The organism is Aurantimonas endophytica (genome assembly GCF_014196845.1).
In the GTDB taxonomy this organism is placed as follows: Bacteria; Pseudomonadota; Alphaproteobacteria; order Rhizobiales; family Rhizobiaceae; genus Aurantimonas; species Aurantimonas endophytica.
The window spans coordinates 1-57,671 of record NZ_JACIEM010000002.1; the positions used below are offsets into that span (position 1 = coordinate 1).

44 protein-coding genes and 1 pseudogene (1 of these 45 running past the window's edge) are annotated in these 57,671 nt (G+C 68.9%); 21 read left to right on the plus strand and 24 right to left on the minus strand.

Annotation, left to right across the window (positions count from 1 at the left end):
• Positions 1 to 189: 189 nt before the first annotated feature.
• The 4 genes from GGR03_RS07755 (at position 190) to GGR03_RS07770 (ending at position 3,367) form a co-directional block, all read left to right on the plus strand.
• Positions 190 to 969: a 3-hydroxybutyrate dehydrogenase gene (locus GGR03_RS07755; RefSeq protein ID WP_183207086.1), complete on the plus strand. Its 780-nt coding sequence runs from the start codon at positions 190 to 192 to the stop codon at positions 967 to 969.
• Positions 970 to 1,010: 41 nt separating this feature from the next.
• Complete coding sequence (locus tag GGR03_RS07760) at positions 1,011 to 1,172, plus strand: DUF3096 domain-containing protein (protein ID WP_183207087.1); 162 nt, start codon at positions 1,011 to 1,013, stop codon at positions 1,170 to 1,172.
• On the plus strand, positions 1,165 to 2,457 hold the full coding sequence (locus GGR03_RS07765) for an NAD(P)/FAD-dependent oxidoreductase (RefSeq protein ID WP_183207088.1): 1,293 nt from the start codon (positions 1,165 to 1,167) through the stop codon (positions 2,455 to 2,457). Before GGR03_RS07760 ends, GGR03_RS07765 begins: the two co-directional genes overlap by 8 nt.
• 61 nt (positions 2,458 to 2,518) lie before the next feature.
• Complete coding sequence (locus GGR03_RS07770; RefSeq protein ID WP_183207089.1) at positions 2,519 to 3,367, plus strand: SDR family NAD(P)-dependent oxidoreductase; 849 nt, start codon at positions 2,519 to 2,521, stop codon at positions 3,365 to 3,367.
• Here the strand turns inward: GGR03_RS07770 and GGR03_RS07775 are convergent.
• Complete coding sequence (locus GGR03_RS07775; protein WP_183207914.1) at positions 3,339 to 4,856, minus strand: cobyric acid synthase; 1,518 nt, start codon at positions 4,854 to 4,856, stop codon at positions 3,339 to 3,341. The genes GGR03_RS07770 and GGR03_RS07775 overlap by 29 nt on opposite strands.
• Before the next feature lie 5 nt (positions 4,857 to 4,861).
• Positions 4,862 to 5,605 carry a TSUP family transporter gene (locus GGR03_RS07780; RefSeq protein WP_183207090.1) on the minus strand — a complete coding sequence of 248 codons (744 nt, stop codon included), beginning with the start codon at positions 5,603 to 5,605 and terminating at the stop codon, positions 4,862 to 4,864.
• A gap of 433 nt (positions 5,606 to 6,038) precedes the next feature.
• On the opposite strand from GGR03_RS07780, the gene GGR03_RS07785 reads away from it, so the two are divergent.
• From GGR03_RS07785 to cobM, 6 genes are all read left to right on the plus strand, one after another.
• The gene (locus tag GGR03_RS07785; protein WP_183207091.1) at positions 6,039 to 7,205 is read left to right on the plus strand and encodes a sirohydrochlorin chelatase; all 1,167 of its coding nucleotides are present in this window, start codon (positions 6,039 to 6,041) and stop codon (positions 7,203 to 7,205) included.
• A gap of 918 nt (positions 7,206 to 8,123) precedes the next feature.
• Positions 8,124 to 8,804, plus strand: a complete 681-nt coding sequence (locus tag GGR03_RS24220; protein ID WP_246367816.1) for a precorrin-8X methylmutase — start codon at positions 8,124 to 8,126, stop codon at positions 8,802 to 8,804.
• 14 nt (positions 8,805 to 8,818) lie between these two features.
• On the plus strand, positions 8,819 to 10,087 hold the full coding sequence (gene cbiE, locus GGR03_RS07795; RefSeq protein WP_183207917.1) for a precorrin-6y C5,15-methyltransferase (decarboxylating) subunit CbiE: 1,269 nt from the start codon (positions 8,819 to 8,821) through the stop codon (positions 10,085 to 10,087).
• Complete coding sequence (gene cobI / locus GGR03_RS07800; protein WP_183207093.1) at positions 10,084 to 10,827, plus strand: precorrin-2 C(20)-methyltransferase; 744 nt, start codon at positions 10,084 to 10,086, stop codon at positions 10,825 to 10,827. Before cbiE ends, cobI begins: the two co-directional genes overlap by 4 nt.
• On the plus strand, positions 10,824 to 12,653 hold the full coding sequence (cobJ, locus tag GGR03_RS07805; RefSeq protein WP_183207094.1) for a precorrin-3B C(17)-methyltransferase: 1,830 nt from the start codon (positions 10,824 to 10,826) through the stop codon (positions 12,651 to 12,653). Before cobI ends, cobJ begins: the two co-directional genes overlap by 4 nt.
• Positions 12,650 to 13,426: a precorrin-4 C(11)-methyltransferase gene (gene cobM, locus GGR03_RS07810; protein ID WP_183207095.1), complete on the plus strand. Its 777-nt coding sequence runs from the start codon at positions 12,650 to 12,652 to the stop codon at positions 13,424 to 13,426. The genes cobJ and cobM overlap by 4 nt, the downstream gene beginning before the upstream one ends.
• Positions 13,427 to 13,432: 6 nt before the next feature.
• On the opposite strand, the gene GGR03_RS07815 is transcribed toward cobM, so the two are convergent.
• Together GGR03_RS07815 and GGR03_RS07820 are read right to left on the minus strand one after the other, a co-directional pair.
• The gene (locus GGR03_RS07815) at positions 13,433 to 14,179 is read right to left on the minus strand and encodes a cobalt-precorrin-6A reductase (RefSeq protein ID WP_183207096.1); all 747 of its coding nucleotides are present in this window, start codon (positions 14,177 to 14,179) and stop codon (positions 13,433 to 13,435) included.
• Positions 14,163 to 15,287: a cobalt-precorrin-5B (C(1))-methyltransferase gene (locus GGR03_RS07820; RefSeq protein ID WP_183207097.1), complete on the minus strand. Its 1,125-nt coding sequence runs from the start codon at positions 15,285 to 15,287 to the stop codon at positions 14,163 to 14,165. The genes GGR03_RS07815 and GGR03_RS07820 overlap by 17 nt, the downstream gene beginning before the upstream one ends.
• A gap of 50 nt (positions 15,288 to 15,337) precedes the next feature.
• Here GGR03_RS07820 and GGR03_RS07825 point away from each other — a divergent pair, with 50 nt between their 5' ends.
• The 3 genes from GGR03_RS07825 to cbiB are packed head-to-tail and all read left to right on the plus strand — an operon-like array spanning position 15,338 to position 18,629.
• Positions 15,338 to 16,630: a cobyrinic acid a,c-diamide synthase CobB gene (locus tag GGR03_RS07825; protein ID WP_183207098.1), complete on the plus strand. Its 1,293-nt coding sequence runs from the start codon at positions 15,338 to 15,340 to the stop codon at positions 16,628 to 16,630.
• Entirely contained in the window at positions 16,630 to 17,655 is a 1,026-nt protein-coding gene (cobD, locus tag GGR03_RS07830) for a threonine-phosphate decarboxylase CobD (protein ID WP_183207099.1), read from the plus strand. The genes GGR03_RS07825 and cobD overlap by 1 nt, the downstream gene beginning before the upstream one ends.
• Positions 17,655 to 18,629: an adenosylcobinamide-phosphate synthase CbiB gene (gene cbiB, locus GGR03_RS07835; RefSeq protein WP_425486707.1), complete on the plus strand. Its 975-nt coding sequence runs from the start codon at positions 17,655 to 17,657 to the stop codon at positions 18,627 to 18,629. The genes cobD and cbiB overlap by 1 nt, the downstream gene beginning before the upstream one ends.
• Positions 18,630 to 18,632: 3 nt before the next feature.
• Here cbiB and GGR03_RS07840 read toward each other — a convergent pair whose 3' ends face one another.
• Positions 18,633 to 19,406: an adenosylcobinamide-GDP ribazoletransferase gene (locus tag GGR03_RS07840; protein ID WP_183207101.1), complete on the minus strand. Its 774-nt coding sequence runs from the start codon at positions 19,404 to 19,406 to the stop codon at positions 18,633 to 18,635.
• Between the two features lie 99 nt (positions 19,407 to 19,505).
• Between GGR03_RS07840 and cobT the strand changes: the two genes are divergently transcribed.
• Positions 19,506 to 20,537, plus strand: a complete 1,032-nt coding sequence (gene cobT / locus GGR03_RS07845) for a nicotinate-nucleotide--dimethylbenzimidazole phosphoribosyltransferase (RefSeq protein ID WP_183207102.1) — start codon at positions 19,506 to 19,508, stop codon at positions 20,535 to 20,537.
• Positions 20,538 to 20,620: 83 nt separating this feature from the next.
• Entirely contained in the window at positions 20,621 to 21,121 is a 501-nt protein-coding gene (locus GGR03_RS24725; protein WP_183207103.1) for a PRC-barrel domain-containing protein, read from the plus strand.
• Positions 21,122 to 21,153: 32 nt separating this feature from the next.
• Here the strand turns inward: GGR03_RS24725 and GGR03_RS07855 are convergent, their stop codons facing one another.
• Positions 21,154 to 22,041 (minus strand): LysR family transcriptional regulator, encoded by an 888-nt coding sequence (locus GGR03_RS07855; protein ID WP_183207104.1) that lies wholly within the window; start codon positions 22,039 to 22,041, stop codon positions 21,154 to 21,156.
• Positions 22,042 to 22,159: 118 nt separating this feature from the next.
• Here GGR03_RS07855 and GGR03_RS07860 point away from each other — a divergent pair, with 118 nt between their 5' ends.
• Positions 22,160 to 23,659 carry a CoA-acylating methylmalonate-semialdehyde dehydrogenase gene (locus tag GGR03_RS07860; RefSeq protein WP_183207105.1) on the plus strand — a complete coding sequence of 500 codons (1,500 nt, stop codon included), beginning with the start codon at positions 22,160 to 22,162 and terminating at the stop codon, positions 23,657 to 23,659.
• Between the two features lie 55 nt (positions 23,660 to 23,714).
• On the opposite strand, the gene GGR03_RS07865 is transcribed toward GGR03_RS07860, so the two are convergent.
• The 6 genes and pseudogenes from GGR03_RS07865 to GGR03_RS07890 form a co-directional block, all read right to left on the minus strand.
• Complete coding sequence (locus tag GGR03_RS07865) at positions 23,715 to 24,971, minus strand: OpgC family protein (protein ID WP_183207106.1); 1,257 nt, start codon at positions 24,969 to 24,971, stop codon at positions 23,715 to 23,717.
• 16 nt (positions 24,972 to 24,987) lie between these two features.
• Positions 24,988 to 26,793: pseudogene (gene mdoH / locus GGR03_RS07870) on the minus strand (glucans biosynthesis glucosyltransferase MdoH); the annotation flags it as partial.
• A 69-nt stretch (positions 26,794 to 26,862) separates the two neighbouring features.
• The gene (locus tag GGR03_RS07875; RefSeq protein ID WP_183207108.1) at positions 26,863 to 27,171 is read right to left on the minus strand and encodes a hypothetical protein; all 309 of its coding nucleotides are present in this window, start codon (positions 27,169 to 27,171) and stop codon (positions 26,863 to 26,865) included.
• Positions 27,168 to 28,778: a glucan biosynthesis protein gene (locus tag GGR03_RS07880; RefSeq protein ID WP_183207109.1), complete on the minus strand. Its 1,611-nt coding sequence runs from the start codon at positions 28,776 to 28,778 to the stop codon at positions 27,168 to 27,170. Before GGR03_RS07880 ends, GGR03_RS07875 begins: the two co-directional genes overlap by 4 nt.
• Positions 28,779 to 28,917: 139 nt before the next feature.
• The gene (locus GGR03_RS07885; RefSeq protein ID WP_183207110.1) at positions 28,918 to 29,898 is read right to left on the minus strand and encodes an aldose epimerase family protein; all 981 of its coding nucleotides are present in this window, start codon (positions 29,896 to 29,898) and stop codon (positions 28,918 to 28,920) included.
• An 84-nt stretch (positions 29,899 to 29,982) separates the two neighbouring features.
• A complete protein-coding gene (locus GGR03_RS07890) occupies positions 29,983 to 30,471 on the minus strand; it encodes a MarR family winged helix-turn-helix transcriptional regulator (protein WP_183207111.1) in 489 nt (162 codons plus the stop codon).
• Positions 30,472 to 30,611: 140 nt separating this feature from the next.
• Between GGR03_RS07890 and GGR03_RS07895 the strand changes: the two genes are divergently transcribed.
• Positions 30,612 to 31,031: a dihydrofolate reductase family protein gene (locus tag GGR03_RS07895; protein ID WP_183207112.1), complete on the plus strand. Its 420-nt coding sequence runs from the start codon at positions 30,612 to 30,614 to the stop codon at positions 31,029 to 31,031.
• A gap of 6 nt (positions 31,032 to 31,037) precedes the next feature.
• Here the strand turns inward: GGR03_RS07895 and GGR03_RS07900 are convergent, their stop codons facing one another.
• The 3 genes from GGR03_RS07900 to pabB are packed head-to-tail and all read right to left on the minus strand — an operon-like array spanning position 31,038 to position 33,857.
• Complete coding sequence (locus GGR03_RS07900; protein ID WP_183207113.1) at positions 31,038 to 31,901, minus strand: aminotransferase class IV; 864 nt, start codon at positions 31,899 to 31,901, stop codon at positions 31,038 to 31,040.
• Complete coding sequence (locus GGR03_RS07905; protein ID WP_183207114.1) at positions 31,882 to 32,478, minus strand: glutamine amidotransferase-related protein; 597 nt, start codon at positions 32,476 to 32,478, stop codon at positions 31,882 to 31,884. The genes GGR03_RS07900 and GGR03_RS07905 overlap by 20 nt, the downstream gene beginning before the upstream one ends.
• The gene (gene pabB, locus GGR03_RS07910; protein WP_183207115.1) at positions 32,475 to 33,857 is read right to left on the minus strand and encodes an aminodeoxychorismate synthase component I; all 1,383 of its coding nucleotides are present in this window, start codon (positions 33,855 to 33,857) and stop codon (positions 32,475 to 32,477) included. Before pabB ends, GGR03_RS07905 begins: the two co-directional genes overlap by 4 nt.
• Positions 33,858 to 34,007: 150 nt before the next feature.
• Here pabB and GGR03_RS07915 point away from each other — a divergent pair, with 150 nt between their 5' ends.
• The 3 genes from GGR03_RS07915 (at position 34,008) to GGR03_RS07925 (ending at position 35,608) form a co-directional block, all read left to right on the plus strand.
• Complete coding sequence (locus tag GGR03_RS07915) at positions 34,008 to 34,304, plus strand: hypothetical protein (RefSeq protein ID WP_183207116.1); 297 nt, start codon at positions 34,008 to 34,010, stop codon at positions 34,302 to 34,304.
• Positions 34,305 to 34,419: 115 nt separating this feature from the next.
• On the plus strand, positions 34,420 to 34,848 hold the full coding sequence (locus GGR03_RS07920; protein ID WP_183207117.1) for a hypothetical protein: 429 nt from the start codon (positions 34,420 to 34,422) through the stop codon (positions 34,846 to 34,848).
• A 139-nt stretch (positions 34,849 to 34,987) separates the two neighbouring features.
• Complete coding sequence (locus GGR03_RS07925; protein ID WP_183207118.1) at positions 34,988 to 35,608, plus strand: invasion associated locus B family protein; 621 nt, start codon at positions 34,988 to 34,990, stop codon at positions 35,606 to 35,608.
• 29 nt (positions 35,609 to 35,637) lie between these two features.
• On the opposite strand, the gene GGR03_RS07930 is transcribed toward GGR03_RS07925, so the two are convergent.
• A complete protein-coding gene (locus tag GGR03_RS07930) occupies positions 35,638 to 36,387 on the minus strand; it encodes a SapC family protein (RefSeq protein WP_183207119.1) in 750 nt (249 codons plus the stop codon).
• Between the two features lie 175 nt (positions 36,388 to 36,562).
• Between GGR03_RS07930 and GGR03_RS07935 the strand changes: the two genes are divergently transcribed.
• Entirely contained in the window at positions 36,563 to 36,859 is a 297-nt protein-coding gene (locus GGR03_RS07935; protein ID WP_183207120.1) for a DUF6916 family protein, read from the plus strand.
• On the opposite strand, the gene GGR03_RS07940 is transcribed toward GGR03_RS07935, so the two are convergent.
• The 8 genes from GGR03_RS07940 to GGR03_RS07975 all read right to left on the minus strand — a co-directional run.
• Positions 36,852 to 37,451 carry a GNAT family N-acetyltransferase gene (locus GGR03_RS07940; RefSeq protein WP_252920162.1) on the minus strand — a complete coding sequence of 200 codons (600 nt, stop codon included), beginning with the start codon at positions 37,449 to 37,451 and terminating at the stop codon, positions 36,852 to 36,854. The genes GGR03_RS07935 and GGR03_RS07940 overlap by 8 nt on opposite strands.
• Positions 37,452 to 37,464: 13 nt before the next feature.
• Entirely contained in the window at positions 37,465 to 37,977 is a 513-nt protein-coding gene (locus GGR03_RS07945; RefSeq protein WP_183207121.1) for a phage tail protein, read from the minus strand.
• A gap of 8 nt (positions 37,978 to 37,985) precedes the next feature.
• Positions 37,986 to 38,486: a phage tail protein gene (locus GGR03_RS07950; RefSeq protein WP_183207122.1), complete on the minus strand. Its 501-nt coding sequence runs from the start codon at positions 38,484 to 38,486 to the stop codon at positions 37,986 to 37,988.
• A gap of 9 nt (positions 38,487 to 38,495) precedes the next feature.
• Positions 38,496 to 38,999 (minus strand): phage tail protein, encoded by a 504-nt coding sequence (locus GGR03_RS07955; protein ID WP_183207123.1) that lies wholly within the window; start codon positions 38,997 to 38,999, stop codon positions 38,496 to 38,498.
• A gap of 292 nt (positions 39,000 to 39,291) precedes the next feature.
• Complete coding sequence (locus GGR03_RS07960) at positions 39,292 to 55,092, minus strand: hypothetical protein (RefSeq protein WP_183207124.1); 15,801 nt, start codon at positions 55,090 to 55,092, stop codon at positions 39,292 to 39,294.
• Between the two features lie 419 nt (positions 55,093 to 55,511).
• Entirely contained in the window at positions 55,512 to 56,360 is an 849-nt protein-coding gene (locus GGR03_RS07965) for a GNAT family N-acetyltransferase (protein ID WP_210292060.1), read from the minus strand.
• A complete protein-coding gene (locus tag GGR03_RS07970) occupies positions 56,357 to 57,094 on the minus strand; it encodes an aspartate/glutamate racemase family protein (RefSeq protein WP_183207125.1) in 738 nt (245 codons plus the stop codon). The genes GGR03_RS07965 and GGR03_RS07970 overlap by 4 nt, the downstream gene beginning before the upstream one ends.
• A 6-nt stretch (positions 57,095 to 57,100) precedes the next feature.
• A protein-coding gene (locus tag GGR03_RS07975; RefSeq protein WP_183207126.1) for an ABC transporter permease crosses the window boundary here: on the minus strand, positions 57,101 to 57,671 show its 3' portion. 317 nt of this gene lie beyond the right edge of the window; 571 of the gene's 888 nt are visible here — the last part of the coding sequence; its start codon lies off the right edge, out of view; its stop codon occupies positions 57,101 to 57,103.

Here is a 57,671-nt window from a genome sequence, read left to right on the forward strand (position 1 = left end):
CGACGCAGATGAAGACCACCGGCCGCGGCGGGGCAGCGCCTGCCGCCCATGCCGACAGCGAAAGCTGGGAGGAGTTCTGACCGGCGCTGCGCCGGAAAGGTCTGCACCCACGAACTGAGCGCGCGCCGGGTCTTGCGGGACCTGGCGCGCCTCCCATTTCAGACCGCGGACAGACCGCGGAGATTGTTCATGCAGCTTGATGGCAATGTCGCCGTCGTCACCGGCGCCGGCTCCGGCATCGGCCGGGCCATCGCCGAAGCCTTTGCGCGCGAAGGCGCCCGGGTCGCGGTCTGCGATATCCATGTTCGCAATGCCGAGACCGTCGCCGGGGCCATCGAGGCGGCCGGGGGCAAGGCGATCGCCATCGCGATGGACGTCACCGACGAAGCCGCCGTCGACGCCGGGGTCGACCGCGCGGCGCAGCATTTCGGCCGGATCGACACGATGGTCGCCAATGCCGGCATCCAGATCGTCCACCCGATCGAGGAATTCTCCTATGCCGAGTTCCGCAAGCTGGTGACGATCCATCTCGACGGCTCGTTCCTCCTGACCCGGGCCTGCGTCCGGCACATGTACAAGCAACGTTCGGGCTCGCTGATCTACATGGGCTCGGTCCACAGCCACGAAGCCTCGGCGCTGAAATCGGCCTATGTCGCGGCCAAGCACGGCATTCTCGGCCTCGCCCGGGTGATGGCGAAGGAGGGCGGGAAGCACGGCGTGCGCTCCAACATCATCTGCCCGGGCTTCGTCAAGACGCCGCTGGTCGAGCGGCAGATCCCGGAACAGGCGGCCACTCTCGGCATTTCGGAAGACGAGGTCGTCAATCGCGTGATGCTCGGCAACACGGTCGACCAGGAATTCACCACCATGGAGGATGTGGCCGCCGTGGCCGTCTTCCTCGCCGGATTTCCATCGAATGCGCTCACCGGTCAGTCGATCGTTCCGAGCCATGGCTGGCACATGGTCTGACGGCCCGGCCGTCCTATCTCACCCCACCGGAGGACTGACCCATGGAAATCATCACCCTGCAGCCGATCGTCGCGCTGATCGCGGGCATCCTGATCCTCGTGATCCCGCGGCTCCTCAACTACATCGTCGCCTTCTACCTGATCTTCATCGGACTGGTCGGCCTGTTCCCCGGCATCTTCGACGGCCTCGGCTCCATTGGCTGACGTCGCGGGCAAGCAACGCGTCACCGTCCTCGGCGGCGGCGCAGGCGGGCTGGAACTGGCCGTCGGCCTGTCGCGCCGGCACGATCTCGACGTCACCCTCGTCGACCGGGTCAGCACGCATCTGTGGAAGCCGCGGCTGCATGAATTCGCCGCCGGCACGGTGAATTCCAGCCTCGCCGAGATGAGCTTCTATACGCTCGCCGGCATGCACGGCTTCCGCTTCGAGCAGGGCGACGTCGAGACGATCGACCGGGCGGCGAAGACCATCCGTCTCGCGGAAATGCGCGACGCCAACGACCATTTCGTCACCACCGGCCGGTCGCTGGCCTATGACGCCTGCGTCGTCGCGCTCGGCGGGTTGACCGCGACCTTCGACACCGAGGGCGTCGCCGAGCATGCGATCCGGCTCGACGAGAAGAGCGACGCGGAGGAGTTTCGCGATCTGTTCATCGCGATGATGATCCATGCCCGCGTGAGCCGCGAGCCGGCGCATGTGGTCATCGTCGGCTCCGGCGCGACGGGGACGGAGCTCGCGGCGCATCTGCGCCTGTCGGAGCAGGCCTTCGCGCATGAGCGGGGCAGCGACGAGATGCGGCCGCTGTTGAAGCTGACGATCCTCGAGGCCGCGCCGCAGCTGATGCCCGGCGCCGACGACGGCCTGCGCAAGAGCGTCAGCGACCGCCTGGATCAACTGGACATCGTGGTGCGCACCAACGCCGCGGTCGACCGGGTCGGCGCGAGCGAGATCCGCATCAAGACGGGCGAGGTCTTTCCCGCCGACGTCACCGTCTGGGCCGCGGGCCTCACCGGCCACCCGCGCCTCAAGCAGCTCGCGGATTTCGAGATCGACAAGAAGGGAAGGATCGTCGTCGACGATCGCCTGCGCTCCTCCATCGACCCGGCGATCTTCGTCATCGGCGATGCCGCGAGCTTCACCCCGGAAGGGGCCGAGGCGCCGCTGCCGCCGACGGCGCAATGCGCCAGCCAGCAGGCCGACTATCTCGTCTCCGCGCTGCCGGAGCTTCTGGCGGGCGGCACGCCGAAGCCCTTCGTCTACAACGACCGGGGTCGCCTACTGTCGCTCGGCGGCGCCGGCTCGGTCGGCCTCGTCGGCTTCCTGCGCAAGAACGATTTCCTGGTCGAGGGGCGATTCGCGACCGCCGCCTATCACGGCCTGCAGCGCCGCCATCAATGGTCGGTGCTCGGACCGCTCCGGGGTTCGGTCGCGATCCTTGCCGACATGATCTCGCCGACCGCCGGACCGGCCCTGAAGCTTCACGGCTGAGCCGCCTGCCGCGATCGCCCCGCCCCGCGGGCGATCGCTTCCCTGCCTGAAAGGACATCACATGACGCATTCCGTCATCGCCGAAGGAAACGTCGCCGTCGTCACCGGCGGCGGGTCGGGCATCGGCCTCGCCGCGGCAATGCGCTTCGCCGAGGCGGGCATGGTCGTCGCGATCGTCGATCGCCTGCCGGAACGGCTGGAGGCAGCCAAGAGCACCATCGCCGAGGCAGCGCCCGCCGCTACCGTTCTCACCTTCGACACCGATGTCGGGGACAAAGCCGCCTTAGAGGCGCTGGCGAACGACCTCTTCGGCCGCTACGGCGCCGTGCACCTGCTGCTCGACAATGCCGGCATCCAGCCCGGCAGCGACATCTTCGACACGCGCGGGACCTGGGACGCGGTGCTGCGGACCAATCTCGTCGGCGCGATCCAGGTGGCGCAGATCTTCGGCGAGCGCATGGTGGCAAGCGGCGCGCCGGGCCTCATCGTCGTCACCGGCTCCAAGCAGGGCATCACCATGCCGCCGGGCGATCCCGCCTACAACGTCTCCAAGGCCGGGCTGAAGGCCTTCACCGAGGCGCTGCAGCACGATCTGCGGGGCCGCGACGGCTGCCGCGTCGAGGCGCGGCTGCTGATCCCCGGCTTCGTTTACACCGCGCTGACCAAGGGCGAGCGGACCGAGAAGCCGGCCGGCGCCTGGACGCCGGAACAGACCGTCGACTTCATGCTGGAGCGACTCGGCACGGACGAATTCTACATCCTCTGCCCGGACGGCGAGGTGACCCGCGAGATCGACGCCAAGCGCATCGCCTGGACCGCCGGCGACATCACCGAGAACCGCCCGCCGCTGTCGCGCTGGCACAAGGACTGGGCGGAGCGGTTCAAGGCGTGGGCGGCGAAGACGGACTGATGCCGGACACGCCTTCTCGCGCCACGGCGAGTAGGCGATCGACGTCCACCACCCGCTCCAGCTCCGCCGCGATGTCGTCCAGCGCGGCTTCCACGCCCGCGCGATAACCCGCCGTCGACCCGCTAAGCCCGAACCGCGCGAGGAAGTCGCGGCGCCAGGAATCGGCGCCGAACAGGCCGTGGAGGTAGGTGCCGGAGACCCGGCCGTCGGCGGAGATCGCGCCGTCGGGCTGGCCGTCGAGGACGCAGACCGGCCGGGCGCAGTCCGGCCCGAAGGTGCGGCCGAGATGGATTTCGTAGCCTTCGAGCGGGGCGCCGTCCGGCGTCGTCGCCTTCGCCTCGCGGACGGTCTTCTGCGGCTCCATGACGGTCTCGACGTCGAGCAGGCCGAGCCCCTGCGCCTCGCGCACCGGACCCTCGATGCCGTCCGGATCGCGCACCGTGCGTCCGAGCATCTGGTAGCCGCCGCAGAGGCCGACGATGTGGCCGCCGCGGGCGTGATGGACGCGAAGATCGCGGTCCCAGTGGTTGGCGCGGAAGGCGGCGAGGTCGCCGATGGTCGATTTCGAGCCGGGGATCAGAACCAGCGCGGCATCGGTGGGCAGCCGCTCGCCGGGGCGCACGAAGGCGACCTCGACGTCCGGCTCCGCCTTCAGCGGGTCGAGATCGTCGAAATTGGCGATGCGGCCGAGCAGCGGCACGGCGATCTTCAGCGCCTTCTGAGCGCCCGGTGCCGACAGCCGCTCCAGCGCGACGGAATCCTCCGCCGGAAGCCGTGACGCAGCGGCCAGATGCGGCACGACGCCGAAGCTCTGCCAGCCGGTGAAACGGGTGATCGCGGACAGTCCGTCGTCGAACAGCGAGACGTCGCCGCGGAACTTGTTGATCAGGAAGCCAACGATCATCGCCCGGTCTTCTTCCGGCAGGATGGCATGCGTGCCGACCAGCGAGGCGATGACGCCGCCGCGGTCGATGTCGCCGACGAGGATCACCGGCACCCCGGCGGCCGTCGCGAATCCCATATTGGCGATGTCGCCGGCCCGAAGGTTGATCTCGGCCGGGGATCCCGCGCCCTCGACGATGACGAGGTCGGCCTCCGCCGATAGCCGGGCATAGCTCTCCAGCACTGTTTCGAGCAGACCCGCCTTCAGCCGCTGGTAGTCGCGGCCCTTGGCCTCGCCGACGACCTTGCCGCGGACGACGACCTGGCTGCCGGTCTCCGACTGCGGCTTGAGCAGCACCGGGTTCATGTCGACGGTCGGCTTCGTGCCGCAGGCCAGCGCCTGCAGCCATTGCGCCCTCCCGATCTCGCCGAATTCGTTGGCGCCCGGGATGGCCGCCACGGCGGCGTTGTTCGACATGTTCTGCGGCTTGAACGGTCGCACCGCGAGCCCCCGCCGCGCGAACAGTCGGCAGAGCCCGGCGACGAGCACCGTCTTGCCGACATCCGAGCCGGTACCCTGCAGCATGATGGCGGGGGTTCGCTTCATGCCGGTCATGAGAGCAGCAGTTTCGTCGCCAGCGCCAGGCACACCACCACCAGCAGCGGTCGAATCAGCCTGGCGCCGAAGCGCATGGCGAAACCGGAGCCGATCCGGGCGCCGACGAACTGCGCGACGCCCATGGCGAGCCCGAGCTTCCACAGAAGCGCGCCGGAAAAGGCGAAGATGACGAAGCCGCCGAGATTCGAGGCGAAGTTCAGGAGTTTGGTGTGCGCCGTCGCCTTGAGGACGCCGTAGCCGGCGAGCGTCACGAAGGCGAGCATGAAGAACGAGCCGGCGCCCGGGCCGAACAGCCCGTCATAGGCGGCGATGAGCGGCACCAGGAAGCCGGCGAACAGCGCCGGCGAGATCCGCCGCTCGGCATCCTGGTCCGACAGGCCCGGCTTGAAGGCGAAGTAGACCGCGACGGCGATCAGCAGGAACGGGAGGAGGGTCTCGAGGACGTCGGTCGGCAGCACCATCGCCGCCAGGGCGCCCACCACCGCGCCGGCAAAGGCGATGAGCGCGGTGGGCATCAGCTTGCGCAGGTCGACATGGCCCTTGGCGGCATAGCTGATCGAGGCCGAACCCGAGCCGAACAGCGCCTGCAGCTTGTTGGTGCCGAGCGCCGTCAGCGGGTCGATGCCGGAGAGCAGCAGCGTCGGGATCGTCACCAGCCCGCCGCCGCCGGCGATCGAATCGACGAAGCCGGCAACGAAGGCGGCAAGCACGAGGAGGGCGAAGATCTCGGGCGGCATGGCTGTCTTTCGGACGCGATCGGGCGGCGTGGTCGGTGCGGGGCGACCGACGAGGGGGCAAGGTGCATTCCGTTTCCTCATGCCGAGCCTGAACCGGAGTCGCCGGTCGGGCCGCCGATTGGCCCGTTGGACGTTCCTGTCCGTCTCCACCGGGTGCGGGGCGAAGGCCGGGAACAGGTCCCGGTTGAGGCTCGGGATGAAGAAGCGGAGAGGGGTTCCCCCTCGCCTTGGTATCGCGCGTCCCTCGCAAAGCCAACTTGATTTGACGCCCGGCCCGCGGTGCTGTTTAGGTCGAACCGCCTGACGGTGCCCTTATTCGGGCTGAGAGAAATTCCGGTGAGGCCGACCCAAGCAGGGGGCCAGGACGGAGCTGTCGGATCGGTCCGCGTGGGATTGTCTCGCGCGTCTCCTCCGGCGTTGCGAGGAGTGCGTGATGAAAGCCTTGATGCTCTGCGGCCATGGCAGCCGCGACCAGGCCGCGATGGTCGAATTCGGCGGTCTTGCCGACAAGCTCCGCACCCGCCTGCCGGACTGGTCCGTCGAGCACGGCTATCTCGAATTCGCCAAGCCGGTGATTCGCGACGGGCTCGACAAGCTCAAGGCGAGCGGCGCCTCGACCGTGCTGGCGCTGCCCGGCATGCTGTTTGCCGCCGGCCACGCCAAGAACGACATTCCCTCGGTGCTCAACACCTATGCCGCCGCGAACGGGCTGCGGATCGAATATGGCCGCGAGCTCGGCGTCGACCTGAAGATGATCCGCGCCGCCGGCGAGCGCATCAAGGAATGCCTGCGCGCCGATGGCTGGCAGGAGGGCGACAAGCTGCACGACACGATGCTGGTCGTGGTCGGGCGCGGCGCGTCGGATCCCGACGCCAATTCCAACGTCGCCAAGGTGATGCGGATGCTGTGGGAGGGCCTCGGCTTCGGCTGGGGCGAGACGGTCTATTCCGGCGTCACCTTCCCGCTGGTCGAGCCGGGGCTCGAGCATGCGAGCCGCCTCGGCTACAAGCGGATCGTCGTCTTTCCGTATTTCCTCTTCACCGGCGTGCTGGTGCGGCGGATCTACGACCAGACCGACATCGTCGCCGCCGCCCATCCGGAGATCCACTTCCTGAAGGCGCCCTATCTCGGCGCCCACGAGCTGGTGGTGGAGACCTTCGTCGATCGTCTCGGGGAAATCCTCGAGGGCACCAACAACATGAACTGCCAGATGTGCAAGTACCGCGAGCAGGTGCTGGGCTTCGAGGCGGAGGTGGGGCTCGCCCAGGAAAGCCACCACCATCACGTCGAGGGCGTCGGCTCCTCGGCCGACTGCACGCTGTGCGACACGGTCTGCACCGGCGCCTGCCGCAATGTCGCGCCGGCCGCGCCGCGCCACGAAACCGCCCATGCGCACGGGCATGACCATCACCACGGTCATGATCATGACCACAAGCATGACCACGCGCCGGGCCACGTCCATTCGCATGCCGAAGGCGAGGCGGGCGGGCACACTCATCCCCACTCGCACGGCGGACACGACCATTCCCACGATCACCACCACCACCCTTATCCCCACGCCGACCATCCGCTCGGGCCCCGCTCGATGCGCCGTCCGTGACGGGTTGCCCCGGCTGCTGGAAGTGAGCCCGGCATGAGCGCCCTTTTCGACCGCTACGCCATCGTCGACTGGTCGGCATCCAACGCGCCGGCCAGGGGCAAGGATTCGATCTGGATCGCCTTTGCCGAACGCGAGGGCACCGAGACGCGGCTGGTCGAGACGCTCAACCCGCCGACGCGGGCCGCCGCGATGGCGCGGCTGGAGGCCTATTTCCGCCAGGCACTGGCGGACGAAAAGCGGGTCTTCGCCGGTTTCGACTTTCCCTTCGGCTATCCGGCCGGCGGCGCGGCGGCGATCGCCGGCAGCCCCGACTGGCGCGCCCTCTGGGGCTTCTTCGCCGATGCGCTGCAGGACCTGGAGAGCAACACCAACAACCGCTTCGAGGTGGCCGGACGGCTGAACCGCGAGCAGCTCGCCGGCATGCCGATGTATTGGGGCCGGCCGATGCACCAGGTGGTGCCGGGCCTCTCCGCGACCAAACCCGATCCCTATCCCGCCGGCCTGCCGGAAAAGCGCGTGGCAGAAGCGCGGGCCGGCAAGGCCCAGCCGGTCTGGAAGCTGAACTTCACCGGCAGCGTCGGCAGCCAGGCGATCACCGGCATCGCCCGGCTCGAACAGCTGCGGCGCAACCCGGAATTCGCCGATCATTTGGCCGTCTGGCCGTTCGAGACGCGCTTTGCCTCGGCGCTGACGGCGCCGATCGTGCTGGCGGAAATCTATCCCGGCCTGATCAGGATCGAGCAGGGCGATAAATCCGCGATCGACGAGGCGCAGGTCGAGACGCTGGCGACGATCTTCAGCCGCTTCGACGCCGACGGGCGCTTCGGCGAACTGCTCGCCGCGCCGACCGACCTGCCGGCCGACCAGGCCGCGGCCGTGGTGGCGGAGGAGGGCTGGATCGTCGGCCTCGGGCACCGGCTGGCCGAGGCGCTCGGCGAGGACGATCCGGAGGCCTATGTCGCGCCGGGCGCGCGGCTCAACTATCTGCGCGATCCCGACGCGATCTATGCCGAGAGCTTCCGGCTGATCCGCGCCGAGACGGACCTCACGCAACTGCCGGACGACGCGCAGGACCTGGCGATCCGGCTGGTCCATGCCTGCGGCATGCCGGAGATCGTCGCCGACCTCCTGCTCTCGCAGGATGCGATCGCCGCGGGCAAGGCGGCGCTGGCGGCCGGCGCGCCGATCCTCTGCGACAGCGAGATGGTCGCGCATGGCGTCATTCCCGGCCGGCTGCCGCAGCAGAACAAGATTGTCTGCCGGCTCTCCGATCCGCGCACAAGGCGCATCGCCGAGCGTGACGGCACGACGCGGTCGGCCGCCCAGGTGGACCTCTGGAGCGAGCTGATGGAGGGCGCGGTCGTCGCCATCGGCAACGCCCCGACGGCCCTGTTCCGCCTGCTCGAGCGGCTCGACGAGGGCGCGCCGCGGCCGGCGCTGATCATCGGCATGCCCGTCGGCTTCGTCGGCGCGGCCGAATCCAAGGCCGAGCTGGTGCGCGATTCGCGCGGTATCCCCTATGTCACGATCGCCGGCCGCCGCGGCGGCAGCGCCATGGCGGCGGCCGCCGTCAACGCGCTCGCCAAGGGGCTCGACTGACCATGGCCGACCCGATGCGGCCCTGGCTGACGGACCATGACGACGACGACAAGCCGGCGGAGGCGCTGCCGGACAGCCCGTGGCTGACGGTGATCGGCATCGGCGACCGCGGGCTGGACAGCCTGTCGGAAGAGGCGCGGCAGCTGCTGGCCGATGCGACGACCGTCTTCGGCGGCGAGCGGCACCTTGCCATGCTCGGCGACACCGACGCGGAGACGATTCCCTGGGCGTCGCCCTTCGCGGACTCGATCGAGCGCCTCGCCGCCTGCGCCGGGACCCCGACCGTCGTGCTCGCGACCGGCGACCCGATGTGGTTCGGCGTCGGCGCGACGCTGACCCGGCATTTTCCGCCCGAGGTGATGCGCGTGCTGCCTGCGCCGGCGGCCTTCCAGCTGGCCGCGGCAAGGCTCGGCTGGCCGCTGCAGGACTGCGCCTGCCTCACCGTCCATGGGCGCCCGGTTGAGGCCGTCGCGCGGGCTCTGGCCCCCGGCGCCCAGCTGCTGATCTATTCGGCCGACGGCCGGTCGCCGCAGGCGCTGGCGCGGCTGCTGACCGGCCGGGGCTACGGTCCGAGCCGGATGATCGTGCTGGAGCATCTCGGCGGCGAACGCGAGCGGATGCGCGAGACGACGGCTATCGGCTTCGATCTCGACGATATCGCCGATCTCAACACCGTGGCGGTGGCCTGCGTCGCCGGCCGCGCGGCCGAGCCGCGCCCCCTGGTTGCCGGGCTTCCCGACGACGCCTTCGTCCACGACGGCAAGATGACCAAGCGCGTCTTGCGGGCGCTGGCCATCGCGGCGCTGGCGCCGATGCAGGGCGAACTCCTCTGGGATGTCGGCGCCGGGTCGGGCTCGATCTCGGTCGAGTGGCTGCGAAGCGCCGTCCGGGCCCGCGCCATCGCCATCGAGCCGGTCGAGGCGCGCCGGGCGATGATCGCCGAGAACGCCGCGACGCTTGGCGTGCCGGAACTGTTGGTCGTCGGCGATACGGCGCCGGCCGCCTTCGAGGGGCTCGACCAGCCGGATGCCGTATTCATCGGCGGGGGCCTGACGGACGGCGTCTTCGACGCGGCATGGGAGGCGCTGCGGCCGGGCGGCCGCATGGTCGCGCATGCCGTGACGCTGGAGTCCGAGGCGCTGCTGATCGCGCTGCATGAGAGGCTGGGTGGCGAACTGATGCGCGTTTCGGTGGAGCGGGCCGAGAAGGTCGGCCCCTATCGCGGCTTCAAGCCGTCGATGACCGTCATCCACTGGCACGTGACCAAGGGCGGCGGCCGATGAGCGGCACGCTCTACGGGCTCGGCGTCGGGCCGGGCGATCCCGAACTGCTGACGCTGAAGGCGCTGCGCATCCTGCAGGCGGCGCCGGTCGTCGCCTATCCGGCGCCCGATCACGGCACCAGCTTCGCCCGCTCGATCGTCGCCGCGCATCTGGCACCGCACCAGGAAGAGATCCCGATCGTCGTGCCGATGCGCGTCGAGCGGTTTCCGGCCGCCGCGGTCTACGACGAGGCAGCGTCCGCGATCGCCGACAGGCTCGCCGCGGGCCATGACGTCGCCGTGCTCTGCGAGGGCGACCCGTTCTTCTACGGCTCCTTTATGTATCTGTTCGAGCGGCTGGCGGATCGTTTCCCCACGGAGATCGTCCCGGGCGTGACTTCCGTCTCCGCCGCCTCGGCCCGGTTGCGGCGCCCGCTCGCGGCGCGCAACGACGTCCTCACCGTGCTGCCCGCGCCGCTCGACGATGAGGCGCTGGCGGCGCGCATCGGCGCCTGCGAGGCCTTCGCGATCATCAAGCTCGGCCGGCATTTCGACCGGGTCCGTGCCCTGCTGGAGCGGCTCGGTCTCGTCGACCACTGCGCGCTCTGCGAGCGCGTCACGCTCGACGCCGAGCGCATCGTGCCGCTGGCCGGGATCGAGGGCGATGTGCCGTATTTCTCGATGATCCTCGGCTATCGCGGCGCGGAAGCGGCGATCCTGCGCGGGCTCGGGGCCCAGCCAGCAGCGGAATCCGCATCATGAGCAAGCCGGCCATCGTCATCCTCTCCGATTCCGCGCGTCCCGTCGCCGAGCGGATCGCCGCCGTCACCGGCGGCACCATCCATGGCGCGAGCGCCCGCTGCGCCGACGTCGCCGTCAATTTCGACAGCGTCGCCACGCATCTGCAGGCACTCTACGCTGAAGGCCGGCCGATCGTCGCGCTGATGGCGACGGGCGCGCTGGTGCGCATGCTGGCGCCGCTTCTCGCCGACAAGCTTCGCGAACCGCCGGTCGTCGCCGTCGCCGAGGACGGCTCGGCCGTGGTGCCGCTGCTCGGCGGCCACCACGGCGCCAACGATCTTGCCCGGGCGATCGCCGCGGCACTGGGCACGGCGGCGGCGATCACCACGGCCGGCGATTTGCGCTTCGGCGTCGCGCTGGACGCGCCACCGCCGGGATGGCGGCTGGAAAACCCCGATTTCGCCAAGTCGGCCATGGCCGAGCTGGTGGCCGGCGGCACCGCGCGCCTCGCCGGATCGGCGCCCTGGCTGGAGGCCGCGCGGCTGAAACTCGCCGCCGACGGCGATGTTCTGCTGACGGTCACCGACGCTGCCCGCGCGCCCAATCCCGGCGAACTGCTCTATAGGACGCAGAACCTCGTGCTCGGTATCGGCAGCGAGCGCGGCGCGCCGGTGGACGAGGCGATCGCGCTGGCCGAGGCGACGCTGGCGGAAGCCGGTGTCAGCAAGCTGGCGATCGCCTGCGTCGTCTCCATTGACCTCAAGGCCGACGAGCCGGCGGTGCATGCGGTCGCTGCCCATTTCGGCGTCCCGGCGCGGTTCTTCGCCGCGTCCGCGCTGGAGGCGGAGGCCCCGCGCCTCGAAACGCCGTCCGAGATCGTCTTTGCCGAGACCGGCTGTCACGGCGTCGCCGAGGGCGCGGCCCTCGCCGCCGTCGGCGCCGAGGGCCGGCTGCGCCTCGCCAAGCGCAAGAGCCGCCGCGTCACGGCAGCTTTGGGTGAGGCGCCGCATCCGGTGGACGCCGCGAGGATCGGCCGGGCGCGCGGCACGCTGTTCGTCGTCGGGATCGGACCGGGCGGCGCCGAATGGCGCTCGCCGGAAGTGAGCCGCATGGTGGCTGAGGCCACCGACCTCGTCGGCTACTCGCTGTATCTCGACCTTTTGGGCCCGCTGGCCGACGGCAAGACACGGCACGATTTCGCCCTCGGCGAGGAGGAGACCCGCGTGCGCCACGCCATGCTCCTCGCCGGCGAAGGCAGGAGGGTCGCCCTCATCTGCTCGGGCGACGCCGGCATCTACGCCATGGCGACTTTGGTCTTCGAGCTTATCGAGAAGGGCGGCCTCGACGACGGCGCACGGCGTGCCGAGATCGTCGTCTCGCCCGGCATCTCGGCGCTGCAGGCCGCTGCCGCCCGCGCTGGGGCGCCGCTCGGGCATGATTTCTGCACCATCTCGCTGTCCGACCTTTTAACGCCCTGGGCCGACATCCAGACCCGCGTGCGCGCCGCGGCGGCGGCGGATTTCGTCATCGCCTTCTACAATCCCGTGTCGCGCAAACGCCGGACGCAGCTGGCCTTCGCCCGCGACGCGCTGCTGCAGCACCGCCCGGCCGAAACGCCGGTGATCCTCGCCACGAATCTCGGCCGTCCGGGCGAGCGCGTGCGGATCGTCACGCTCGCCGAACTCGACGTCGACGACGTCGACATGCTGACCGTGGTGATCGTCGGCTCATCCGAAAGCCGCTGCTTCACGACGGGTGACGGCAAGGCCTGGGCCTATACGCCGCGCGGTTATGCCGGGAAGGCCGGGACGGGGATGGCGGGTGGAAGCAAGGGAGAAACCGCATGACCGTCCATTTCATCGGTGCCGGCCCTGGTGCGCCGGACCTGATCACCGTGCGGGGCTTGCGGCTGATCGAGGCCTGCCCTGTCTGCCTCTATGCCGGGTCGCTGGTGCCGGAAGAGGTGGTGAAGGCGGCGCCCGAAGGAGCCCGCGTGCTCGACACGGCGCCGATGAATCTCGACGAGATCATCGCCGAAATGCAGGCGGCGCATGCGGCCGGCCAGGACGTCGCGCGGGTGCATTCGGGCGACCCCTCGCTTTACGGCGCCGTCGCCGAGCAGATGCGCCGTCTCAGGGCGCTGGACATCCCCTTTGACGTCACGCCGGGCGTGCCCGCCTTCGCGGCAGCTGCCGCCGCGCTGCAGAAGGAACTGACCGTCCCGGAGATCTGCCAGACGGTGATCCTCACCCGCACCGCGATGAAATCCTCGCGCATGCCGGAGGGCGAGGAACTCTCGACGCTCGGGAGAAGCGGCGCGACGCTCGCCATCCATCTGTCGGTGCGCAACATCCCGCATATCCAGCGCGAGCTCCTGCCGCTGCCGGCCTACGGGCCGGACTGCCCGGCGATCGTCGCCTATCGGGTCGGCTGGCCGGACGAGGCCTTCATCCATGGCACGCTCGCCGACATCCATGCGAAGGCCCGCGCGGCCAAGCTGACGCGCACGGCGCTGATCTTCGTCGGCCGCGCATTGGGGGCGGAGGATTTCGTCGATTCCCACCTCTACGATGCGACGCAGGTCCATCTGCTGCGGCCGAAACGCAAGGCGGCGGTCTGAGGCGGCTCAGGGCGCGATGGCGGCGATCATCTCCTCCACCGTGCGGACAACCGGCGGGGCGGGCTCCGGCGGGCGGTCGATCATGATCACGGGCAGGCCGAGTTCCCGCGCCGCCGCAATCTTGGCAAAGGAAGCGCTGCCGCCGGAGTTGCGGCAGACGAGATGGGTGACGGCGAGCCGAGCCAGCAGCGCAGCCTCGTCCGCGACGTCCGCCGAAGGCCGCGCCAGCACGATCTCCGCCGGGAACGCCAGCGGCGGCTCCGGTTCCTCGATCATCCGCACGACCGGCCGCAGATCCGGCCGCGCCGCGAACGGCGACAGATGCTGGCGCCCCAGCGCCAGGAACGGCCGCGCATTAGCCGGCAAAGCATCGCGGGCGCCGGCGAGGCAGGCAACGGATGTCCAGCGGTCGCCGGCTTCGGCGACCCAGGGCGGGCGCACCAGCGCGATGCGGCGCGTGCCGGCGACCTCGGCCGCGCGGGCGGCATTGCGGCTGATCCCGGCGGCGAACGGGTGGGTGGCGTCGAGGAGGCAGGTCACGCTCTCCTGGGTCAGATACGCGGCGAGGCCGTCGCTGCCGCCGAAGCCGCCGACCCGGATCGCGCAATCCGCCGGCAGGACCGGCGTCGTGGTACGCCCGGCCAGCGACAGGACGATCCGCGCGTCCGGCCGCGCCGCGCGTAGTGCCGCGACCAGACGGTTGGCCTCGGCGGTGCCGCCCAGCACCAGGAACGTCTCAGCCGACCCGGGCAAGCACGCCTCCGTCGCGGTCGACGATCAGCACCTCGACACCGACCGGCGCGCCGCGCAGGATCTCGAGCGCCGACTGTCGTGCCGCTTCCGCCACCTGCGCGGCGAGGTCGATGCCCTCCACGTGCGCCATGTCCAGCACGGCTTTGGCGGTGTTGGCAGCAAGGATCTTGGGGCGCAGCGCCTCTGCGCGCTCCGGCGCGGCTGTGGCGACCATGTCAGCGAGGAAGGTCAGATCGACCTGGCTGCGGCCGGAATGCAGGTCCATCGCCCCCTGCGCCAGCTTGGTCAGCTTGGCGAAGCCGCCGGCGATGGTCAGCCGCTCGATCGGATGGGCGCGCAGATATTTGAGCAGCCCGCCGGCGAAGTCGCCCATGTCGAGCCAGGCGATCTCCGGCAGGTCCGGATAGAGCGCGTGGGCCGCCGCTTCACTGGTCGAGCCGGTGGCGCCGACGACGTGGACGAGCCCCGCGGCGCTGGCGACGTCGACGCCGCGATGGATCGAGTGGATCCAGGCGGCGCAGGAAAACGGATGGACGATGCCGGTCGTGCCGAGGATCGACAGGCCGCCGACGATGCCGAGGCGGGGGTTCCAGGTCTTTGCCGCCAGCGCCGCGCCGCCGGTGACGCCGATCTCCACCGAGACGTCGGCGGCCCTTCCATGCGCCGCGCAGAGCGTCGCGACGACGTCGCCGATCATCCGGCGGGGCACCGGGTTGATCGCCGGCTCGCCGGGCGGCAGCGGCAGGCCGGCGAGCGTCACCGTGCCGACGCCGTCGCCGGCGCGAAAGACGATGCCCGTGCCGGGGGCGCCGAAGCGCACCGTCGCGACGATCTCGGCCAGATGTGTCACGTCCGGATCGTCGCCGGCATCCTTGATGATCGTCGCCATGGCGCTGTCCGGCCCCAGCATATGGCGGTTCAGCGCGAAGGCGGGCGTCTCGCCCTTCGGCAGGGTGATGGTCACCGGATCGGGGAACTCGGCGGTGAACAGGGCCGTCAGCGCGGCCTTGGTCGCGGCGGTCGCGCAGGCGCCCGTCGTCCAGCCGCGGCGAAGCGGCCGGTCCGCTGCCGCCTGATCGCTCTTGTCCTCGCCGCGCCTGACGTTCATGGCAGGCTTATAGGCCGCGCCCGGACGGCCGCAAAGCAGGGAGGCCGATCGTGACGGGGCTGATGATTGCCGCGCCGCAATCGGGCGCCGGCAAGACCACCGTGACGCTGGCGCTGCTGCGGGCGCTCGCCCGGCAGGGCGTGGTCGTGCGCTCCGCCAAGGCCGGGCCGGACTATATCGATCCGGCCTTCCATGCGGCGGCCAGCGGCAGCGCTTGCGTCAATCTCGATCCCTGGGCGATGCGGCCGGAACTGGTCGCCGGTCTCGCCGCGGAGACAGGAAACGCGTCGGCCTTCGTTGTGGAAGCGACGATGGGCCTTTTCGACGGTGCGGCCGACGGTTCGGGCTCGGCCGCCGAACTCGCCGTCTCGCTCGGCCTGAACATCGCCCTCGTCGTCGACTGCGCCAAGCAGTCCCATTCCGTCGCCGCCTTGGTGCGCGGCTTCGCGACGCATCGGCCGGACGTCGCGCTCGCCGGGCTGATCCTGAACCGCGTCGGCTCGGCCCGGCACGCGGCGCTGCTGCGCGAGGCGCTGGCGCCGCTGGCGATCCCGGTTTTCGGTGTGCTGCCGCGCGCCGCCGAACTGGCGCTGCCGGAGCGGCATCTGGGGCTGGTGCAGGCGGGGGAGCATGAAGCGCTGGCGGCATTCCTGGAGCGGGCGGCCGACTGGGTTGCGGCAGGATGCGACCTCAATGCATTGGCAGCGCTGGCGGCGCCGTCTGCAAGTCGCGGCGGATCGGTCGCCGACTCGCTCGCGCCGCTCGGCCAGCACATCGCCATCGCCCGCGACGCGGCATTCGCCTTCGCCTATCCGCATCTCCTCGACGGTTGGCGCCGCGCTGGCGCAATGCTCGACTTCTTCTCGCCACTCGCCGACGAGGCGCCGGCCGCGGATGCCGACGCGATCTATCTGCCGGGCGGCTATCCGGAGCTCCATGCCGGGAAGCTCGCCGCGGCCGGCGCGTTCCGGCAGGGCATGCGCGCCGCCGCTGCGCGCGGCACCCGGATCTATGGCGAGTGCGGCGGCTACATGGTGCTCGGCGCGGGCCTGACCGATGGCGAGGGGGCGTGCCATGCGATGCTTGACCTGCTGCCGCTGGAGACGAGCTTCGCGACCCGTCGCCTGCATCTCGGCTACCGGCGACTACAGGCAACGGACGATTTCGTCTGGCCCGGCCGGTTGCGCGGCCACGAGTTCCACTACGCGACGATCGTCTCGGAGGGGCCGGGCGAGGCGCTGTTCACGGCCGAAGACGCGCGCGGCGACGACCTCGGCGCGTTCGGGCGGTGGAAGGGGAGCGTCTGCGGCTCATTCCTCCACGTCATCGACCGGGAGGCGTGATGGAAACGCTCGACCCGGCACTGCGCCATGGCGGCGCGCTCGACGCCGCGATCGCCAACTTCGGCGGGCGGCGTGAGGACTGGCTCGATTTATCGACCGGCATCAACCCGGCGCCGCCGCCGATGCCGGCTTTGTCGCCGACGCTCTGGCAGCGACTGCCGGAAGCCGAGCTGGAGACGCGCGCCATCGCCGCCGCGCGCTTCGGTTATGGCGCCCCGCCCGAAGCCGGCATCGTCGCGGCACCGGGGACGCAGGCGTTGATCGCGGCGCTGCCGTCGCTGCTGCCCCGGAACCACGTCGCCATCCTGGAGCCGACCTATTCCGGGCACCGGCTGGCCTTCGAGACCGCCGGGTATGAGGTCATCGCCGTCGCGGCGCTCGCCGCCGTGCCGGCCGACGCCACGATCGTGGTCGTGGTCAATCCGAACAATCCGGACGGCCGGGTCCATGAACCGGCGGACCTGCTGGCGCTGGCGGAGCGGCTGGCGGCGCGTGGCGGGCTGCTCGTCGTCGACGAGGCCTTCGCCGATGCCGACGGCGGGCGGTCTGTGGCTTTCGCGACTGGGCGGCCGGGGCTGCTGGTCTACCGCTCCTTCGGCAAGTTCTTCGGCCTCGCGGGCCTCAGGCTGGGCTTTGCCCTCACCACGCCGGGGCTCGCCGATGCACTGCGCGGCCGGCTCGGCGCCTGGGCCGTCTCTGGACCGGCGCTGGCGGTCGGCGCCGCCTGGCTGGGCGACGCCAAGCTCTGCGCCAATGTCCGGGCGCGGATTGCCGGCCAGCATGCGCTTCTTGCCGAGACGCTGGCGGGAGCCGGTCTGACGCCCGTCGGCGGCACGCACCTCTTCCTGACGATCCATCACCCCGATGCCGCCGCGTTGTTCGCGGCGCTCTGCCGCCGGCACATCCTGACGCGGCCCTTCGCCTATCGCGGCGACTGGCTGCGCATCGGCAATGTCGCCGACGCCGTCGAGGCACGGCGGCTCGGCGTGGCGCTGTCCGAAGCGCTCGGCGAGATCGCGGCGTGATCGACCGGCTGGCCGCCGCCGTTATCGGCCTCGCCCTCGACCGGCTGGTCGGCGATCCGGACTGGCTGTGGCGGCGCCTGCCGCACCCGGTCGTGCTGATCGGCAATCTCATCGGGACGCTGGACCGCCGGCTCAACCGGGAAGCGCTGGGCGAAGCCGCGCGGCGACGGCGTGGTATCCTGGCGATTACCCTGCTGGTAACTGGCGCGCTCGTTTCCGGCTTCGTGCTGACTGCCTTGTTCGCTGCGGCCGGCCCCCTGGGCCTGGTGCTCGAAGCCGTCGTTCTGGCGATCTTCCTGGCGCAGAAGAGCCTGATCGACCACGTCCGCGCAGTGGCGGACGCCCTGGACGGCGAAGGGCTCGCCGCCGGGCGCCGGGCGGTGGCGATGATCGTCGGGCGCGATCCCGAACAGCTCGATGCGGCCGGGGTCAGCCGCGCGGCGATCGAGAGCCTGGCCGAGAACGCCTCGGACGGCATCGTCGCGCCGCTCCTTTGGTACCTCGTCCTCGGCCTTCCGGGGCTCATCGCCTACAAGGTGTTGAACACCGCCGATTCGATGATCGGCCACATGAGCGAGCGCCACCGCGCCTTCGGCTGGGCGGCGGCGAAACTGGACGATGTCGTGAACTGGCCGGCGGCGCGGCTCACCGCACTGCTGTTTGCGCTGGCGGCAGGGCTCCGGCGCAAGGCAAAGATCGGCGCCGTCTGGGCCGTGACGCGCCGCGATGCGCCGTCGCACCGCTCGCCGAATGCCGGTTGGCCGGAGACGGCGATGGCGGTAGGTCTCGGCGTGGCGCTCGGGGGACCGCGTCGCTACGGTGAGCTGATGGTCGAGGCGCCGATGCTCAACCCGGCAGGGCGGCGTGAGGCGGGCAGCGCCGACATCCGTGCCGGGCTGGCGTTGTTCTCGACCGTCGCCAACCTGCTTCTGGCGGCGACGCTGCTCGGCCTGCTGGTCCTGTCCTTCGGCTGAGCCTCAGGCGCCGAGGGCAAGGCCCAGAAGTGCGGCGATCTCCGTCATCTGCTGCGCCGCGCCAAGGCAGTCGCCGCTCTGCCCGCCGAGCCGACGCCAGATGACGCCGCGAAACCACAGCAGCACGATTCCGCCGAGGGCGACACCGGCGAAAGCCGGCAGAATGCCGAAGGCGAGGGCGCCGAGGATGAGGAAGATGCCGTCGCCGACAGCCAAGGCGCGGAGCCCGACCGCCGCGGTCGGCCGGCCCATCCGGTCGGCGAGCCCGCCGATATCGGCTGAGGGCAGCACAGACCAGAGCCAGGCCATGGCGCCGCGGCTGACCGCTGCGGCGGCGAGAAGCGCCAGCGCGGCGCCGCCGCGGTCCGCCTCGACCAGCTGCGCCAGCAGGCCGATCCTCAGCGCCGCCGACAGGATCAGCGCCAGCGCGCCATAGGTGCCGACGCGGCTGTCCTTCATGATCGCGATCGCCCGCTCGCGCTCGTGATGGCCGAAGAGCCCGTCGGCGACGTCGCCGAGACCGTCCTCGTGGAGCGCGCCGGTGGTCAGCGCGAGCGTGCCGACCGCGAGCGTGGCGGCAACGAAGGGCGAAAGGCCGGCGGCGTCGGCGGCGATCAGTACCAATGCGGCGGGAATCGCCGCCAGCAGGCCGGCGAGCGGGAAGGCATGCGCGTCCGCGCCGAGCGAGCGACCGTCCGGGAACGAGGCGAAACGCGACGGAAACCGCGTCAGGAAAACCAGGGAGCGAAGCGTCGCATCGGCGAATTCTCTCATCATGGCCTCTTGCTCCCGTCCCGTTGGCGTCGCATGTCGGCGCTTCATCGAGCCGTACCCGGTCCGCCGCGTCGCCAGCAACACTTTCCCCAGGATTGCCTCATGTCCATTACCGGCCTGCCTTTCGACGATATTCGCGAACTGGTCCGGCGCATGCCGGGTCCCGACATGGCGGCGGTCCGGGCGAAGCGCGAGCGCGAGGCGTCGCTGACCAAGCCCGCCGGCTCGCTCGGCCGGCTGGAGGAGCTGTCGGAATGGCTCGCCGCCTGGCAGGGCCGCACCCCGGCGGTGCGGCGGCCGCTCGTCGCGGTGTTTGCCGGCAATCACGGCGTCGCCCGGCATGGCGTCTCGGCCTTTCCCGCCGAGGTCACCGCCCAGATGGCGGCCAACTTCGCCGCCGGCGGCGCCGCGATCAACCAGATCTGCGCGACCTTCGATCTCGGCCTCAAGATCTACGATCTCGCGCTGGAGCTGCCGACCGGCGACATCAGCGAGGAAGCCGCGATGGACGAGCGGACCTGCGCCGCGACCATGGCCTTCGGCATGGAGGTGCTGGCCGGCGAGCCGGATCTCCTGTGCATCGGCGAGATGGGCATCGGCAACACGACCGTCGCCGCCGCCGTGCTGGCGGCGCTGTTCGGGGGCGCGGCGTCCGACTGGGTCGGGCCGGGCACCGGCCAGGACGCCGCCGGCGTCGCCCGCAAGGCGGCGGTCGTGGAGAAGGCGCTTGCCCACCACGCCGGGCACCTCGCCGACCCGCTGGAAGTGCTGCGCCGGGTCGGCGGCCGGGAGCTCGCGGCGATGGCGGGGGCGATCCTTGCCGCAAGGACGCAGCGCGTGCCGGTGATCGTCGACGGCTTCGTCGCCACCGCCGCCGCGGCGGTGCTCTACGCCATGGACCCCGCCGCGCTCGACCATTGCGTGTTCGGCCATGTCTCGGCCGAGCCCGGCCACATGCGGGCGCTGGAGCGCATGGACAAGGTGCCGCTGCTGGCGCTCGGCATGCGGCTCGGCGAGGGCACCGGGGCGGCGCTCGCCGCCGGCATCGTCAAGGCCGCCGCCGCGTGTCACAGCGGCATGGCGACGTTCGAGCAGGCCGCGGTCACCAACCGGGCCGAGGGTTCACATCACTGACTGCCCGTGGTGCCGGCGCGCCCTACATCGGCTATCATTGGCAAGGCACGCGTGCCGCGTTGCCCACTTTAAGGAACGTCCCCGTGAAGCCTGTCCTGCTCGCTGCCGCTTTGTTGTTCTCCACCACCGCGCTTCCCGCGCTGGCCCAGGACGCCAGTACCCCGCCGGCCGCGACGCCGCCCGCGGCTGCGCCCGCCGACGCACCGGCTGAACCGGCCCCGGCCGAAGCGCCTGCGGCAGAAGCCCCGGCCACCCCCGCAGAAGCGCCGCCGCCGCCGGCCTCCGGCGTGATGGCCGCGATCGACCCCGAAGATGTCCCGGTCGTCTCGCTCAACCTGATGTCCGGCCAGGTCGAGGAACTGCAGGTGATCGGCGCCGACGACGAGGAGATCGGCCAGGTGGCGGCTGTCCTCGGCGACCAGAACGGCCAGCCGCAGGCCGTCAGCGTCGAGATCGGCGGCTTTCTCGGTATCGGGTCGAAGACGGTCATCCTGATGCTCACCGACGTCCGGCTCGACCTCGGGCGGCTGAGGACCGTGCTGACCAAGGACGAGATCGAGAACCTGCCCGACTTCGGCGGCTGAGACTTCGCTTTTCGCCTGGCGCCACGATGGCGTCAGGCGAACAGGTCGCGTTCGCGTTCGACCGCGGCGCGGATGAAGTCCGCCACGGCGGTGATCCGCCGGACGTCGCGGACGCTCTCGTGATAGACCAGCCAATAGCTGCGCCGGATCGACATCTCGGGCAGGATGCGAACAAGTCCGGGCCGGCCGCACGCCAGGAAGCCGTGCAGGATGCCGATCCCGGCGCCTGCGGCCACTGCCTCGGCCTGGCCCAGCGCACTCGAAACCTCGAACCGGGCCGGCCAGTCGGCGACGATGTCGGCGTGATAGGCAAGGCGCGGGCTGTAGAGAAGATCCTCGACCGCACCGACCAGTCGGTGACGCGACAGGTCCGCCGGCATGTTTGGCGTGCCGTGGGCCTCGACACAGGCCGAAGCGGCATAGAGGCCGAGTGAATAGTCGACGAGCTTTGCAGCCACCAGCCGCCCAGCCTGCGGACGCTCGATGGTGATGGCGATGTCGGCCTCGCGCCGCGACATCGAGAAGGCCCGCGGCACCGGCACGAGCTGCACGGTGAGATCCGGGTGCGTGTCCGTCAGCCGCCACAGGCGCGGCGCCAGGAACATCGTGCCGAAGCCATCGGGCGCGCCGACCCGGACGCTGCCGGACAGGGCGACATCGGTGCCGCCCACGCCGGCGCGGGCCGCAAGCATCGCCGCTTCCATCCGCTCCGCCTGTTCGAGAAAGGCCCGGCCGGTCTCGGTGAGCTCGCAGCCGTTCGGACGGCGGTCGAGAAGTCGCGCGCCGAAAGCAGCTTCCAGGGCTGTCAGACGTCGCCCGACCGTCGCATGGTTGAGCTCCAGCCGTCGCGCCGCGGCGAGGATCTGGCCGGCCCGTGCCACTGCCAGGAAAAGCCTGACATCATCCCAATTAACGTTCATCGCTGCTCCTGGTCCATTCGGGCTTCAATATACGCACAACGGATGCGCGCTGGGCAGGCTTGGCTTTTGCCGGCCGGCGGCGGAGAAAGGACCCAACCAAAATCCGGAGGAGGAATTCATGGAACAGATCGGTCACTTCATCGGCGGCAAGCGCGTCGCCGGCACCAGCGGGCGCACCGCCGACGTGTTCAATCCCGCGACCGGCGAGGTCCAGGCACAGGTCGCGCTGGCAAGCGCCGCGGAGATGCGCGCGGCGGTCGAAAATGCCAAGGCGGCGCAGCCGGCCTGGGCGGCGACCAATCCGCAGCGCCGCGCGCGGGTGATGATGAAGTTCGTCGAACTCCTCAACCGCGACATGGACAAGCTCGCCGAGACGCTCTCGCGCGAGCACGGCAAGACCGTGCCCGACGCGAAGGGCGACGTGCAGCGCGGCCTCGAGGTCGTCGAGTTCTGCATCGGCGCGCCGCATCTCCTGAAGGGCGAGTTCTCCGAGGGCGCCGGTCCTGGCATCGACATCTATTCCGTGCGCCAGCCGCTGGGCGTCGTCGCCGGCATCACCCCGTTCAACTTCCCCGCCATGATACCGATGTGGAAGTTCGCGCCGGCGATCGCCTGCGGCAACGCCTTCATCCTGAAGCCGTCCGAGCGCGACCCGTCGGTGCCGCTGATGCTGGCGGAACTGATGATCGAGGCGGGGCTTCCGGCGGGCATCCTCAACGTCGTCAACGGCGACAAGGGGGCGGTCGACGCGATCCTCGACGACGCCGACGTCCAGGCCATCGGCTTCGTCGGCTCGACGCCGATCGCGCACTACATCTATTCGCGCGGCTGCGCCAACGGCAAGCGCGTGCAGTGCTTCGGCGGCGCCAAGAACCACATGATCATCATGCCGGACGCCGATCTCGACAAGGCGGCCGACGCGCTGATCGGCGCCGGCTACGGCGCGGCCGGCGAGCGCTGCATGGCGGTCTCCGTCGCGGTGCCGGTGGGCGAGGAGACGGCGAACCGTCTCGTCGAGAAGCTGATCCCCAAGGTCGAGGCGCTGAAGATCGGACCCTATACGGCCGGCGACGACGTCGATTTCGGCCCGCTGGTCACCGGCGAGGCGCAGAAGCGCGTACTCGGCATGATCGACAGCGGCGTCGAGGCCGGCGCCGACCTCGTCGTCGACGGTCGCGGCTTCAAGATGCAGGGCTACGAGAACGGCTTCTTCGTCGGCGCCTGCCTGTTCGACAACGTCACGCGCGACATGGACATCTACAAGACCGAGATCTTCGGTCCGGTCCTCTCGGTCGTCCGCGCCAAGGACTACGAGGAAGCCCTGTCGCTGCCGATGGAGCACGAATACGGCAACGGCGTCTCGATCTACACCCGCGACGGCGACGCCGCCCGTGACTTCGCCAGCCGCATCAATATCGGCATGGTCGGCATCAACGTGCCGATCCCGGTGCCGCTCGCCTATTACACGTTCGGTGGCTGGAAGGCCTCGGGCTTCGGCGATCTCAACCAGCACGGCCCGGACGCGTTCCGCTTCTATACGCGGACCAAGACCATCACCAGCCGCTGGCCGTCGGGCATCAAGGACGGCGCCGAGTTCATCATGCCGGTCATGCGCTGAACCAACAGAGCGCGACGAAGAACCGAAGGGCGCTCCGTGGGGCGCCCTTTTTCGTTCAGGCTGTCCGCGGCTTCGTGCTCTCGGCGCGCGCGTTTGCCGGGGCTGCTGCCGGGGCTGCCGACCGAGGCGGAAGCCGCAACGGTACCGGCGAGTGCCCGGCAACCGGATTGGTCGCGACAGGCTTGCCTGCCGGGCGAGCAACCTTCGAGGCGACCCGCCACCAGTCGAGGTAGCGGGCAAGCGCGATCTGGATCGAGAGGCCGCCGCCGATCAGCAACGTGTCGAACAGGATGTCGGGGATCTGGTCATGCTTGATGACCTGCCCGAGCAGCGACAGGACCGTTCCGACCGCAAAGATCGGCAGCGAGTGCCGGCCGAGCATGGCGAAGACATTGTCCCGGGTGACGCGGGAGAAGGGCGAACTGGGCGCGGCATTGGCGAAAAGATAGCAGACCGCCAGTATGTGCAGGAGCCGCGGGACGCTGACATAGGTCTTGTCGAAGCCGGTCAGCATCATCGGCAATGAAGACGCGCCCCAGAGCCACCAAAGGTCGAGGCGGATCGTCAGGAACGACACGAAGACATAGCCGAGCGCCGCGAAGAACAGCCATTTTCGATAGGGGAAGCCCGCCTTGCCCTCGATCCGCCGGAACCCGCAATAGAGTCCGATCGCGAAGATCAGCTGCCAGGCGAACGGGTTGAAGAACCATCCGCCCGGCAGCGGGTAGGCCGGCACGTCGATGCGAAAGATGTAGGCGGCGAACCACATGGCGATGGCCGCGGCCAGCATCACATTGCGGCTGATCCCCGCCAGAAAGAGATGCAGCGGCAGCATCAGCAGCAGCACCGAGTACATCGGCAGGATGTTCACGTAGCCGAGCTGGTGGCCGAGGCTGGCAAAGCCGACCATCGTCTCCAGCGGCATCGTGAGGAACTGGGAGAGCCCGATATTGCGCATGATCGCGCCTTCGCCCAGCGCCAGCGCGCCCCAGGAGAAGATCGCCACGGCGGCCATCGTCAGGGTGATGTGGACGAGATAGAGGACGCCCGCCCGCCGGGCCGCGCGCAGCGAGGCGATCAGCCGCTCGCCGCCCAGGAAGAGCCGGCCATAGGCGAAGGCCGAGGCAAAGCCGGCGAGAAAGACGAAGAGTTCGGCCGCGTCGGAGAAGCCGAAATTGCGCGAGGTGAAATTCTCCCAGTAGTTTCCGGGAATGTGGTTGACGAAGATCATCGCCAGCGCGACGCCGCGCCAGAAATCGACGCGCTGATCACGCAGTTGGATGGCGGCAGTAGGGGACGCGACGATGGTCATACTGATGAATTAGGACTCAAGCGGGATCTGGCAGCATCCCTGGTCCCTTCATCGTGTCATTCTCAAGGTCGGGTTGATGCCGGTCGAGGCGGGCGAGGCGTTGACGCCAGATCGCCGCATCGCGGATCACCGGCTCGGGATCTGCCTCGAAGGGCGTCTCGAACAGATGATGGCGACGCGCCCAGTCGCCGAGAGCGGGGCTGCCCGTGGCACTGATCAGCAGCGGCGCGGCCACCAGCGGCAGGGCGATGGGCAGCGTCCAGAGCAGGAGATCCGGCGCATAATTGATGGTCGCAAGCAGCACGGCCGCGCCCGCCAGCACCATCCACCAGCTCGCCTGGAAGGCGGTGGCGAGCGGCAGACTGCCGTCCTCGCGTTCGCTCGCCGGCCAGCCGGCATCGGCCCCGACAAGGATTTCGGCTACGGCCTTCGACTGGAACATCATCATGACCGGGGCGAGAATGCTGGTCATCACCAGCTCGACCGTCGCGCCGGCCAGGACCGACAGGGCCCCGCCGAAGCGCCGACGCCGCTTCGTCAACGCGCTGCCGAAGGTGATCAGCGTCTTCGGCAGCAGCAGGAGGACGAAGATGCCGAAAAGCAGCAGCAGCGCCTTCTGCGTCTCCGGGCGCGGGAACACCGGGAACAGCGAATCCGCCGGGAAGTAGTTGGGTTCGGGGGCAAGAATCGGGTCGAGCAGGCTGACGATCAGGAACATCAGCCAGATCGGCGAGGCGGCGTAGGCCATGATGCCGCTGACGAGCGCGACGCGGCTCCAGGGCTTCAGGCCGGGTGCGCCGAGCAGCTTGCCGTGCTGCAGGTTGCCCTGGCACCAGCGCCGGTCGCGCTTGGCGTATTCGATGATGTTGGAGGGGGCTTCCTCGTAGGAGCCTTCGAGGTCCGGGTCGACGCGCACCTTGTAGCCGCCGCGTGCAAGAAGCGCCGCCTCGACGAAATCGTGGCTGAGGATGTGGCCGCCGAAGGGCGGGCGACCCTTGAGCGTCGGCAGGCCGCAGCATGCGGCGAAGGCCCGCACCCGGATGATGGCGTTGTGCCCCCAGAAGGGCCCTTCGCGCCCCTGGAGGGCGGCGATGCCGCGGGAGAAGATCGGCGAGAAGAGCGCTGCGGAAAACTGCAAGGCCCGGCCAAACAAGGTCCGCCGGCCGATGATCAGCGGCTGCGTCTGCAGAAGGGCGAGCTCGGGATCCTCGTCCATGCGCGCCACCATCTGGACGATGGTCTCCGGCCGCATCAGGCTGTCGGCGTCGAGGACCAGCATGTAGTCGTACGCGCCGCCGCTATTGGTGACGAAATCCTCGATATTGCCGGCCTTGCGACCGACATTCTTCTCCCGATGCCGGTAGTAGAGACGCCCCGCGACCCCGAGTTCGGCGAGCAGGAGTCGGGTGCCCTCGCGCTCGGCGTCGACACACTCGGACCGGGTCGAGTCGCTCAGGACATGGACGTGAAACCGGTCGAGCTGGCCGATGCGGCGAAGCCCTTCGATCATCGCGGCGACGCGCGCGAAAACAGCCCGCGCGTCCTCGTTGTAGACGGGAACCAGGATCGCGGTCCGGCTGTCGCTGCGCCAGCGTGCGGCATCGACGATGAGGCGCGGTGGCTGCGGCACCATGATGCCCGCAAGGGCCATGTTGAAGCCCCACGCCAGCCAAAGGCAACAGAGCATCAGGAGCCCGACCTGCACGAAATGCAGGTTCGTCACCCCGTTTACCGTCACGACGACGAAGAACAGATAGGTCGCGACCGCAGCGAGGAGAGCCGAGGCAACGGCGAATACAATCCGCTTGAGCGTGATCAACGCCGTCTTCCTTCCCTGACCGTCACGCTGGCGCTCGACACGTGCCGGCCGTTATGGTCGTGCCGGCCCTGCTCAGCGACCCAGCGAGAGCTTCGCAAATCCGGCGCCCAACGAAAACCGCCGACGCGCCGAAGTCAGCTGCTGGGTCGGCATCGTCAGCGTGGCGGAGGGTGCAGGAACCGCGATCGTGCGAAGCAGGGACGCAGCCTCGCTCTGCGAGTGACGGGCCGACGTCAGAATGTCGTCGGCGTCGCTGTCGGACCGTCCCTCGGCGCGAAGCCGCTCGCAGAGCGCACTCGCGATCACCTCGTCCGAAAGGTCCGGACGGCCGATCAGGGAACCCAGATTCGTCTGCATGTCGATATTTGCCACGGTGCTCATACGGTGCCCGTCCATTGATAGAGCCAAGTCTCGCTTATAATGCGCTGCAGCATGGAAAGTTTCACCCGCATTTCCACGGGATCCGAATCCTGTCGCTCGACTTCCAGCGACAGGCGCCAACCGCCTCCCGGAAGCCGGGACATCCCGGAGTGAAGCAGCACTGCATTGCCAGAAATGTCGATCAGGGGCTGGAGTTCCGCATCGTCCGGAAGGTTGGCGATGGTGCCGCCCTCGAAATTGATGGCAAAGCGCCGCGCCGACGGATTCGGGTCGGTGGCGGCGGCATTGCCGCCGACGCCCACGAACGTGCCCGACACCGTCGCGAGACTCGAAGGCGGCTGCGCATCGAGTCCCCACGACATGCGATAGCGAAATTCCAGCGCGCTGCCGGCAGTCGGCCGGGCTTCCGGCACCCAGAAGGCAACGATGTTGTCGTTGGCCTCGGAATCGGTCGGAATCTCCGCCAGGGCGATCGTCCCGACGCCCCAGTCGCCCAGCATCTCGACCAGCAGCGATGGGCGCAACTCGTAGCGGGCTTCGGTATCCTCGTAGCTCGCGAAGTCGCGATCCCGCTGCAGCAGGCCGAAGGAGCGCGGGCTCGTCTCCCGGAAGAACGACAGGGCCAGCGTCTGCGGGTTCTTCAACGGCCGCCAGAGCCGCTCCCCATCGGCCCGTTCGATGCAGAGCCCGTCGCTGTCGTGGACCTCGGGACGGAAATCGTCCCGTCCCGCCCGATCGTTCTCGCCGAAGGTGAACATCGAGGTCAGCGGCGCGATTCCGAGCCTCGAGACCTCGTTGCGGAAATACAGGCGGTTGGAGACCTCGACCTCGGTCTGCATGCCGGGCGTGATGACGAACAGGAAGGCGCCGGCGACGCTCGGACTGTCGAGTTCGGCCATCAGGCGGATGGCATGCTCGCCCGGGCGCGGCGCGTCGATGTAGAAGGCGTTGAAGCGCGGAAACTCCTCCTGCTCGCCCGTCGCGGTATTGATCGCGAGGCCGCGCGCCGACAGGCCGTAGCGGGTGCCGACGCCGAGCGCGCGAAAGTAGCTAGCGCCCAGGAACGTCACCAGCTCGTCGTAGTAGTCAGGCCGCTGGAGCGGCGCATGAATTCGGAAGCCGGCGACACCGGCGAGGCCGATGCCCTGGAAGGCGGCCGGATCGAGCGGCGGCCGGTATTCGAAATCCTCCGACGTGAAGGTGTGCGGCTGGTAAATTCCGTCCCGGCCGATGAACACGTGGGTGGTTTCCCGGAATATCCATCCCGGGTGAAACGCCTGGAGATGGAAGTCGACCGGCTCGGCGCGCCACAGCGCATGATCGGGGCGATAACGGATCGCCCGGTGCTGGTCGTAATCGAGATTGGCGACGACGTCCGGCAACTCGTTCGCCGGCGCCTCGTAGGGGCGGGTGGCGCGCTCGCGCATCTGCTCGGAGAGCACGTCGAACGTGAACGGTGCATCCGGCGTGCCGACATTCGCATTGACCGGCTGCTGGGGAGCAGCGGTGTCCTGGGCGAAGGCGGTGGGGGGAATGAGCGATGCCAGCCCGGCGGCGAGCGCCGTCTTGAGTGCAGTGCGGCGGGACGCGTTATTCAGGTTCTTCACGGGGCGCTAGCGGCTCTGGTGAGATTTCAATGGCGCCCAGAATAGGCACGATTGCGACAATTGAATAGCTAAGGCTGGGCAGCCGTCAAAATATTGCAGTGCATGATGAACGATCGGAGAAACGGCCGCTCCGGCGCCCTCAGAAGCCGCCGGAGCGGCCCGGGTGACTGAACCGATAACGGCTCGAATGCCGGTAGCGCTCGCCCGGACGAAGCAGCGCCTGCGGAAATTCCGGCCGGTTTGGCGCGTCGGGCCAGACCTGCGGCTCGAGTGCTGCGGCCGCACGCGACCGTATCGGCCGCCCGGCAAGATCGATAACGCTGCCATCGAGCTTCGAGCCGTCATAGACCTGCAGGCCGGGCTCGCTCGTCTGCAGCGTCATCGTCAGGCCCGTCTGCGGCCCGGTGAGGATCGCCGCCGGTTGCAGCGACGCCGAGCGTTCGCCGGCGAGGCAGAAATTATGGTCGAGAAGATCGGGCGCATCGCGCAGCTTGCGCGGGGCGCGGAAGTCGAAGCCGCTGCCTTCCACCGGCAGGATGCGCCCGTCGGGCAAGGTGCCCGCATCGATCGGCAGATAGTCGTCGGCGAAGACCTGCAGCAGATGGTCGCCGACATCCTCGCTGCCGTCGAGGTTGAAATAGAGATGGGAGCTGAGATTGACGACGGTCGCGCGGTCGGTCTCCGCCTCGTAGGTGATGGCCAGTTCGCCATCCGTGGAGACCGCGAAGGTGGCGCGGCAGGTCAGGCGCCCGGGATAACCCCCTTCGCCGTCCTCGGACACATGAACCAGCGTGACCCGGTCCGGGTGCTGTGCCTCGATGGTCCACGCGCGCGTCGAAAATCCGTCCGGGCCCCCATGCAGATGATTGGGTGGGTCGTTGCAGGCAAGCTGGTAGTCGACCCCGTCGATGGTCAGGTGGCCGGCGTCGATGCGGTTGGCGAAGCGACCCACCGTCGCGCCGAGATAGTCGCGATTACCGTTTTCGTAGTGCGCCAGATCAGCGGCGCCCACGACGAGCGAGTGGTCGTATCCGGCCAGACGAAGCGCGCGGACCGCGGCGCCCGCCGTGACGATCTCGGCGCTGAGCGTGCCGCTGTCGATGATGATGGTCTGGGCCACGCCGCCGTCCCTCTGCCGCGCCTTTTCGTTCCCATCGCAGGCGCCGTGTCGGGCGTCAATGCGCGGGCCGAAGCGCCCGGCCGATCAGCGAAGCCGGCGAAGCTTCTGCGTCAGGAGTTCGCCGGTCCGCGACAGCGAGCGGTCGAGGACTTCCAGATCCTCCGAAGGGATCGAGGCGACCAGATCGGTTTCGAGGCGCCGCCAGACGTTCCGGATCGACGCCTGCGCCTTCTCGCCGAGCGGCGTCAGCTGCACCATCGTCCGGCGCGCGTCGCGGCTGTTGGCGATACGGGCGACGAGATCTTTCTCGATCAGCCGGTCGAGCATCTTCGAGACCGTGGAGGGCCGCACGGCGAGTTGTTCGGCCAGCGTCGAGACGCTGACCGGGGCATTCGGGTCGAGCCGGTCGAGCAACTGGTCCTGGCCGGGATGCAAGTCGATCTCGGCAAGCAGGAGGGCGAGAAAGGCCCGGGTCGACTTGGCGATCGACAGCAGCGACGGCACGATGACCGGTGCGCCGATGTCGAGGTGCCGAGGGTCGGCGGAGCTTTGAATGGGTGATTGCGTATCCATGAAGCGCCTTAGAACCCATAGCCGGGCGACGAACATTATATTGGTATATGTGAAGCCAACTATTCTTCCGGTGGGAGGGTTCCCGTACCCTGGCTCGCGAGCGACGCGACGACCTGCCGCGCACAGCACAAAGGACCGGAATGGCGGACGTGAGGGTGATTTGCGCCATCGGGCGCAGCGGACAGCTCGGTCTCGATGGCGGCATGCCCTGGGAGGGGCGGCCGGAAAGGGCGTTTCTGGAGGATGTCGAGCGCTTCTTCGAGATCACCCGCGGCCACGTCCTGATCGCCGGTCCGCGCACGATCGCATCCTTTCCGGATTTCGCACGCGAGCACCGAACCCTGGTCGAAATCCGGTCATCCGACCAGCCCGAAGAGGTGCTTTCGCGCTTTCCCGACCGCGTCGTCTATGTCGGCGGCGGCCCGGCGGTGTGGGACGTCTACGCCCGTTTCGTGCGGCATTGGGACATCAACACGCTGCCCTATGACGGCGAGGCCGATACCTGGTTCGACCCCGCCTGGCTGCTCGCGGCGGGCACACGCCGGCAACCGCCTGGCTGAGCGGGGTCAGCCTGGGTCGATCGTGGCCCCGAGATCACGCGGATCGACGCCGCATTCGGCGGCGATCGCCGTGCACAGGCCATGCATCAACCTGCCGATCCGCGGCTCGATCAGCCCTTCCGGCCGGCCGGGCAGTGTCGCGGGAGCGATCAGCCGCAGGCTGTTGGTGACGAAGACCGAGCCGCGCGTGAGATCGTCCAGGGCAAGCGGTCGTTCGCGCGGCGTGAGGCCGAAGTCGGCGGCATGGGCGAGTACCCAGCGCCGCGTGATCCCGTCCAGGGCACCGTCGTCGAGCGGCGGCGTCGCCAGTTCGTCGCCGGTCAGCAGGAACAGATTGGCCAGCGCGGTACAGGCGACCCGCCCGACGCTGTTGAGGAACAGCGCCTCGTCCGCCCCTTCCTGTTGTGCCGCCCGCTGCGCGAGCACGGCGTCGAGATAGGCGAGCGACTTCAACTGCGCTGTCGGCGAAGTCTCGTTGCGACGGATCGGCGACAGCGCGAGGCGGAGCGGCGCGAACATGACGCCGGGTGCGAGGGGCGCCGAGGCACCGAGCAGCGTCGGCTTCGGCACCGGGGGAAAGCCGAGACCGCGCGGCCCCGATCCCCGCGTCAGGGTCAGCCGGATCGAGCCGTTCTCCTGCCGCCGGGCGAGCGCGTCCATGGCGTCGGCGAGATCGCGTCGCGAAGCCGGGATCTCCAGTCGCGAGGCCGCCGCCGCCAGGCGATCGAGATGCGCGTCGGCGCAGAACACCGTCCCGCCCAGTACCAGCGACGTGTCGAAGACGCCGTCCGCCAGGAGCAGGCCCCGGTCGTCGGCCGCGACCGCGCGCTCGGCCGCAACGAACGCGCCGTCAAGCCAAATGTCGGCCATGCCAGCACTCCGCGAGATCGAGAAAGTTCCGGAAGATGCGCTCGCCGTCCTCGGTTAGCACCGATTCCGGGTGGAACTGGATGCCGTAGGTCGGGTGCGTCCGATGCGACAACGCCATGATCTCGCCTTCCGCCGAACGCGCGTCGATGGCAAGCCTCTCGCGCATCGCCGGGGTCTCCTCGACGATCAGCGAATGATAGCGCCCGACCGTCGTCGGTGCGCCAAATCCCGCGAAAAGCCGGATCCCGGCATGGTCCACCGTCGAGGCGCGGCCGTGCATCGGCCGGATTGCGCGCGTGACCGTGCCCCCGAAGGCTTCCCCTATGACCTGATGACCGAGGCAGACGCCGAGGATCGGCACACGGCCGGACAGGCGCCGCACCAGCTCCAGCGAGATCCCCGCCTCCCGCGGGCTGCACGGCCCGGGCGAGATCACTACCGCTTCGACGCCGAGCGCCTCCACCGCCTCGACGCTCGTCGCATCGTTGCGCAGGATCGTCAGCTCTCCGCCGAGGCGCTCGATATAGCGGGCGACGTTGAAGACGAAGCTGTCGTAATTGTCGAGGACGAGGATCACCGCGGCCCCTCCTCGAACGAGGCGAAGACCTTCACCGCCTTGGTGAAGGTCTCCTCGTATTCCGCGGCCGGCTCCGACAGCACGGTGATCCCGCCGCCCGCCGACAGCCGGGCGCGGCCGCCCCTGAAGCTGACGGTGCGAATGGCGATGTTGAGGTCCATCGTGCCATCGAACCCGAAATAGCCGATCGAGCCGCAATAGACTTCGCGCGCCGTGCGCTCGATCTCGGTGATGATGTCCATGGCCCGCAGCTTCGGCGCCCCGGTGATCGAGCCGCCGGGAAACGTCGCGGCGACGAGGTCGGCGGCCGTCCGGTCAGGCCGTAGCCGGCCGGTGACCACCGACACGAGATGGTGGACGGCGGCGTAGGATTCCAGGCCGCACAGCACCGGGACCTCGACCGAATCCGCCTCGCACACCCGCGACAGATCGTTGCGCATCAGGTCGACGATCATCACGTTCTCTGCCCGGTCCTTCTCGGAAGCGAGCAGCGCCGCCGCCAGCGCCCGGTCTTCGGTGGGCTCGGCCGAGCGCTTGGCAGTACCCTTGATCGGTCGCGCCTCGACCCTCCGGTCCGTCAGCTTCAGGAAGCGCTCCGGCGAGGAAGAGGCGATGGCGAGGTCGGGATATTCGAGGAAGGCGGCGAAGGGCGCGGCGTTCGTCTGCCGCAGCCTTCGATAGAGTTCGAAACTGTCGAAGCCCTCGGGCAATGCCGTCTGGAATGTCTGGGCAATGTTGGCCTGGTAGATGTCGCCCGCGAGGATGTATTCCCGCACGCGCTCGATCGCGTCGCGATAGGGACCGGCGAAGAAGTTGGACCGCCAGTCGAGCCGGCCCGCCGGAGCGGGAGGCGGCACGGGTTCCGGCGTGGCCAGCGCCTCCCGGAAAGTCGCGATGCGTTCTCTCGCCCGCCCCGCGCGCGCCGCGCCCTCGGCCGGATGGCCGGTCGAGATCACGAAGGCGCGGCCGGCGGCAAGGTCGAAGGCGAGCACCGTGTCGTAGAGCCCGAAGCGCATCGTCGGCAGGGCCGGATCGAGATCCGGCGGCACCGCCAGACGCTCCAGATGGTGGGCGAAATCGTAGGCGATGAACCCCGCCGCGCCGCCCTGGAACGGCGGCAGGCCGGCAATCGTGTCGCTGCGATAGCGCGCCAGCAACGCATCCAGCGCGGTCAGCGGCGGCCCGGGCAGGCGCGTGCCGTCGAGGCTGGCACCGCCGGCGTCGACGGAGAAGCTCGCGAACGGCGCTGCCGCGACGAAAGCGTAGCGCCCGAGCGTCTCGTGGCGCATGGCGCTGTCGAGGAAGGCCAGGCCGCCGAGCCGCCTCAGACGGCCGGCCGCCATCGCGGGTTCGAGGGGGTCGATCTCTTCGTAGAGCATGGCGCCAGATGGTCAGATGGCGGGCGTCTGGTCAAACCCTCCGGTGGGATCGGTCGCGCCCATCAACATGGGCCCATCACGCCCGCTTGATGCCACTTGGTGGGCGCGCCGGCTACACCAGATCCACTGCGACCCATGAGGACGAAAGCGATGCTGAAAGTCACACCACTCCTGCTCGGGCTGCTGGTCGGCCTTGCCGGCTGCAACACCGAGACCCCCTATCCGAACCTGTCGCCGATCGCGGGCGCGCGGGTCTCGGCCAATCCGAACGAGCGGGGAACGCCAGCCTTCTGCCGGCAATATGCCCGCCAGACCGCCGGCAACCAGTACGAGAACCTCGTCGACCGCGGCGAGGACGGGTTCGGCGTGCGTGCCCTGCAGCGGCAATCGGCCATCGCCGACGGGGATCGGGCCTACCGGAACTGTCTGGCCGGCCGCACCGGATGAGCAGCCTCCGGTCATCCGCAAGGGCGGTCCCCTCGGAGGGCGCGGCGCGATTCACCCGCCGTTCACCCGGAGCGTCGATGATGCGGCGTCTCGAGGCGCTGGGCGGAACCTGCGGATGACCGGTGACGGGTTCGAAGCCATACTGGGCGGCATGGAAGCTGCCGCGACCGGACCACGGGACGAAGTCGCCCGCGTGCGGACCGGCCCCGGCTTTTGGTCGGTGCTGGGCGCCATGCATGCCGAGCCGACGATTGCCCGCGAGGACGAGGATCCGTCGGATGGGCCGCCCGGCACGGATGGTACCGTCCCGCCTCCGGTCCCGCCGAGCATCGACCCCGCCGATATCGCGCGGGACCTGGCGATACGGCCGGGCCTTGCTCCGGCGCAACTGAAGAGGCTCCGGCGCGCCTTTGCCGGGGCCAACCACCCTGATGTGATACCGACAGTCTTCCGGAAGCAGGCGACCATCCGCATGCAGGTCGCGAACCGGCTGATCGACGAGGCGTTGCAGGCTGTACCGCAACGCCGCCACCCTGCCGCATGATTGCCGGAGGCGGCGGGCTCTCGCCGGTGTGGCTCCCTTGTCTGCAACGGTTACTCTGGATAAAGATGCCTCGGTAGCGGCCCGCTCCTGCTGCCCGTAAGGCAGCGGCTGCGGGGCGCCAAGATGGGGGGAATCGGCGATGACCACGGCACGCTCAGCCATCGGATCCATTCTCGCTCTGGTTCTGGTGTCGGCTTCAGGCATGCCGGCCATGGCTCAGGCCACGGCACCGTCGTCGCCCGCACAGGGTTCTCCGTCCCAGAGCCCTCAGCCATCCGCGCCGTCCGAACCCGCCGCGCCGTCGGCGCCTGCGACGGCCGACGCAGCGCCGGGCCCGAACTGGCGGGTCAACTGCGACGGCGAGGGGGAGGCGCGTCGCTGCACCGTCCTGCAGAATCTCGTCGCCGATCAGGGGCAGGGCCAACAGCGACTGCTCACGGTGATGATCCAGCCGGGCGCCGACGCCCAGCCGGCGCTGCTTCTGGCGCTGCCGCACGGCCTGTTCCTGCCCGCCGGGGTACAGTTGCAGATCGACGGGGGTGAGGCCGAGAAGCTGGTCATCCAGACGGCCGACCAGAACGGCAGCTATGCCGGCGCGGCCCTCGAAACGGACCTCATCGACCGGCTGAAGCGCGGCAGCGCGCTCGCCGTCACCTTCCAGTCGGCGCAGCAGCAGCCGGTAACCGTTCCCGTGACGCTGGCCGGCTTCTCGCAAGCCTTCGAAGACTACACGGCAGGCCGGGCCACCGAGACGCCGTAAGGGAACGGATACTAGCCAGCCAGCGCGGTTCAGGACGGCTCTGCAGCAGCGCGTCCGGCAGGCAGTCTGCGCGCGAGATCGCCCCAGCCCGGCAGAGAAGCGATCTGCGCGAAGACCAACGGTAGCGCGCCGTTGTGCCGCAACTCGGCGAAGGCGTCGTCGGGGAGCTTGTCCACCGCCGCAGCATCGATCACCATGAAATCCTTCAGCGCCACCTTCGAGCCGCTCGGCAGCGTCAGCGTCGCCTGGTTCTCGGTCAGGAGATCGTGCTTGCGCAGGATCTCGACGATCTTGCGGGTCGCGGCGATCTCCCGCTCGAAGGCGGCGCAGAACTCCAGCGCGTTGTCGGTGACCTTGGTGGGCTTGCCGTTCTCGAACAGTTTTTCGCCGCCCTCCTCGAGGACGCGCCCGGCTGCCCTGTCCACGCAGAGTGTCAGTCGACCCTGATCCTCGCCGGTAGCGAAGACGAAGGGATAGCGCCGGACATAGGACGGGATGTAGGCGCCCGACTCCCAGGCGCCGGCGGCGTCGACGAAGAGGTTCTCGCCGGTCGCGAGGCCGAGCACCGCCAGCGGCAGGAACTCCCCGGCAGTGGCGAAGACGATCGGGTAGTGCCGGGCGGCGAAGGGTGCTTCGGCAGCGCTGATCGGCACGGACACCGCCCGGGAGGCAAAGCTGAAATCCGGTTCGGGCTTCAGGCCGAGCGCCCCGTGCCGTTCCGGCTGCAGGGCTTCCGGCCGCTCGTAGAACAGCGGCATGACGGGCTGGGTCTGGCTCATTCGCGCGTCTCCCGATTTCGGCCTGCCCGCCCGGTGCGGCATCCCTCGATGCCACTGCCGGCCGGGGCCGCTATGTGCAGGTTGGTGGAAATTCGTCGGCGCGGCAATCGCCGGTTTCGATGCGCCCCGCATATCCGCTATCCTGGCGCGGGGCACGGCGAAGAGGGGATCGCGCATGGCGCAGCTGACGACTCTGGAATCGGCGCAGGCAAGCGCCGGGAGCGCCTTCGAGGCGCGCGCCGGCGCCGTTGTCGTCCCGCTCGTTCTCGACGCGGTGATGCCGCTCGGCCAGGGCCTGAGGCCCGACGGGATGAGCTTCAGCCTGAGCTTTTCCGGCCCGGCCGCGCCGGCCCTTGCGCAAGGTACGGTCGCGCTCGTTCCCGCCGGCGAGGAAGGCGAGGGCACGCCGGTGTTTCTGGTGCCCGTCGGGCGGCAGGGGGAGCGCATGCTCTACGAGGCCATCTTCAACTGATCGCCACTCTCCCGTCGGCGGCGTCGGCCGTTTTCCGGTCTGCCGCCGGACGCATCATCAGGTCGTAGACGCCCTTGTCCTCGACGGTCGCAAAGCCGAGGCGCCGATAGAGCCGCATCGCCGGGTTGGCCTTCTCGACATGGATGGCCAACGGCTTGCCGGCATTGTCCGCCTCGGCGATGACCTCGGCGAGGATCGCGCTGCCGAGCCCCTGGCCGCGTGCTTGCGGCAGCAGCGCGATGTCGACGATGGAGTGCTGGCTCGGATATCGCGCCAGGATCAGCCGTCCGACCGGCTCACCGTTTCGCTCCAGCACCCACCATTCGGCATCCTCGTAGTGCCGGACATAATGCACATGCTGGGCAGCCGCCTGCTGGGCAAGGAACGCTGCCTGCATCGCTTCCGGCCAACCGGTGACCGCCAGTTCCTCGACTCGCGTCGAGGCATAGAGCGCGGCGAAGAAGGCTTCGTCTCCGGTCGTGGCGGCGCGGAAGCGCGTCGCGGCCGGAGCCGGCCGAGCCACGCGCGCAGGCGCGCCGAGACGCGTGTCGCCTTCGACGATCCCGTCGGTGACGCGGTCGCTGGCCGTCACCGCAAGACCTGGGTCATTGCCGCTGCGGGAACACGCCCTGCAGCGCGATGCAGAAATTGCAGGTGAGAAAGGGCTGCATGTTGTTGTGCGGCTGGTCGCCACCGACGGCCGCGAGCGCCTGCGGACCGAGGGTCGCCGAGCCGGCTGTGGTCACGTAGACATTGTTGCCCGTGCCCAGCGACAGTCCGGTCGGATCGAGATTGTCGGACGGCCGGGCCGACATGCTGAGCGCGTGGTTGTGGGCGGGCATCTCGGCGACGAGCAGCGTGACGCTCGTCGATCCGCCGGTCTCCCCGATGAACCGCTCGGAACGGCCCGGCCCCTGCCCCTTGTGCATCGGCGCCGCTCCCTGCAGGTCCGGAAGGGCGAAGGTCGACTTGCCGTCGCCGCCGTAATTGGTCCCCAGCAGGGAGAACAGGGCCGTGTTCTGTGAGATCGGCATGAGCTGGCCGTCGCAGAATGCCCAGCCCTTCGGCGCGAAGCCGAACGGCACGATGCGGATCTCGGCGAGGAACTGGTCGGCCATGCTGGCTCCTAGGTGGGGCTCGGAAAAATTCCGAACAGCGAGATGATGAAGCTGACGCAAAGAAACGGCTGGATGTTGCTGTGGGGCTGGTTCCCGCCGATCGGGCTGACGCTGGCGGGAGCGAGAGCCTGCGGGGTGAAACGCGCCGCATAGGCTTCCGCCGGTGCACGGCCGAGATACCCGCCGGACGGTCCGCGCGCGCTGCCGGGATCACCCGATGCGCTCATGGTGTGGCTGTGGTTCGGAAGCTCGTCCCGAGTCAGGGTGACTTCCTCGACGCCGCCTGCCTCGGCTAGGATCATTCCACCGCCCTGGTGGACAGGCAGGCGCCCGCGCATGTCCGGCAGACCGAAAGTCTCCTGACCGTCGCCGCCATAGGTCGTGCCGATCAGTTGGAAGAGCGTCTCGTTTTCCGAGATGGGCAGGAGCTGACCATCGCAGAACTCCCAGCCCAGCGGTGCGAACGTGCCGGCGAACATGCGAATCTCGCCAACATAAGGCTGTGCCATAACGCCCTCTTAGTTCGGTGAAGGAAAGATGCCCTGCAGGGCGATGCAGAAGGACAGCGTCAGAAATGGCTGCATGTTGGTGTGCGGCTGGCTGCCGCCCGCCGGGCCGGAGACGCCGGCATCCATCGCTGTCGGGGCTGTCAGGGGGCGGTAGAGATCGATGCTCGCCACGCCCAGCGTCGCCGACGCGGTCGGCGTGTCGGCGGTCGCATTGTCGGAGCTCACGCTCACCGTGTGTGTGTGGCTGGGAATCTCGTTCTGGCTGAGCGTGTGGCTTGCCTCGCCGCCGCGGATCCCGAGCGTCAAGCCCGACCCTCGATGAATGGGAACACGGCCGCGATAGTCCGGCAGGGCGAAGTTCACGCGGCCGTCGCCGCCGAATGTCGTGCCGAGCAGCGAGAACAGCGCCTGATTCTGGTTGATGGGCAACAGCTGTCCGTCGCACAAGGCCCAGCCCTTGGGCGGAAAATTGAATGACATGATCCGAATTTCGGATAGAAAAGGTTCTGCCATCTATTACTGCCCCCCGCAGTAGACGTTCGGCTCAGTGTATATATCCCGTGGGATTAGTCTACGGACTTTCTTCATATGGCCGCACCGTGCGGCGGTAATTTTGCACCTTCGCGCAGGGAAGCAGAAGCCGACAATCGGCTGGTTTCCCGAAGCGATCTCGCGGGCTTGGCACTTGTCTCGCCGGTGACGGCGGGACGGTTCGCTTCCGGTGCCCGGCCGAAGTCTTGGCGCCTGCTTCCAGGTGCTCGCATGGCGAGCATCCGGCTCTTCGAGATGTTGGCTTCTCGAGCGGTCACGGCAGCGCCGGCGTCGTCGGGAGGGGCGGATTGCCGGTGAGGAACTGGGGCGAGCCGGTCACGCTGACCGAGGCGGCATTGTTGTTGGCGGCCAATGCTGCCTGCGCCTGCTCCACGTTGAGGCTGCTTCCCGCGGCCGCTTCGAACAGATCGATGACCCCCGTTCCCAGCAGGTTGTTCTGGTCGATATCGACATTCACCGTCGCCGTGCCGGTGGTGAATGCGCCTATGCCGTAATTGCCTAAGCCGAAGTCCAGCGACGTATCCTGCAGGGTGTTGTTCCTGATGATGGAATTCAGCGTGGAGGTGCCGCTCGCCTCCACGTAAAGCACCGACCCGTCGAGCGTCACACCGGCCGTGGCGAAATTGCCGCTGACGAGCGACGTCATGGAACTGGCGTTCTGCGTCTGCAGGCGGATCGCGTAGTTGAGATAGGGCCCGTTTGCCCACAGCGGGGCCTGCTGGCCGATCCTGTTGTTCGAGACCGTGACCTGGCCGTTGCCATTGATCAGGTTGACGTTGATGCCGCTGTGGTTGGAGCCGAGGCGATCGATGTCGTTGTTGTCGATCAGCAGCTGGCTCTGGCCGCTGCCATCGGCGGTGAAGCTGATGCCGCGCGTGCCCGGCAGATTGTTGATCGTATTGTTGCGGACCGTGATGTTCGCATTGGCGGTCTGGCCGTTGGTCGCGGTGACCGCCCCGAGGTTCGATACGGGCCGCATGATCGTGTCGAACGTGTTCGTGTCGATGTCGGCGAAGTAGTTCACCGCGCCGAACGATTGCAGCGAGATGCCGCCATTGCCCAGCGCCGCGGCGTTGGTGAAGTTCGAGTTCCTGACCGTCACCCGCACGTTGCCGGTCGCGCCGGTCGATCCGTTCACCTGCACGCCGTCACCGAACATGTTGGTGAAGGTCGACGCTCCCTCGACGATAAGCGCCATGTTCGAGGTGCCCTGCGCCTCCATGAAGACGCCGTCATTGCTGGTGCCGGAGCCAGTGATCGTCGTGCCGCTGACCGTGAACGACGTCATGTCGGTGTTGCTGTTGACGATGCTGATGGCGTTTCGGGTCGCCGTCCCGCCGCTGTCGAAGCCGCTGATCGCGCTGTCGGTGACGCTGTTGGTGCCGCCGAGATTGGTGGCGTTGATCCCTTCTCCGACGCTGTTGAGGATCCGGATCGACGTCAGGTTCAGGTTCCGCGTGCCGGACGCGGTGATGGCGTTGCCGGTCGAATTCTGGATCGTGCCGCCGCTGTTGGCGGTGCCCGTACCCGTCACCGTCAGGCCGCCAAGCGTGCCGGTGTTCGTGAGAACGATGCCGCTGCCTGCCCCGTTCGAGGATATGCTCTGGAAGGTCAGCCCTGCCGCGCCGATCGTGGTGTTGACGACGTTGAGTGCCGTCCCCGTAACGGAACTGATCACGTTGCCTGTACCGCGCACCGTCACCGTGCCGCCGCCCGTGGCGTTGAAGCCGATGCCGTCGGAGGTGGTGATGTTCAGGCTGCCGCTTTCAGCGCCGGTGCTGTCGAAATTGACCGTTCCGCCGGTATTGCTGTTCAGGTCGACGGCCGTCGTATTGCCGGTGCTCAGCGTCGTCTGGCCGTTGAAATTGACGATGCCGCCATTGCTGTTCTGGACGATGATGCCGCCGGCCCCCAGGCCGGTTGAGGAAATTGTGCCCGTCTGGAAGGTGATCGTCCCGCCATCGTGGTTGTTGATGGCAACCGCGTAGCCGTTATTGTCCGTGATGCCGCCGCTGTAGGTGATGTTGGCGTTGCTGGAGTCGAGGAAGAACGCTGGGCCAACGGCGCCATGCGTGATCGCGGTGCCGGTGCCGAAGGTGAACCTTCCCTCCGATCCGCCGATGATGTCGATGCCGGCGTCGCCGCCGTTGAGCGTCGTCGTGCCGTTGAAGTTGTATGTGCCGTCGGCATTGGAGAATTGCAGGCCGGTGCCAGCGGTGGCGCTGAGCGTGCCGGTGTTGAAGGTGATCGTGCCGGTCGCGTGGTTGGTAATGCTGACCATCGCCGCGCCGGCGCCCTGGGTGACGGCGCCGTTCCAGGTGACGTTGGCCGTGCCGCCGGTGACGAGGAACGGCGCCGCCCCGGCGCCGGTGATCGAGGAACCGGTGCCGAGGAACGAGATCGTTCCGGCGCCGGCGATCTCGACGCCGGATTCCGTCGGCGAGGAAATGATGGTGTTGCCGGTCACGGTAAAGCTGGCGCCGCTGTTGAGACCGAGATTCACGCCATCGGTCGGCGAACCGGTGGAGGCGATGGAGGCGAACGTCATGGTGCCGCCGATCCCGGTGGCGAGGACCGCCCCGCCGGCGCTCGCCGTGATCGTGTTGCCGGTCCCGGAGACGTTCACCGTCCCGCCGCCCGAGGCGACGAAGCCGGTGCCCGTCGTCGACCCGATCGCGAGTGCGCCGCCGGTGAAGTTGGTCGTCGCGCCAGTGTTGGTGCTGAGCTCGACGCCGTTCGCCGATCCCGTCGTGATCGATTGGGAGGCGCCGGAGAAGGTGACGGTGCCGCCGGTGTTGTCATGGACGTAGATGCCGCGATCAGCCGCGGAATTGTGGTTGATGTTTCCGGACAGCGTGATCGCACCCGATGCAACGGTGCGGCCGCTGATCTCGACGGCCTGCCCGACAGTGCTGTTGATCGCGCCGGCATAGGAGATGACGGCCGTCCCGCCGATGACACGGACGGCCGTGTTATTGGCTCCGGCAAGCGTCCCGGTCCCGAGATCGATCGTGCCGGCGACGTTCTGCAACACGATGTTGAACTGCGACGAGGCACTCGAGGAAGTGCTGGCGAAGAAGAGATTAGCGGTATTGTTGAGCATTGCCACGGCCGCCCCACCCGTGGATGCCACCGTGTTCGCCACATTTGTCGCGGTGATCGTCCCCGCACTGGCGGCGACGCCCTGACCGGTCCCGGTGCTGATCGACAATGCCCCGTCGATGCTCATCGCTCCGCCTGTCTGAACCAGACCGTATCCGTCTGCCGTCTGGATGGAGGTCGTGCCGAAGACGGCGAGCGTCCCGCTGTCGATCCGCACACCGCCGCCGGACGACCCGGTGTTGTCGATCGACACCGCGTTGAAGTTGAACGTGCCGGTGTTCCCGAGTGTCGCGTGGATGCCGTAGTCGGTCGTGTCGGTGATCGTTGTCGCGCCCGTGACCGTGAAGCTGCCAGCGACATCGTCGAAGATGATCCCGTTGGTGACGCCCAGGCCGCCTGTGGCGGTGACGCTGTCAAGCGTCATCCCCACCGTCAGCGGATCGAGGTTGATCGCCGTGCCGTTGGTGGTGTCGACCGCGCCGCCGGTATTGTTCAGCGTGAACGTCGTCCCGGCGCCCTTGGTGTCGACCAGAAGGCCGGTGCCGTTGTTGTTGGCGATGTTCAGCGTGCCGGCGTTGAAGATGCCGATCGTGTTGAGGAACGTGACGCCGTTGCCCTCGACGCGGGCGCCCGTCGTCCCTACGGTGAGTGCGGTGGCGTTGACGGCGGTGCCGGCTCCGTCGGCATCGAAGCGCACATTGTCGAACAGGATGCCGCCGCCCGTGCCGTTGCCGGTGACCGTGTTGGACCCGAAAGACCGGACGGCGATCGAATTCGCCAGCGCGGAAATGCTTTGTCCGTTGAAAGAGACGGCGGGACCGGCGGTGGTCCGCTCGAAGCGGTTGTTGTCGACGAAGGCGCGCAGCATGTCGGCCGTTCCGCCCGTCGTCGACAGGCGAAGCGCCTGGCCGCCGGCGGTGATGTCGTTGCCGAGGATCGCGAAAACCGAGCCTGTCGTGGCGTCGGCCGCGATGGCGTCGCCGGTGCCGGTGTTCCTGACGATCACGCGTCCGACGCCGGCGGTGATCGTGCCCGTGCCGGTGGTCGGGAGGTTGATCGTGTTGGCTGTGCCACCCGTCGTCAGCGTCGGACGTACCGTATCGATGCCGCCCGGTGCCTGGATGATCGGCGAGTTGGCGATGCCCGTGAAGGTGAAGGAGGACGGTGCACCGCTGCCAGCGACGCCGAGCGTCGAGACGTCGATGGCGGCATCGCCGGAACCGAACGAAATAGCGACGCGACCGCTGGCGAGGTCCAGCGACCCGGTCCCCATGTCGATGAGGTCGGACGTACCGTTGTTGGCCCTGTCGATCAGCACCAGCACATTGGCGGTCGAAGCCTCGAAACCCTGGATGCTGCCCGGATTGGCGAACGTGCCGGCCCCCGCGCCGTTATTGGCCTGGTCGACGAAGTAGACGGAGATCGACGCCAGATTGTCGATGACGCTGCTTCCGAATTCGACGTCGGCAAAATTGTAGATTCCGGACGTCGGCAGCAGGACGCCGGTGCTGTCGATGGCGCGGCCGGCCACGGCGATCAGCGATCCGGTATCGATGACGCCTTCGCCGTCTCCGAAGACGAAATGGATGTCGGTGGTTGGCGAGAACAGGACGCCGCGTCCGGTGCCGACGATGCTGGAGCTCTGCCCATTGACCGCCGTGTCGCCGAGCCGGACGACCTGCGCGCCTGTGCGCGTCGTGTTCGCGAGGTTGACGCCCAGCGTCGTGTCGATCGTCGTGCCGGTGACATCGAAATCGGTGGCCGTGACGTTGCCGTCGAGCACGGCGCCGGACAGGTCGAGGCCGGTCGTGCCGGCCGTGTTCAGATTGATCTTGAGATCGGCGAAGCTGATCGCGCTGTTGGTGCCCTCGATGTCGACGCCGACGAGGCCGGGGTTATTGACCGTGGTGATCCCCGAGAAGCTGACGCTGCCCGTATTGCCTGTCAGCGCGATGCCGTCGCCGCCGGTTTGGCCGATCGTCGTCGTGCCGAAGCCGATGGAAGAACTCGAGCCAGCGACCGTGATGGCGCTGCCGGTCGTGCTGGCGACCGAGACCGTCCCGCCCGCAAAGCCGCCGCCGGTGACGTTGGCCAGGCTGACCGCGTTGACGCCGAGAATGCCGGTCGACGTCAGGCTTGCGAAATTGACGCCGGCCGCCCCGATGGCGACATCGCTCAGGCCGAGGATCCGGCCGGTCGTGGTGGTGATCTGGCGCGTGCCGAGGGCGGCGACGTTGACCGTGCCGCTGTCCGCCGTGAAGCCGGCGCCGGAGGTGGTGTTGATGGCAAGACCGCCGGTAAAGGCGACGGTGCGGCCGGCGTTGTTGGTGATCGTGACCGCATTGGCCGTGCCCGTCGTCAGCCGAACCTGGGTCCCGAACGCCACATTGCTGTTGTCGATCAGGATGCCGCCGGCGCCGTCGTTGCCGATCACCTCGCCCCCGAAAACGCCGCCGATCTGGACGGTGCCGATGGCGTCGCTGATGTCGGCCGTGACGCCGCCGACGGTCTTTCTGATTTCGTCGCCATCGAAACTGATGGCCCCGGACGTTCCCGCGATGCGCACCGCGGCTCCCGCGGCACCGCTGTGGACAATGCTGCTGTCGATCTGGACGTTGCCGGTTCCACCGCTGATGTCGACGCCATCGCCGGCGCCGAGCTGGGTGATCGTGCCCGGCCAATCCATTTGAACGGCGCCGGCGTTGTTTGACAGCTGCACGGCGTCCGCGCCGTTCGCCCTCACATTGATGCCGGTGGTCTGGACCGTACCCGAGACCGTGTTCTCGACCAGCAGTCCGGGGCCGCCGTTGACGGTCGTCACGCCGATCGACCCGCCCATGAAGACGAAGCCGCTCGTGCCGCTGATCCTGACGCCGGAACCGGCCGCTCCGTTGACCGTGGTATTGAACATCGTGACGGTGCCGTTGGCGCCGACCAGGTTCACGCCGTTGCCGGCCGTATTGCTGATCGTCACCGCGGTTGAGCCGAAATTGACGATCGCGCTCGAATTATTGACCTCAATGCCGTCGGAACCTGCGCCCGACGTTCCGGCGACCGTCACAGGGCCACCAAAGAAGCTACCTCCCGAGACATTGGTCAGGTTGATCGCGTCGGCGTTGAGGACGGTGCCACTCGCTGTCATGCTGCCGAGGGAAACGTTGCCCCCGCCGATCGCGACGCCGTTCCAGTCGAGGATCCGCCCGGTGGTCGTGGTGATCTGACGCGTGCCGGTTGCGGCAACGTTGATGGTGCCGCCGCCGACGGCGACGAAGCCGGCGCCGGACGTGGTGGTGATGTCGAGACCGCCATTGAACGAGGTCGATCCGGTACCGGTCAGCTCGACAGCGTTGAACGCGCCGGTGCTGAGCGTGACCGTGTTCGAGAAGGTCGTCGTGGTGGTGAGGGAATTCTGGATCAGGATGCCTGCAGAACTGGCCCCGTGCGTCACGGTGCCGGAGAAGTCGACCACGGTGTTGGCGGTGTTCTGGATCAGGATGCCACCCGCACTGCCCGTCGCCTCGATATCGCCGGAGAAGGCGATGGCGCCGTCCGAATGGCCACTGATGCTGAGGGTCGGGCCTGCAAGGGTCTTGCTGAGCGAGCCGCCATAGCTGACATCGCCTGTGCTCATATCGATCTGGAAGGCAGTGGCGGTGGCGCCGCTGAGAGCGCCGGTGCCAAGCGCGACCGAGCCGCCGATAAGGTTGTTGATCGCAACGTTGTTCACGCCGCCGGTTGAGATCGTCGAGCCGAAATTGACGTCGGCTGTGATGGTGGTCAGTACGACCGCCGTTGCACCCAGCGCCGACAGGCTGCCGTCGGCGACATTGATCGTTCCGCTGAATTCGGCTGAGAAGGCGGTGACGCCGTTCGTCGCGACATCGAGGTTGGCGAAGGTGACGTTCGAGACCGTGGCGTTGTTGTTGATCGAAACGCCCGAAAGCCCGAGCGCCGTGGTGCCGCCGAGATTGACCGATCCGCTGAAATTGACGGTATTGGCGGCCGTGGCCCCGGAGATGGCGATGCCGCCGGCCCCTGCGCCGTCTGACGTCACCGTGCCGGCATGAGTAAAGCTGCCGCCGGTGCGACCGGAGAGGCTGACGGCCACCCCGGCGTTGTTGATGATCGAGCTGTCGGCGTCGAAGCTGAAGGCGGCGTTGCCGCCGACCACGGCAAGGGCCGAGGCGCCGGACAGGTCGACATTCGTCGCATTGACCGTGCCGAAGACGGTCTCGAAGCGCATCGCGCCGTTCGCGGCGCCGGTCACCGACACATTGGTCAGCGTCGTGGTGCCGTCCGCGATCAGGAACTGGATCGCGGCACCGCCGCTGCCGGTTGCCCCGGTGCTGGTGACGTTGCTGAGGGTGATGTCGAGGCCGGAGACGGCCAGGTCGACGTCGTTGTCGGCAAAGATGACGCTGTCGAGGATCAGGTTCTGCGAGACGCCAGGGTCGATCGCCCGGACGTTGAAGTTCCGGATGGTCATGTTGGAGATCGTCACGTCCGACGAGGCGCTGCTGGCAATGCCGCGCGATGCGCCGGCGGGACCGCCGTCGAGGATGAAGCCGTCGATCCGGTTGCGGAGGACGCCGAGCGTGATGACGTCGTCGCCGGCATCCGACGTCAGGGTCGCCGCGCCGCCGACGCCGACGCCGGTGATCGGGTCGGCCACTGAGAAGCTGTTGGTGCCGAAGTCTATCCCCGTCGGGGCGGTGAAGCCGATCGAGATGTCGCCGTTGGCAAAGCCCAGCACCTGCTGGTTGGCCAGCAGGCGCAGCGTGTCGTCGGTGCCGGATCCGGCTGCCGAAATCACGGTGCCGTTGTTGATCAGGACGATGATGTCGCCTTCGCCCGCGGCGGCTTCGGCATCCGCCAGCGTCGCCGGATTGGCGCCGTCGCTGCCCGAACCGTCGCCGCCGCCGGCCGCGCCGTCGCTGTCGACATAGATGATCCGGCCGATGCCGAAGCCGGTGCCCGGGCCGCCCTCGTCAAGCTGCAGGTCCTGGAAGTTGAAGCTCGCCCCGGCCGGCACGCTGCCGGGTGCCGCGATGCGGACCGTCGCCTCGATCGTCGAGCCGCGATCGACGCTGGCTTCGCCGTCGCCGAAGGTGAACTGCGCCGAGGACGTGTTGCCGATGACGACGCCGGTCGCGACGCCGGCGATGCTGGAGGACGCGCCGCCGGGGTTGGCGTCGCCGAGGCGCACGATCTGGTTGCCGGTGACGCCGGTGAGATCGACGCCGATCGTGGTGCCGCGGGCGCCCGCATTGGTGACGTCGAAATCGCCGGCCGTGATTGCCGCGCCGAGTGCCACGCCGTTGAGGATGAACGCCGTCCCGGCGTCGCCCGCCAAGCCGACTGCCAGGCTGCCGAAATTGAGGGCGGCACCCAGCGTGCCCACGATGCGCACGCCGCCGACGATCATGTTGTCGAGATCGACGGTACCCAGATTGATCGCGCCGCCGTCGACCGAGCCGACATTGATGAGGCCGATGCCGACATTGGGGCCATTGGCGGAGACCGCGTCGAAATTCAACCCGCCGGCACCGACCGAGACGCCGCTGAGGCTGAGCGCCTGCCCGGACCCGGTGACGATCGTTTCGGCACCCGCCGTCGCCGCGACCCGGATCGTCCCGCCGCTATTGGCGGAGAAGCCGGTGCCCGTGCTCGTGCGGATGGCGAGCCCGTTGGTGAAATTGAAGCTCCCGGTGCCGCTGATCGCGACGCCGCCGCCTGCCGTGGTGGCGTTGTCGACCGACAGGGTAGCGAAGCTGATCGTCCCCCCGGCCGCGGCGAGCGAGACGCCCGGGCCGCCGGTTGCCGTCACCGTCGTCGTGCCGCCGAAGGCAATGTTCCCGACCGTCCCGGCGAGCAAGATGCCGGCGCCGGTCGTGTTCGAGATGGTGAGGTCATCGGCGATGAGGCTGTTGATGGCGACGGTGCTGGCAACGCCGACCGCGCCGCCATTGATGCGGATGCGCGACAGCGTGTTGCCGTCGGAGAGATTGATGACCGGGGCACCGCTCGTCGTGGTCAGCTCGGGCGAGCCGTCGCCGGCGGTGTCGCTGATATTGCCGGCTGTCGCGGTGGTCTGGATGACGCCGAGACCACCATAGGTAAAGCCGATGTCGAGCGTGCCGCCCGGGGCGTCGAAGGCGCGCAGTTGCTGGTTCGCGTCGAGGACGAGGCTGCCGCCGGCGCCGGCGGCGTCGATCTGCGTGTTGCCTATGGGGATTAGGAGCGAGGCGTTGCTCGCCTGCGCACCGGCGATCGAGCCGGGATCGTCGATCGTGGCGCCGGTGCCGGTGCCGGTCGCGGAGAAGTAATAGGCGGTTGCCGGCGTGAAGCCGGGGCCGGGCGCCGCCCCGGCGAAATCGACGTCGAGGATGTTGTAGCTGCCGCCGGCGGGGCCGGCACTGGCGTCGAGCCGGTTCGTCGCGACGATGCGGCTGCCTTGGTCCACGGCGCTCTCGCCGTCGCCGAAAATGAAGTTGGCGATGTTGGCGCTGGCGAGCTGGATGCCTGTGGTCGGTCCAGTCGCATTGCCGCCGGCGCCGTCGATCGTGGCGCTCTGTCCCGCCACCTCCGTGTCGCCGAAGCGCACGGTGCCGGTGCTGGTCGTCCCGCTGAGGTCGATCGCCGTCGTGCCGGTCGGTGAGGTGCTGGTGAGGTCGAAGCCCGTCGCCGTGAAGCCGGCATCGAGATTGGCGCCGCCGAGATCGACGCCGGTGGTGTTGTCCGACTGCAGCGCGATCTGCAGGCTGGCGAAGCCGATCGCGCCGTTGGTGCCCGTGACGGCAACACCGGCAACGCCCGGATTGATCAGCGTGGTCGTGCCGCCGAAGGTGACCGTGCCGGCATTGTCCGACAGGGCGATGCCGTTGCCCTCGGTGGCGCCGATCGTCGTCGCGCCCAAGCCGATCGCGGCACTCGACCCGGTGACTGCGATGCCGTCCGCGCCTGGGCCCGTCGTCCCCGCGATCGAGACGGCGCCGCCGGCGAAGGTGCCGCCGGTGGCACCGGTGAGGGTGATCGCGTCGCCGATCACCGTGCCGGCGGTGAGGCTGGCGAAGTCGACGCCGCCGATCGCGACGCCGTTCCAGTCGACGATGCGGCCGGTCGTGGTGGTGATCTGGCGGGTGCCGGTGGCGGCGACGTTGATCGTGGCCGGGCCGCTGGCGGTGAAGCCGGCGCCGGTGGCGGCGTTGATCGAGAGGCCGCCGAGGAACGACACGGTGTGGGTGGCCGCGCCGGTGACCGACACCGCGTCGCCGGTGGAGCCGGTCTGGTCGAGCGTGACCTGGCCGTTGAATTGGTAGCTCGCGGATCCCGCGGCGTCCGAGATGGCGATGCCACGGGCGGTGCCGGTGGTGCTGGCGGTGACGCCGGCGAAGGAGAGCGCTCCCTCGTTGTTGGTGAAGGACAGCGCGTCATCCACTGCGTTGGTGACCGTCAGCGCAGCGTTGGCGGCGAAGGTCGCGCCGGCTGCCAGGTTCTGCACGCGCACGCCGCTGCTGGCGGTGTCGGTGATCGCGCCGTTGAAGGTGATCGAGCCGCCGGTGATCGCCGTGCCCGAGCCGATGTCGAAGGCCCGTCCGCCGCCGGAATTGCTCACCGTCCCATCGAAGACGATGGTCCCGCTGGTGCCGTCGATCCGGACCGCGCTGCCGGTGCCCGTGTTGACGAGATTGGCGCCGATGGTGATCGTGGCGCTGCCGCCGGAGATGCCGACCGTGTCCTGGGCACTGGCCTGGCTGAACGTGCCGCCGGTGACGTTTATCGTGCCGGCGCTGTTCTGGACGTTGAACAGATCGGCCGATCCGGCATCGCCGGTGATGTCGACGTTGGACAGGCTGATCGTGCTCGTCGCCGCCTGGTTGAAGACCACGAAGCGGAACGGGAAACCGGCCGTGACGGCCGGGCCGATCGACCCGCCATTGAAGGCGATGTCGTTGATCGCGCCGAAGATCTCGACGCCGCGCCCGGCGCCGCCGGTGATGTCGATGCTGGCGAAGGTGACGTCGCCATTGGCGCCAGTGAGGGCGATGCCGCGGGCCACGGCATTGGCGATCGTCACAGCACCGAAATCGAAGCTGGCGGCGGAGTCGACGATCTGGATGCCGTCAGCGCCGAGGCCGGTGGTTCCGGCGATCCCGACGGTGCCACTGGAGAAGGCGCCGCCGGCGACGTCGTCAAAACTGATCGCGTCGCCGGTGACGATGCCGGTCGCCGTCAGGCTGTCGAAGCTGACGCCGCCTGTGCCGATGGTGACGCCGTTCCAGGCGAGGATCGGGCCGGTGGCCGTGGTGACCGTCTCGGCGCCGGCGGTGGCGGCGACGGTCACGGTGGCTCCGCCCGTTGCCGTGAAGCCGGTGCCGGAACTCGTCCGGATGTCGAACCCGTTGGTGAAGCCGAAGCTGCCGGGGCCGCTGATCGAGACGCCGCCGCCCGCCGTCGGCGTCGTAAGGTTGTCGACCGATAAGGTGGCGAAGCTGACAGTGCCGCTGGTCGCCGCGATGGAGACGCCGGTGCCGCCGGTCGCGGTGACGCTCGTCGTGCCGCCGAATGCGATATTGCCTGTCGTGCCGGTGAGCGAGATGCCGGCGCCGGTGGTGTTCGCGACGCTGATATTGCTGGCGACGAGGTTGTTGATGCCGCTGCCGGCGATGCCGGAGGTGCCGCCGGTGGTTGAGATGAACGACAGCGTGTTGCCGTCGGAGAGATTGACGACGCTCTGGGCGGCGGTCGTCGTCAGGGTCGGCGAGCCTTCGTTGTTGAGGTCCGTGATCGTCGAGCTGCTTGCCGAGATCTGGATGGTCGACGGACCGGTGAACCCGACGTCGAGCGTTCCGCCGGCCGTGGCGAAGCCGCGCAGTTGCTGTGCGGCGACGAGGTCGAGACTGCCGCCGCTGGCGGCCGCGTCGATGTCCGCCAGGCCGATCGGCACCAGGAGGTCGGCGCCGCTCGCCTCCGCGCCGGCGATCGAGCCGGGGTCGGACTGGGTTGCGCCGGTGCCGGTGCCGGTCTCGGAGAAGTAGTAGATGGTGGCCGGCACGAAGCCGGCGCCCGGCGCGGCGCCGAGGAAGTCGACATCGAGGAAGTTGTAGCTGCCGAGGGTCGGCGCGCTGGTGGCGTCGATCCGGGTCGTGGCGAAGATGCGGCTCGCCTGGTCGACGGCGTCCTCGCCGTCGCCGAAGGTGAAGACGGCGTTGCTGGCGGCGTCGACGAAGACGCCGGTGGCGAAATTGGTGAGGGTGGACGGCGTATCGGCTGCCGGATCCGGCGCCGGCGAGACGCCGACGCGGATCGCCTGGCCGCCGGTGACGCCGCGCAGGTCGATGCCGATCGAGCCGGCCGGCGGCGTGCCGCCGGCGCCGGTGGCGACCAGAGAACTGGCGCTGAACGCGCCGGTGAGGGCGGCACCGTTGAAATCGAGCGCCACGGCGCCCGCCGCGACGCCGGTGATGGCGATGTCGCCGAAGCTGATGGCGCCGTTGGTGCCGGCGATGTCGATGCCGTTGCCCGCCGGACTGGCGATCGTCACATCGCCGAAGGTCAGGCTGCCGAAGAGATCGACGATCGAAAGATTGGCTCCCCCGCCGAGCGTGGTCGTCCCGCCAAACGCGTAGCTGCCGCTGCTGCCGTCGAAGCGCAGGCCGAGCCCGCTGGACACGGTGATCGCGGACGCGGCGTCGAAGGCGATGTTGCCGGAATGGCCGCCGCCGACCGACAGGGCAGCGCCGGCGCCGCCAAAGCCGATGTCCACGTTCGTGCCAACCAGCGCGACCGTTCCGCCGTCGAGGGCAAGTTGTCCGATCGCGACGTTCTCGATGAGCCCGGTTCCGCCGGCCGCGTTCAGTGAGATCGAGGCCACCTGGCTGTCGCGGAGGGTCAATCCGCTGATGCCGCTGCCGAACACCGCTATCGCGCCGGCGCCGTTGTCGATGACCGTGCCGAGCAGGGCATTGCTGCTGTCGAGCACCAGCGTGTTCGACCCGCCTTCGGTTGTCGTCAGGCGGGGAGCGCCGCTACCGGCATTGGGGTTGCGGACGATGTTGGCGTCGATGCCGGTCAGCAGCAGATTGATCGGCACTCCGCTGCCGCCGCCCACATCGACGAGGTCTTCCGCGAGGAAACTGACGACCCGCTGGCCGCCCGCCAGCGTCAGCGAGCCGGGGGCACCCTGAATGAGGGATCCCGCGTCGATGACGTCCTGCCCGCCGAGCTGGTTGTCGACCAGCGCGATGACATCGGCGCCGCTGGCGATCGCCTGCGCCAGCGTGCCGGGATCTTCCGCGGAGCCGTCGGCAAGGCCCGGATCGTTGCCGCCATCGGCATCGACATAGAAGACCGTGATGCCGGTGAGGTTGGAGATGTCGCCGACATAGGCGACGTCGCGGAGATTGTAGAGGCCCGTCGTGGCGCTCAGCCCGGCGATCTCGAGCGGACGGTCCGCGGTGATCAGGCTGGCTCGCCCGTCGGCGTCGGTGGCCGAGCCGTCGCCATACTGGAAGAGGCCGGTCGCCGCGGCATTGCGCAGGTCGATGCCGATGGCGACGCCGCTGATGCTGCTGGAATCGGCCGTCGTGACGTCGAAATTGTTGGTCGTGCCGGAATAGTCGATGCCGACCGACCCGGCGGCGCCGGTGCCGGCGATGTCGAGCGTCTGGAAGGCCAGCGCCACGCGGGTGGCGGCAAAGCCCGCCTCGTCCGTCAGGTCGAGACCGGTGCCGGTGCCGAGGCCGGTAATGTCGACATTGCCGAAGCTGACGCTGCCGTTGATCCCGGCAATGTCGATGCCGTCGAGGCCCGGATTGGTGATCACCGTGTCGGCGAAGCTGACGCTGCCGGTATTGTTCGCCAGGCGGATGCCGGTGCCCCCGACATTGGTGATCGTCGTCGTACCGAAGACGAGGTTCCCGGCGTTATTCGTGGCCACCAGACCATCGCCGGCGGCGCCGCTGATCTGCAGCGAGTCGATCACCAGCGCCGGAGAGCCGGCGTCGCGGGCGAGGATGTTGTCGAGGAAGAGCCCCTCGTTGCCGCCGGACCCCTGGCCGTTGGCGTTGGTCGACGAGACGCTGCCGAAGCGCGCCGCGAGCGCCACCGGGTCGATGTCGATGGCGGTGCCGCCCACGGTGGTGATGGCGCCCGAATCATTGCCGAAGCTGAAATCGCCGCCCGGGCCGCCCCGATCCCGGATGAACAGGCCGGCGCCGTTGCTGTTGGCGATCAGCAGGCTGGCGAAATCGAGGTCGCCCGCGACCTGGTTGAGGCGCAGGCCGTCGCCGACGACCACCGCCGGGTTCGCCTGGTCGCCGATCGTCAGGTTGCCGGCCTCGACGCGCTGGAAGCCGGCGGTCGCCGGGTCGGCGTCGAAGGTCACGCCGTCGAAGAGCACGCCGCCGCCGCCCGCGCTGGCGACGCCGACGCCGCTGAATCCGGTCACCGTGGTCGTGCCGCCGCCGAGGCCGTTCACGGCGATGCCGGGCCCGCCCGTGCCGGACACCGACAGGCCGGTGATGGCCAGCGTGTTGGTGCCGGCGGTGTTGACGATCGAGAAGCCCGCGCCGGCGCTGCCGGCGATGGTGATCTGCTGCAGCGTCAGCGCGCCGACATTCGTGCCGGCGATGCCGGAGAGGCCGCCCGTGATCGTCAGCGCCTGCAGCCGGTTGCCCGCGGCGAGCGTGATCACATTCGCCGTCGGCACGCCGGCGATCACCGGCGCTGTCTGGCCGAGCTGGAAGCTGGCGATGGTGCCGTCAGCGAGGCGCACCGGAATGACGACGCCGCCGCCGACCAGGCGCTGGCCATTGGCCAGCGTCACGCCGGGCGTGTCGATCGTGCCATTGCCGCCTTCCGCGACGATCGTGCCGTTCACGCCGGCCCGCAGCACCGCGTCCTCCAGCGTGGTCGGATCGGCCAGCGTGCCGGTCCCCACCGTCTCGGCACCGTCGGCGAAGATGATCGCGTCGAGCGGCAGGCCGGTCAGGGGGTCGGTGACGACCCGCGGCGCGAAGCCGCCGGTCTGCGTGCGCGTCCGTTCGGACGTATGGATGCGTGTGGTGCGCACCACGCGCTGGGTCATCCGCTCCTCGATCGGCGACAGCGCCCTCGCGTTGCCGTCGGCGCGAGCCGGAACGCCGAGCGGGATGCGCAGCCGCGCCTCGCCGGCGAAGTTCGTGCCGTATTCCTCGTCGTGCGTCAGGCCCGCCGACAGGATCAACTCGGCGCCGGGCAGGCTGTCGCCCATGACATCGCGGACGCTGTATTCCAGGCGGCCGCTGACGCCGGTGAAGCTGTCGACGCCGTCGCCGTCATAGTGATAGGCGCCGGCAAAGGCCTTCAGCTCGTCGTCGAACCGATCGAAGCCGATCGGCAGATTGACGCCGACCTCGCCCTCGACGCCGGTCAGCGGCACCTCGTCCACCGTGATGCGCTGGTTTGCCGCCTGTTCCACCAGCTGGCTGCCGAGCAGGGTCAGCGTCCCTGGCTGGCTGATCGCGAGGGTCTCGTCGGAAAGCTGGCTGGCGCCGGAAAACGGCAGCTGCACGTTGATCCGCGCCTCGGCGCCGGTGCCGATCGCCTCTGCGCCCAGCGAGATGGCGCCGAACGTGTTCTCGTCGTCGGTGCGCGTCACGTCCACGGCGATGATGCCGCCGAGGATCAGCCCGGGATTGATGATCTGGCGGTAGCCGACGCCGAAGGTGCCGTAGACCTCGGAATCGAAGTCACCGTTGATCCCGGCATCGATGAAGATCAGCGAGTCCTGGTCCTGCAGCAGCGGAACGAAGAACTCGACACCCGCCGCCGAATGCTCGTGCGCGGTGCGCCCGACGATGTCGGCATGCGCGCCCCACAGCGGCGCCGCGGCAGCGGAGCCCGCGTCCTGCGCGCGCGCCAGGCCGTTTGCCGACATGCAGACCAGGGCGGCCAGGCAACTGCTCGCCATCAATTGCTGCGATCGCGTTGAAAGCATGAAGTCGGTCCCCCTCCGAACCGCCACCGCGGACCGGCCTCTGGGGAAATGAAGCACAACTTCGGGGAAGTGCGTAGAGAGCACGCGGGAGACGATTTGACGTCACGCAAGCTTCTGCCGGTCGCTCGACTCCCGCAGGTGACCAACCGTCGGATTAGCATCTTGATTCGATTAGTGAATTCGAAAGCGTTGCGGAAAGGTCGCAGTGGGATGTTTTCGCAATACGACGCCTAAGTTTCTTGCAGAAACGTCGCTCTTTCTTGAGTCGACGCGGACTCGGTTGCCGTTGCGCGTTGTGCGGAAGTATATTTAGGTAGGCCGACGGTGCTTGAATGCCCGAAAGCAGGATATCCAACAGCTTTGGGCTCCATGGGCTGAATGCGGGACGGGTGCTAGCCGAGCTCGAAGCTCGTTACCCCGTACACCTGCCCCAGGGGCATCTCGGGCGCTGTCCCGTGCCACATCCGCGCCGTCTCGAAGATCGGCTGCAGCCTCGCGGCAGCCGCGAGCTGCAAGGCGCTCGCGTTGGGCTCGGGAATATCGAGTACGATCGGGGCGTCGGGCGCGCAGGTCGCGGCGAGCGCCCCGAGGAGGCGCGAGGCGGTCTTCTGAGATGTCGAGAAGAGCGGACCGATCTTGAAGCCATCGCGGCAAGCCCGGATCACCCCGTAGCCGGAAACGGTGCCGGCCGGCGCGCCACAGAACAGGGCGCGATGGCCCGGCGCGGCGATCCAGCGTGCGACGAAATCGCGGCGCATCGCGCCGAAATGCGCCGCGTCGAAGGCCGCCAGCGCGTCGAGATCCGTCGGTGTGGGCGTTCGCAGGTCCGGGTCCGGCCTGGCCGCCCCGCCGGCGGGACCGGAATGGCGGATGTTGCGGTGGGACGGCGCAAAGCCCGCACGCCGGTAGTTTTCCTGCTGGTCGACGACGCCGTCGAGCCCGATCGTTCGGCCGGCCAAGTGCGCCATGCCGGCCTGCCAGATCCGCCAGCCGATGCCGCGGCCGCGCCGGTCCGGCCGCACGATGTAGAAGCCGAGGAAGCCGAGCCGTTCGCCATAGGAAACGACGGAGATGCAGGCGACCGGCTCGCCTGCCTCGATCGCCACCAGAAAGCCGTCCGGATCGGTCTGCCGGAACAGCGCTGCGTCCGAAAGGCCCGGGTTCCACCCCTCCGCCGCCGCCCATTCGACGGCGAGCGCCATGTCGGCGTCGGTCATCGGGCGGATGGTGATCTCGCTCATGATACAGGCGGGCTGGGCGCACGGACGAAGCCGCCCGGCTTCGGACGGGGCGGGGCGTAACCGCCACGCTTCGACGTCCTGAGGCCGAGGGAAACTGCCGCCTCGGCGAGCTTGATCGCCGCGGCGACACCCTCGATCACCGGCAGCCCGTGCCGCTCGGCGAGCTCTGCGGCGAAGTCCGCCATGCCGGCGCAGCCGAGCACGATCGCCTCGGCGCCGTCGTCGTCGATCGCGCGGACGATCTCATCGGAGATGCGCCGGCCCGCCGCCTCGGGATCGGCTTCCAGCGCCAGCACCGGCAACTCGCTGGCCCGCACGCCGCAGCAGAGCGCGGCAAGCCCGTTGCGGGCGAGATTGTCGGCGAGGATCGGCACCGAGCAGGAGAGCGTCGTGATCACCGCGAACCGCCGCGCGACGAGGCTCGCCATGTGCGCCGCCGCCTCGCCGATGCCGATCACCGGCCCGATCGCAAGCGAACGGGCGGCATCGAGACCGGTGTCGTCGAAACAGGCGATGACGAAAGCGTCCGCCCCGCCGTCCTCCGCCGCCGCGATGGTGCGCAGCAGTCCGGGCACCGCCAGCGCGCCGTCGACATGCCCCTCGATCGAGGCCGGGCCGTCGTCGTTCTGGCAAGCGATGATCGTCGTGCCCGGCGCGGCGGCCCGCCGGGCGGCGAGCACGATCGTCTCGGTCATCGACTGCGTCGAATTCGGATTGATGACGGCTATGCGCATGAAACGTCAGGCACCCAGGAGGCCGCGTGCGGCGCGGCGGCGCTGCATGAGGATGAAGAGCCCCAGCGTGCCGAAGATGACGAGGAAGGACACCGCGGTGACCGATGTGCCGAGCGCGTAGATCTCGGGCGTGGTCACGGTGGTCGTCAGCGCGGCAAGTTCCAGCGGCAGCGTGTTGGTCGATCCCATCGTCTGGCTCGAGCGGGCGATCTCGTCCCAGGAGAGGGTGAAGCCGAACAGCGAGATGCCGATCAGGAACGGCGCGATCATCGGCAGGATGACGAAGCGAAAGCTTTGCCAGGGCGTCGCGCCGAGGTCGCGGGCGGCCTCCTCGTAGCTCTTGTCGAGCCGGTTGAAGACCGCGAACATGATCAAGAGGCCGAAGGGCAGGGTCCAACTGAGATGCGCGCCGAGGCCGGAGGTGAACAGGCCGATGGAGTTGCGCGGCGGTGTCAGGCCGAACGCCGTCGCTGCCTGGCCGAGGAGATCGTCGAGAATGCGGAACTCCAGCGCGATGCCGAGCGAGACGACGATGGAGGGAACGATCAGGCTGGCGATCGCCACGTAGAACAGCGCC

What these genes read in the sequence shown, in the direction of transcription:
- GGR03_RS07755 (WP_183207086.1), top strand. Translation starts at nt 190, where the DNA reads ATGCAGCTTGATGGCAATGTCGCCGTCGTCACCGGCGCCGGCTCCGGC.
- GGR03_RS07760 (WP_183207087.1), top strand. Translation starts at nt 1,011, where the DNA reads ATGGAAATCATCACCCTGCAGCCGATCGTCGCGCTGATCGCGGGCATC.
- GGR03_RS07770 (WP_183207089.1), top strand. Translation starts at nt 2,519, where the DNA reads ATGACGCATTCCGTCATCGCCGAAGGAAACGTCGCCGTCGTCACCGGC.
- GGR03_RS07775 (WP_183207914.1), bottom strand. Translation starts at nt 4,856, where the DNA reads ATGAAGCGAACCCCCGCCATCATGCTGCAGGGTACCGGCTCGGATGTC.
- GGR03_RS07780 (WP_183207090.1), bottom strand. Translation starts at nt 5,605, where the DNA reads ATGCCGCCCGAGATCTTCGCCCTCCTCGTGCTTGCCGCCTTCGTTGCC.
- GGR03_RS07785 (WP_183207091.1), top strand. Translation starts at nt 6,039, where the DNA reads ATGAAAGCCTTGATGCTCTGCGGCCATGGCAGCCGCGACCAGGCCGCG.
- cbiE (WP_183207917.1), top strand. Translation starts at nt 8,819, where the DNA reads ATGCGGCCCTGGCTGACGGACCATGACGACGACGACAAGCCGGCGGAG.
- cobI (WP_183207093.1), top strand. Translation starts at nt 10,084, where the DNA reads ATGAGCGGCACGCTCTACGGGCTCGGCGTCGGGCCGGGCGATCCCGAA.
- cobJ (WP_183207094.1), top strand. Translation starts at nt 10,824, where the DNA reads ATGAGCAAGCCGGCCATCGTCATCCTCTCCGATTCCGCGCGTCCCGTC.
- cobM (WP_183207095.1), top strand. Translation starts at nt 12,650, where the DNA reads ATGACCGTCCATTTCATCGGTGCCGGCCCTGGTGCGCCGGACCTGATC.
- GGR03_RS07820 (WP_183207097.1), bottom strand. Translation starts at nt 15,287, where the DNA reads ATGAACGTCAGGCGCGGCGAGGACAAGAGCGATCAGGCGGCAGCGGAC.
- cobD (WP_183207099.1), top strand. Translation starts at nt 16,630, where the DNA reads ATGGAAACGCTCGACCCGGCACTGCGCCATGGCGGCGCGCTCGACGCC.
- GGR03_RS07840 (WP_183207101.1), bottom strand. Translation starts at nt 19,406, where the DNA reads ATGATGAGAGAATTCGCCGATGCGACGCTTCGCTCCCTGGTTTTCCTG.
- cobT (WP_183207102.1), top strand. Translation starts at nt 19,506, where the DNA reads ATGTCCATTACCGGCCTGCCTTTCGACGATATTCGCGAACTGGTCCGG.
- GGR03_RS07855 (WP_183207104.1), bottom strand. Translation starts at nt 22,041, where the DNA reads ATGAACGTTAATTGGGATGATGTCAGGCTTTTCCTGGCAGTGGCACGG.
- GGR03_RS07860 (WP_183207105.1), top strand. Translation starts at nt 22,160, where the DNA reads ATGGAACAGATCGGTCACTTCATCGGCGGCAAGCGCGTCGCCGGCACC.
- GGR03_RS07865 (WP_183207106.1), bottom strand. Translation starts at nt 24,971, where the DNA reads ATGACCATCGTCGCGTCCCCTACTGCCGCCATCCAACTGCGTGATCAG.
- GGR03_RS07875 (WP_183207108.1), bottom strand. Translation starts at nt 27,171, where the DNA reads ATGAGCACCGTGGCAAATATCGACATGCAGACGAATCTGGGTTCCCTG.
- GGR03_RS07890 (WP_183207111.1), bottom strand. Translation starts at nt 30,471, where the DNA reads ATGGATACGCAATCACCCATTCAAAGCTCCGCCGACCCTCGGCACCTC.
- GGR03_RS07895 (WP_183207112.1), top strand. Translation starts at nt 30,612, where the DNA reads ATGGCGGACGTGAGGGTGATTTGCGCCATCGGGCGCAGCGGACAGCTC.
- GGR03_RS07900 (WP_183207113.1), bottom strand. Translation starts at nt 31,901, where the DNA reads ATGGCCGACATTTGGCTTGACGGCGCGTTCGTTGCGGCCGAGCGCGCG.
- pabB (WP_183207115.1), bottom strand. Translation starts at nt 33,857, where the DNA reads ATGCTCTACGAAGAGATCGACCCCCTCGAACCCGCGATGGCGGCCGGC.
- GGR03_RS07915 (WP_183207116.1), top strand. Translation starts at nt 34,008, where the DNA reads ATGCTGAAAGTCACACCACTCCTGCTCGGGCTGCTGGTCGGCCTTGCC.
- GGR03_RS07920 (WP_183207117.1), top strand. Translation starts at nt 34,420, where the DNA reads ATGACCGGTGACGGGTTCGAAGCCATACTGGGCGGCATGGAAGCTGCC.
- GGR03_RS07925 (WP_183207118.1), top strand. Translation starts at nt 34,988, where the DNA reads ATGACCACGGCACGCTCAGCCATCGGATCCATTCTCGCTCTGGTTCTG.
- GGR03_RS07930 (WP_183207119.1), bottom strand. Translation starts at nt 36,387, where the DNA reads ATGAGCCAGACCCAGCCCGTCATGCCGCTGTTCTACGAGCGGCCGGAA.
- GGR03_RS07935 (WP_183207120.1), top strand. Translation starts at nt 36,563, where the DNA reads ATGGCGCAGCTGACGACTCTGGAATCGGCGCAGGCAAGCGCCGGGAGC.
- GGR03_RS07945 (WP_183207121.1), bottom strand. Translation starts at nt 37,977, where the DNA reads ATGGCCGACCAGTTCCTCGCCGAGATCCGCATCGTGCCGTTCGGCTTC.
- GGR03_RS07950 (WP_183207122.1), bottom strand. Translation starts at nt 38,486, where the DNA reads ATGGCACAGCCTTATGTTGGCGAGATTCGCATGTTCGCCGGCACGTTC.
- GGR03_RS07955 (WP_183207123.1), bottom strand. Translation starts at nt 38,999, where the DNA reads ATGGCAGAACCTTTTCTATCCGAAATTCGGATCATGTCATTCAATTTT.
- GGR03_RS07960 (WP_183207124.1), bottom strand. Translation starts at nt 55,092, where the DNA reads ATGGCGAGCAGTTGCCTGGCCGCCCTGGTCTGCATGTCGGCAAACGGC.
- GGR03_RS07965 (WP_210292060.1), bottom strand. Translation starts at nt 56,360, where the DNA reads ATGAGCGAGATCACCATCCGCCCGATGACCGACGCCGACATGGCGCTC.
- GGR03_RS07970 (WP_183207125.1), bottom strand. Translation starts at nt 57,094, where the DNA reads ATGCGCATAGCCGTCATCAATCCGAATTCGACGCAGTCGATGACCGAG.